At 60.0% G+C, this 55,322-nt stretch carries 57 protein-coding genes (1 of these 57 cut by a window edge); 28 read left to right on the top strand and 29 right to left on the bottom strand.

What is annotated here, in order from left to right; translation table 11 throughout:
* Positions 1-394, bottom strand: the 5' end (the start) of a protein-coding gene (locus AC0IXS_RS14060; RefSeq protein ID WP_057409569.1) for an ABC transporter substrate-binding protein. 1,193 nt of this gene lie to the left of the window's left edge; only the first 394 of its 1,587 coding nucleotides appear in the window; its start codon is at positions 392-394; its stop codon lies off the left edge, out of view.
* 364 nt (positions 395-758) lie between these two features.
* Between AC0IXS_RS14060 and rpmB the strand changes: the two genes are divergently transcribed.
* Positions 759-992 carry a 50S ribosomal protein L28 gene (gene rpmB / locus AC0IXS_RS14055; RefSeq protein WP_002551514.1) on the top strand — a complete coding sequence of 78 codons (234 nt, stop codon included), beginning with the start codon at positions 759-761 and terminating at the stop codon, positions 990-992.
* 10 nt (positions 993-1,002) lie between these two features.
* Positions 1,003-1,158, top strand: a complete 156-nt coding sequence (gene rpmG / locus AC0IXS_RS14050) for a 50S ribosomal protein L33 (RefSeq protein ID WP_004887154.1) — start codon at positions 1,003-1,005, stop codon at positions 1,156-1,158.
* Positions 1,159-1,242: 84 nt separating this feature from the next.
* Here rpmG and AC0IXS_RS14045 read toward each other — a convergent pair whose 3' ends face one another.
* Together AC0IXS_RS14045 and AC0IXS_RS14040 are read right to left on the bottom strand one after the other, a co-directional pair.
* Positions 1,243-1,446 carry a hypothetical protein gene (locus AC0IXS_RS14045; RefSeq protein ID WP_004887152.1) on the bottom strand — a complete coding sequence of 68 codons (204 nt, stop codon included), beginning with the start codon at positions 1,444-1,446 and terminating at the stop codon, positions 1,243-1,245.
* Between the two features lie 71 nt (positions 1,447-1,517).
* Positions 1,518-1,889 (bottom strand): cupin domain-containing protein, encoded by a 372-nt coding sequence (locus AC0IXS_RS14040; protein ID WP_057409570.1) that lies wholly within the window; start codon positions 1,887-1,889, stop codon positions 1,518-1,520.
* Between the two features lie 237 nt (positions 1,890-2,126).
* Between AC0IXS_RS14040 and AC0IXS_RS14035 the strand changes: the two genes are divergently transcribed.
* Positions 2,127-3,620 (top strand): aldehyde dehydrogenase, encoded by a 1,494-nt coding sequence (locus AC0IXS_RS14035; protein ID WP_057409571.1) that lies wholly within the window; start codon positions 2,127-2,129, stop codon positions 3,618-3,620.
* A 169-nt stretch (positions 3,621-3,789) separates the two neighbouring features.
* Positions 3,790-4,935, top strand: a complete 1,146-nt coding sequence (locus AC0IXS_RS14030; RefSeq protein ID WP_191957367.1) for an MFS transporter — start codon at positions 3,790-3,792, stop codon at positions 4,933-4,935.
* Here AC0IXS_RS14030 and AC0IXS_RS14025 read toward each other — a convergent pair.
* Positions 4,932-6,512 carry a phospholipase D family protein gene (locus AC0IXS_RS14025; protein WP_122667950.1) on the bottom strand — a complete coding sequence of 527 codons (1,581 nt, stop codon included), beginning with the start codon at positions 6,510-6,512 and terminating at the stop codon, positions 4,932-4,934. The genes AC0IXS_RS14030 and AC0IXS_RS14025 overlap by 4 nt on opposite strands.
* Positions 6,513-6,583: 71 nt before the next feature.
* A complete protein-coding gene (locus tag AC0IXS_RS14020; protein ID WP_029241362.1) occupies positions 6,584-8,005 on the bottom strand; it encodes an aminotransferase-like domain-containing protein in 1,422 nt (473 codons plus the stop codon).
* 233 nt (positions 8,006-8,238) lie between these two features.
* Here AC0IXS_RS14020 and AC0IXS_RS14015 point away from each other — a divergent pair, with 233 nt between their 5' ends.
* On the top strand, positions 8,239-8,490 hold the full coding sequence (locus tag AC0IXS_RS14015) for a DUF1127 domain-containing protein (RefSeq protein ID WP_057409573.1): 252 nt from the start codon (positions 8,239-8,241) through the stop codon (positions 8,488-8,490).
* 6 nt (positions 8,491-8,496) lie between these two features.
* Here the strand turns inward: AC0IXS_RS14015 and AC0IXS_RS14010 are convergent, their stop codons facing one another.
* On the bottom strand, positions 8,497-9,810 hold the full coding sequence (locus tag AC0IXS_RS14010) for an NAD(P)/FAD-dependent oxidoreductase (protein ID WP_025993196.1): 1,314 nt from the start codon (positions 9,808-9,810) through the stop codon (positions 8,497-8,499).
* Positions 9,811-9,916: 106 nt separating this feature from the next.
* On the opposite strand from AC0IXS_RS14010, the gene AC0IXS_RS14005 reads away from it, so the two are divergent.
* Positions 9,917-10,270, top strand: coding sequence for a YkgJ family cysteine cluster protein (locus AC0IXS_RS14005; RefSeq protein WP_004887135.1), 354 nt, complete (start codon positions 9,917-9,919; stop codon positions 10,268-10,270).
* 9 nt (positions 10,271-10,279) lie between these two features.
* Here the strand turns inward: AC0IXS_RS14005 and AC0IXS_RS14000 are convergent, their stop codons facing one another.
* Positions 10,280-10,768: an Lrp/AsnC ligand binding domain-containing protein gene (locus AC0IXS_RS14000; RefSeq protein WP_057409574.1), complete on the bottom strand. Its 489-nt coding sequence runs from the start codon at positions 10,766-10,768 to the stop codon at positions 10,280-10,282.
* A gap of 157 nt (positions 10,769-10,925) precedes the next feature.
* On the opposite strand from AC0IXS_RS14000, the gene dadA reads away from it, so the two are divergent.
* The 6 genes from dadA (at position 10,926) to AC0IXS_RS13970 (ending at position 17,203) form a co-directional block, all read left to right on the top strand.
* Positions 10,926-12,227, top strand: coding sequence for a D-amino acid dehydrogenase (dadA, locus tag AC0IXS_RS13995; RefSeq protein WP_025993197.1), 1,302 nt, complete (start codon positions 10,926-10,928; stop codon positions 12,225-12,227).
* Complete coding sequence (locus AC0IXS_RS13990) at positions 12,199-12,552, top strand: RidA family protein (protein WP_004887130.1); 354 nt, start codon at positions 12,199-12,201, stop codon at positions 12,550-12,552. The genes dadA and AC0IXS_RS13990 overlap by 29 nt, the downstream gene beginning before the upstream one ends.
* 71 nt (positions 12,553-12,623) lie before the next feature.
* Complete coding sequence (gene alr, locus AC0IXS_RS13985) at positions 12,624-13,697, top strand: alanine racemase (RefSeq protein ID WP_122690908.1); 1,074 nt, start codon at positions 12,624-12,626, stop codon at positions 13,695-13,697.
* A 129-nt stretch (positions 13,698-13,826) separates the two neighbouring features.
* Positions 13,827-14,375, top strand: a complete 549-nt coding sequence (locus AC0IXS_RS13980; protein WP_004887127.1) for a cupin domain-containing protein — start codon at positions 13,827-13,829, stop codon at positions 14,373-14,375.
* Between the two features lie 183 nt (positions 14,376-14,558).
* Entirely contained in the window at positions 14,559-14,981 is a 423-nt protein-coding gene (locus AC0IXS_RS13975; protein WP_057409576.1) for a c-type cytochrome, read from the top strand.
* A gap of 299 nt (positions 14,982-15,280) precedes the next feature.
* Complete coding sequence (locus tag AC0IXS_RS13970) at positions 15,281-17,203, top strand: acetyl-CoA hydrolase/transferase C-terminal domain-containing protein (protein ID WP_057409577.1); 1,923 nt, start codon at positions 15,281-15,283, stop codon at positions 17,201-17,203.
* A 414-nt stretch (positions 17,204-17,617) separates the two neighbouring features.
* Here the strand turns inward: AC0IXS_RS13970 and AC0IXS_RS13965 are convergent, their stop codons facing one another.
* From AC0IXS_RS13965 to AC0IXS_RS13955, 3 genes are read right to left on the bottom strand one after another with little or no spacing between them, the layout of a single operon-like run.
* Positions 17,618-18,436 carry a sulfite exporter TauE/SafE family protein gene (locus tag AC0IXS_RS13965; protein ID WP_122667948.1) on the bottom strand — a complete coding sequence of 273 codons (819 nt, stop codon included), beginning with the start codon at positions 18,434-18,436 and terminating at the stop codon, positions 17,618-17,620.
* Positions 18,429-19,682 (bottom strand): NAD(P)/FAD-dependent oxidoreductase, encoded by a 1,254-nt coding sequence (locus tag AC0IXS_RS13960; protein ID WP_057410607.1) that lies wholly within the window; start codon positions 19,680-19,682, stop codon positions 18,429-18,431. Before AC0IXS_RS13960 ends, AC0IXS_RS13965 begins: the two co-directional genes overlap by 8 nt.
* A gap of 26 nt (positions 19,683-19,708) precedes the next feature.
* Complete coding sequence (locus AC0IXS_RS13955) at positions 19,709-20,593, bottom strand: MBL fold metallo-hydrolase (RefSeq protein WP_320470629.1); 885 nt, start codon at positions 20,591-20,593, stop codon at positions 19,709-19,711.
* 280 nt (positions 20,594-20,873) lie between these two features.
* Between AC0IXS_RS13955 and AC0IXS_RS13950 the strand changes: the two genes are divergently transcribed.
* Positions 20,874-22,193 (top strand): sigma-54 interaction domain-containing protein, encoded by a 1,320-nt coding sequence (locus AC0IXS_RS13950; protein WP_320470630.1) that lies wholly within the window; start codon positions 20,874-20,876, stop codon positions 22,191-22,193.
* A gap of 6 nt (positions 22,194-22,199) precedes the next feature.
* Here AC0IXS_RS13950 and AC0IXS_RS13945 read toward each other — a convergent pair whose 3' ends face one another.
* A complete protein-coding gene (locus tag AC0IXS_RS13945) occupies positions 22,200-22,769 on the bottom strand; it encodes a xanthine phosphoribosyltransferase (RefSeq protein ID WP_004887429.1) in 570 nt (189 codons plus the stop codon).
* Between the two features lie 52 nt (positions 22,770-22,821).
* A complete protein-coding gene (rep, locus tag AC0IXS_RS13940) occupies positions 22,822-24,831 on the bottom strand; it encodes a DNA helicase Rep (RefSeq protein ID WP_004887427.1) in 2,010 nt (669 codons plus the stop codon).
* 205 nt (positions 24,832-25,036) lie between these two features.
* Here rep and AC0IXS_RS13935 point away from each other — a divergent pair, with 205 nt between their 5' ends.
* Positions 25,037-26,710 carry a putative bifunctional diguanylate cyclase/phosphodiesterase gene (locus AC0IXS_RS13935; RefSeq protein ID WP_471824905.1) on the top strand — a complete coding sequence of 558 codons (1,674 nt, stop codon included), beginning with the start codon at positions 25,037-25,039 and terminating at the stop codon, positions 26,708-26,710.
* A gap of 4 nt (positions 26,711-26,714) precedes the next feature.
* Here AC0IXS_RS13935 and AC0IXS_RS13930 read toward each other — a convergent pair whose 3' ends face one another.
* Positions 26,715-28,097, bottom strand: coding sequence for a NorM family multidrug efflux MATE transporter (locus AC0IXS_RS13930; protein WP_057410610.1), 1,383 nt, complete (start codon positions 28,095-28,097; stop codon positions 26,715-26,717).
* A 156-nt stretch (positions 28,098-28,253) separates the two neighbouring features.
* On the opposite strand from AC0IXS_RS13930, the gene AC0IXS_RS13925 reads away from it, so the two are divergent.
* Positions 28,254-29,174, top strand: coding sequence for a LysR substrate-binding domain-containing protein (locus AC0IXS_RS13925; protein WP_122573953.1), 921 nt, complete (start codon positions 28,254-28,256; stop codon positions 29,172-29,174).
* Positions 29,175-29,355: 181 nt separating this feature from the next.
* On the top strand, positions 29,356-31,332 hold the full coding sequence (locus tag AC0IXS_RS13920; RefSeq protein ID WP_471824903.1) for a methyl-accepting chemotaxis protein: 1,977 nt from the start codon (positions 29,356-29,358) through the stop codon (positions 31,330-31,332).
* A gap of 106 nt (positions 31,333-31,438) precedes the next feature.
* Here AC0IXS_RS13920 and AC0IXS_RS13915 read toward each other — a convergent pair whose 3' ends face one another.
* The 4 genes from AC0IXS_RS13915 to AC0IXS_RS13900 all read right to left on the bottom strand — a co-directional run bounded on the left by AC0IXS_RS13915 (position 31,439) and on the right by AC0IXS_RS13900 (position 34,747).
* On the bottom strand, positions 31,439-32,179 hold the full coding sequence (locus tag AC0IXS_RS13915; RefSeq protein ID WP_029241727.1) for a zeta toxin family protein: 741 nt from the start codon (positions 32,177-32,179) through the stop codon (positions 31,439-31,441).
* On the bottom strand, positions 32,166-32,429 hold the full coding sequence (locus AC0IXS_RS13910) for a hypothetical protein (protein ID WP_029241726.1): 264 nt from the start codon (positions 32,427-32,429) through the stop codon (positions 32,166-32,168). Before AC0IXS_RS13910 ends, AC0IXS_RS13915 begins: the two co-directional genes overlap by 14 nt.
* A gap of 120 nt (positions 32,430-32,549) precedes the next feature.
* Positions 32,550-34,043, bottom strand: coding sequence for a YifB family Mg chelatase-like AAA ATPase (locus AC0IXS_RS13905; RefSeq protein ID WP_057410613.1), 1,494 nt, complete (start codon positions 34,041-34,043; stop codon positions 32,550-32,552).
* A 185-nt stretch (positions 34,044-34,228) separates the two neighbouring features.
* Positions 34,229-34,747 carry a BRO-N domain-containing protein gene (locus tag AC0IXS_RS13900; RefSeq protein WP_122499229.1) on the bottom strand — a complete coding sequence of 173 codons (519 nt, stop codon included), beginning with the start codon at positions 34,745-34,747 and terminating at the stop codon, positions 34,229-34,231.
* A 335-nt stretch (positions 34,748-35,082) separates the two neighbouring features.
* Here AC0IXS_RS13900 and AC0IXS_RS13895 point away from each other — a divergent pair, with 335 nt between their 5' ends.
* The 3 genes from AC0IXS_RS13895 to AC0IXS_RS13885 all read left to right on the top strand — a co-directional run bounded on the left by AC0IXS_RS13895 (position 35,083) and on the right by AC0IXS_RS13885 (position 37,583).
* Positions 35,083-35,274: a hypothetical protein gene (locus tag AC0IXS_RS13895; RefSeq protein ID WP_122667943.1), complete on the top strand. Its 192-nt coding sequence runs from the start codon at positions 35,083-35,085 to the stop codon at positions 35,272-35,274.
* A gap of 688 nt (positions 35,275-35,962) precedes the next feature.
* Entirely contained in the window at positions 35,963-36,286 is a 324-nt protein-coding gene (locus AC0IXS_RS13890) for a helix-turn-helix transcriptional regulator (protein WP_058430394.1), read from the top strand.
* On the top strand, positions 36,276-37,583 hold the full coding sequence (locus AC0IXS_RS13885) for a type II toxin-antitoxin system HipA family toxin (RefSeq protein ID WP_471824900.1): 1,308 nt from the start codon (positions 36,276-36,278) through the stop codon (positions 37,581-37,583). The genes AC0IXS_RS13890 and AC0IXS_RS13885 overlap by 11 nt, the downstream gene beginning before the upstream one ends.
* Positions 37,584-37,613: 30 nt before the next feature.
* Here AC0IXS_RS13885 and AC0IXS_RS13880 read toward each other — a convergent pair whose 3' ends face one another.
* Entirely contained in the window at positions 37,614-38,237 is a 624-nt protein-coding gene (locus AC0IXS_RS13880) for a hypothetical protein (RefSeq protein ID WP_122667941.1), read from the bottom strand.
* 299 nt (positions 38,238-38,536) lie between these two features.
* Positions 38,537-39,520 (bottom strand): aldo/keto reductase, encoded by a 984-nt coding sequence (locus AC0IXS_RS13875; protein WP_122667982.1) that lies wholly within the window; start codon positions 39,518-39,520, stop codon positions 38,537-38,539.
* Between the two features lie 366 nt (positions 39,521-39,886).
* Between AC0IXS_RS13875 and AC0IXS_RS13870 the strand changes: the two genes are divergently transcribed.
* Positions 39,887-40,828 carry an AraC family transcriptional regulator gene (locus AC0IXS_RS13870; RefSeq protein ID WP_029241400.1) on the top strand — a complete coding sequence of 314 codons (942 nt, stop codon included), beginning with the start codon at positions 39,887-39,889 and terminating at the stop codon, positions 40,826-40,828.
* Positions 40,829-40,838: 10 nt separating this feature from the next.
* On the opposite strand, the gene AC0IXS_RS13865 is transcribed toward AC0IXS_RS13870, so the two are convergent.
* Entirely contained in the window at positions 40,839-41,105 is a 267-nt protein-coding gene (locus AC0IXS_RS13865) for an accessory factor UbiK family protein (protein ID WP_025993255.1), read from the bottom strand.
* Positions 41,106-41,524: 419 nt separating this feature from the next.
* On the opposite strand from AC0IXS_RS13865, the gene glnK reads away from it, so the two are divergent.
* The 4 genes from glnK (at position 41,525) to sutA (ending at position 44,332) form a co-directional block, all read left to right on the top strand.
* Entirely contained in the window at positions 41,525-41,863 is a 339-nt protein-coding gene (glnK, locus tag AC0IXS_RS13860; RefSeq protein WP_002555808.1) for a P-II family nitrogen regulator, read from the top strand.
* 34 nt (positions 41,864-41,897) lie between these two features.
* A complete protein-coding gene (locus AC0IXS_RS13855; RefSeq protein ID WP_025993254.1) occupies positions 41,898-43,235 on the top strand; it encodes an ammonium transporter in 1,338 nt (445 codons plus the stop codon).
* A gap of 242 nt (positions 43,236-43,477) precedes the next feature.
* On the top strand, positions 43,478-43,903 hold the full coding sequence (locus tag AC0IXS_RS13850; protein WP_025993253.1) for a secondary thiamine-phosphate synthase enzyme YjbQ: 426 nt from the start codon (positions 43,478-43,480) through the stop codon (positions 43,901-43,903).
* Positions 43,904-44,002: 99 nt separating this feature from the next.
* Positions 44,003-44,332 (top strand): transcriptional regulator SutA, encoded by a 330-nt coding sequence (sutA, locus tag AC0IXS_RS13845; protein ID WP_004887402.1) that lies wholly within the window; start codon positions 44,003-44,005, stop codon positions 44,330-44,332.
* A gap of 78 nt (positions 44,333-44,410) precedes the next feature.
* Here sutA and AC0IXS_RS13840 read toward each other — a convergent pair whose 3' ends face one another.
* From AC0IXS_RS13840 to lptM, 6 genes are read right to left on the bottom strand one after another with little or no spacing between them, the layout of a single operon-like run.
* Entirely contained in the window at positions 44,411-45,103 is a 693-nt protein-coding gene (locus tag AC0IXS_RS13840) for an HAD family hydrolase (RefSeq protein ID WP_057409174.1), read from the bottom strand.
* Positions 45,096-45,995, bottom strand: a complete 900-nt coding sequence (gene xerC / locus AC0IXS_RS13835; protein WP_025993251.1) for a tyrosine recombinase XerC — start codon at positions 45,993-45,995, stop codon at positions 45,096-45,098. The genes AC0IXS_RS13840 and xerC overlap by 8 nt, the downstream gene beginning before the upstream one ends.
* 2 nt (positions 45,996-45,997) lie before the next feature.
* Positions 45,998-46,732 carry a DUF484 family protein gene (locus tag AC0IXS_RS13830; protein WP_025993250.1) on the bottom strand — a complete coding sequence of 245 codons (735 nt, stop codon included), beginning with the start codon at positions 46,730-46,732 and terminating at the stop codon, positions 45,998-46,000.
* Between the two features lie 13 nt (positions 46,733-46,745).
* Positions 46,746-47,576 carry a diaminopimelate epimerase gene (dapF, locus tag AC0IXS_RS13825; protein WP_057409175.1) on the bottom strand — a complete coding sequence of 277 codons (831 nt, stop codon included), beginning with the start codon at positions 47,574-47,576 and terminating at the stop codon, positions 46,746-46,748.
* 4 nt (positions 47,577-47,580) lie between these two features.
* Positions 47,581-48,828, bottom strand: coding sequence for a diaminopimelate decarboxylase (gene lysA, locus AC0IXS_RS13820; protein ID WP_057409176.1), 1,248 nt, complete (start codon positions 48,826-48,828; stop codon positions 47,581-47,583).
* Between the two features lie 9 nt (positions 48,829-48,837).
* Positions 48,838-48,987 (bottom strand): LPS translocon maturation chaperone LptM, encoded by a 150-nt coding sequence (gene lptM / locus AC0IXS_RS13815; protein ID WP_004887391.1) that lies wholly within the window; start codon positions 48,985-48,987, stop codon positions 48,838-48,840.
* Positions 48,988-49,223: 236 nt separating this feature from the next.
* Here lptM and cyaY point away from each other — a divergent pair, with 236 nt between their 5' ends.
* The 3 genes from cyaY to rnk all read left to right on the top strand — a co-directional run bounded on the left by cyaY (position 49,224) and on the right by rnk (position 50,353).
* The gene (gene cyaY, locus AC0IXS_RS13810) at positions 49,224-49,556 is read left to right on the top strand and encodes an iron donor protein CyaY (protein WP_122435919.1); all 333 of its coding nucleotides are present in this window, start codon (positions 49,224-49,226) and stop codon (positions 49,554-49,556) included.
* A complete protein-coding gene (locus AC0IXS_RS13805; protein ID WP_025993246.1) occupies positions 49,556-49,807 on the top strand; it encodes a DUF1289 domain-containing protein in 252 nt (83 codons plus the stop codon). Before cyaY ends, AC0IXS_RS13805 begins: the two co-directional genes overlap by 1 nt.
* Before the next feature lie 138 nt (positions 49,808-49,945).
* Complete coding sequence (gene rnk / locus AC0IXS_RS13800; protein ID WP_057409177.1) at positions 49,946-50,353, top strand: nucleoside diphosphate kinase regulator; 408 nt, start codon at positions 49,946-49,948, stop codon at positions 50,351-50,353.
* Positions 50,354-50,482: 129 nt separating this feature from the next.
* Here rnk and AC0IXS_RS13795 read toward each other — a convergent pair whose 3' ends face one another.
* The 3 genes from AC0IXS_RS13795 to AC0IXS_RS13785 all read right to left on the bottom strand — a co-directional run bounded on the left by AC0IXS_RS13795 (position 50,483) and on the right by AC0IXS_RS13785 (position 54,257).
* Entirely contained in the window at positions 50,483-53,329 is a 2,847-nt protein-coding gene (locus AC0IXS_RS13795) for a class I adenylate cyclase (protein WP_122690898.1), read from the bottom strand.
* A gap of 186 nt (positions 53,330-53,515) precedes the next feature.
* Positions 53,516-53,764, bottom strand: a complete 249-nt coding sequence (locus AC0IXS_RS13790) for a TIGR02647 family protein (RefSeq protein ID WP_004887382.1) — start codon at positions 53,762-53,764, stop codon at positions 53,516-53,518.
* A gap of 217 nt (positions 53,765-53,981) precedes the next feature.
* Positions 53,982-54,257 (bottom strand): hypothetical protein, encoded by a 276-nt coding sequence (locus tag AC0IXS_RS13785; protein WP_081021739.1) that lies wholly within the window; start codon positions 54,255-54,257, stop codon positions 53,982-53,984.
* 194 nt (positions 54,258-54,451) lie between these two features.
* Here AC0IXS_RS13785 and AC0IXS_RS13780 point away from each other — a divergent pair, with 194 nt between their 5' ends.
* Positions 54,452-55,117, top strand: coding sequence for a glutathione S-transferase family protein (locus tag AC0IXS_RS13780; RefSeq protein WP_057409180.1), 666 nt, complete (start codon positions 54,452-54,454; stop codon positions 55,115-55,117).
* The last annotated feature ends 205 nt before the right edge of the window (positions 55,118-55,322 follow it).

The following is a 55,322-nucleotide window of genomic DNA, read 5'->3' as shown; positions in this document are numbered from 1 at the left end:
CGCTCTGGGCGACCTTGTGCCATGGGTTTTGCGGGTCGAGCATGCGCTGGAAGCTGAACAGCACATCGTCGGCCGTCAGTTCTCGGGTGGGCTTGAAGTAATCCGTGGTGTGGAACTTCACATCCGGGCGCAGCTTGAAGGTGTAGGTCAGGCCGTCCTCGGAGACGGTCCAGCTTTCTGCCAGGCTCGGCACCAGCTTGCCGCTCTGGGCATCGAAATCCACGAGACGGTTCATCAGCACATCGGCCGAGGCATTGGTGGTGGTCAGCGAGTTGTATTGCACCACGTCGAAGCCTTCGGGGCTGGCTTCGGTGCAGACCGCAAGGCTCGACGCCTGAGCGGCAATCGGGAGCAGCAGCGGGACAAGCAAAAAGGGGAGTGCAGCAAGGCGCATGGCGAAATTCCTGTTCAGAAAGGGCCCCATCTGCCGGCGCAGTCTGGTGAGGGACTAACCCTAGACCATGTGCTGGCGCAGAACAATCGCTGCAGAGCGACGAGCGGTCTTTTTGCCAGAGCGCCCCGCATCGCTTGATTCAGCCGTCGCGCAAGGCTTGCCCGATTGCTGTAGAGTGCATTGCCTGTTGTTGCGCGCAAGGCTTTCTGGTATAAAGCAGCGCTCTTTTCTAGGGGCCCGGTTCCTTCACTGTAGGTGTAGCCGGTAAGACCCTTAAAGAAACGCGGCGCCTGGCGCCAAATGACTGAGAGATTAAGCGGCCAACCCATGCCGGGTTGGGCATGTGGTTTTAGAGGGCTGAGGCATGTCGAGAGTCTGTCAAGTTACCGGTAAGGGTCCGGTAACCGGGAATAACATTTCCCACGCAAACAACAAAACCCGTCGTCGTTTCCTGCCAAACCTGCAGCATCACCGCTTCTGGGTTGAAGGCGAGAAGCGTTTTGTTCGTCTGCGCGTATCTGCTAAAGGCATGCGTATCATCGACAAGCGTGGCATTGAAGTTGTGCTCGCTGAACTGCGTCGCGACGGCAAAATTTAAGGAGAGAATCATGCGTGAATTGATCCGTTTGGTGTCGAGCGCTGGTACAGGCCATTTCTACACCACCGACAAGAACAAACGTACTACTCCGGATAAAATCGAAATCAAAAAATTCGATCCGGTTGTACGCAAGCACGTGATGTACAAGGAAGGCAAAATCAAGTAATTGATTCTGTCTCCCACAAAAAAGCCCGCTTATGGCGGGCTTTTTTGTGTCTGACATTTGAGCGATCGCTCGGCATCGCGACGATCAGGCGAAGCTGAATGCCGTGATCAGGTCTGCATCGTCGGCAGCGATCCGGATGCGATTGGGATCAAGCATCCTGTCGCTCGCGTCCAGAGGGCCTACGACACGGGTTCTACCTGTCAACTCGGTGATATAGGCTTTCACGGTCGGTACGTAGCGGGTGCCGATCAGGTGCTGAAGGGCCAGGAGGATTTCCTTGTTGGTCATGTACATAATCCTTATGAATGGTGTCCGGAATGGACAATCCCAGAGTCATCCATTCGCCCCGTCGTCTGGCGTTACTTATTTATATCTGTGGCCTCGAACACCACATAAATCTTGCGACAGGCTTCCAGCACTTCCCACGTGCCCTTGAAACCTGCCGGGATGACGAACCGGTCTCCGGCCCGCAGCGTCTTGGCGCGACCCTGATCGTCGCGCAGTACTGAAACGCCCTGCACGATCTCGCAGTACTCATGCTCTGTGTAATTGACCTGCCATTGCCCGATCTCACCTTGCCAGACGCCGGCGTTCATCTGTCCGCAGGGGCTGTTGTAGTGGTTGTAGATGGTTTGTTGCGGATCGCCCTTGAACACCTTTTCCGGTGCTGGCCGGTAGTGCTCGGCGGCGGTGCTGGCTTCGCTGAAGTCGACAATGCTTTCGATGCTCATAGTGGCGTGTCCTATAGGCTGATGTGATGGATTTGAGCGGCGTGGCGGGCAATAGTGCCCCCGTTTTGAGTCGTCTGACCGTTTAATAAAATCAACAAATGGCCGCATTAAGCGTTACGGGTGTCAAATATATTGGTTTTGCTACGCGGCTGGTTTAGGGTGGCGGTCACCCCGAAATTGCGAAATGTGTCTTTAATCAATCATGACACACGCCTGTTCAACAACGAGGACATCTGCATGATCGCTCTGACCCGCGCCGACTGGGAAAAGCGTGCCCAGAACCTGAAGATTGAAGGTCGCGCCTTCATTCAGGGTGAGTACACACCCGCTGCGTCCGGCGAAACCTTCGATTGCATCAGTCCGGTGGATGGCCGCGTCCTGGCCAGTATCGCCAGTTGCGATGCTGCCGACGCCGAGCGCGCCATCGCCAGTGCTCGCAGCACCTTCAACTCGGGCGTCTGGTCTCGCCTGGCTCCGTCCAAACGCAAGGCGGCCATGATCCGTTTCGCAGGGCTTCTGAAGCAGAATGCCGACGAGCTGGCGCTGCTTGAAACGCTGGACATGGGCAAGCCGATCAGCGACTCGCTGGGTGTCGACATTCCAGGTGCCGCCAACGCGCTGAGCTGGAGTGGCGAGGCCATCGACAAGCTGTATGACGAAGTCGCTGCGACCCCCCATGATCAGTTGGGTCTCGTGACGCGCGAGCCGGTCGGTGTGGTCGCTGCCATCGTGCCGTGGAATTTCCCGCTGATGATGGCCTGCTGGAAGCTCGGTCCTGCGCTGTCGACGGGTAACTCCGTAGTGCTCAAGCCTTCGGAAAAATCGCCACTGACGGCCATTCGTATTGCGCAACTGGCCATAGAGGCGGGCATTCCCGCAGGCGTGCTCAATGTGCTGCCGGGCTACGGCCACACCGTCGGCAAGGCGCTGGCACTGCACATGGACGTAGACACCGTGGTGTTTACCGGTTCGACGAAGATCGCCAAACAGTTGCTGATCTACTCCGGCGAATCGAACATGAAGCGTGTCTGGCTGGAAGCGGGCGGCAAGAGTCCGAACATCGTGTTTGCCGATGCGCCTGATCTGGAAGCCGCTGCCCACGCTGCCGCCAGTGCAATTGCTTTCAACCAGGGCGAGGTGTGCACGGCCGGGTCGCGTCTGCTGGTCGAGCGCTCCATCAAGGACCGTTTCCTGCCGCTGGTCATCGAAGCCCTCAAGGGCTGGAAGCCGGGCAACCCGCTGGACCCGGCCACCAATGTGGGTGCGCTGGTCGATACCCAACAGATGGACACCGTGCTGTCCTACATCGAAGCCGGTCATGCCGATGGCGCCAAACTGGTCGCGGGCGGCAAGCGCATCATGGAAGAAACCGGCGGCACCTACGTCGAGCCGACGATCTTCGATGGCGTGAACAACGCCATGCGAATCGCTCAGGAAGAAATCTTCGGGCCTGTGCTGTCGGTATTGACTTTCGATACCGCCGAAGAGGCCATCGAGATTGCCAACGACACGCAATACGGCCTTGCCGCTGCTGTCTGGACTTCCAATATCTCCAAGGCGCACCTGACCGCCAAGGCCCTGCGCGCCGGTAGTGTCTGGATCAACCAGTACGACGGTGGCGACATGACTGCGCCGTTCGGTGGCTTCAAGCAGTCGGGCAACGGCCGTGACAAGTCACTGCACGCGTTCGACAAATACACCGAGTTGAAAGCGACCTGGATCAAGCTGTAAGTTAGTTGTTCTCCTTAAGCGTCCCCGTTCAGCGCGGGGACGCTTGATCGTTCCCATGCTCTGCGTGGTAACGCCGCTCAGGACGCTCTGCGTCCGCTCTCGAATGTGACGCAAAGCGATGGGCACGATCAGCTTTCGGCTTTGAATCTTCACCCGCAGGAACACGGAAATGCGTTGGGGTACTTATTTTGCCGTTCTGGCCTCGATCCTGAGTGTCGGTCTGGCTATTGGCGTCAGTATGCCGCTGGTTTCGCTGAGGCTCGCGGACTGGGGATACGGCACGTTTGCCATCGGCGTGATGGCGGCGATGCCTGCGGTCGGTGTGTTGGTCGGCGCAGGCGTGGCCAGCGCGCTGGCCTCGCGGTTCGGGACGGCCAACCTGATGCGGCTGTGTCTGTGGTGCGGGGCGGTGTCAGTCGGGGCTTTGGCGTTGCTGCCGTACTACCCGGTCTGGCTGGTCCTGCGCCTGATGCTGGGCATGATCCTGACCATCGTTTTCGTGCTGGGTGAAAGCTGGATCAACCAGTTGGTAATCGAGCGCCTGCGCGGACGGCTCGTTGCGCTGTATGGCAGCACCTACGCACTCAGTCAGCTCGCAGGCCCGCTGTTGCTGGGCTTCATCGGCACCGAGGCCGACTACGGTTTCTGGATCGGCGTGCTGCTCATGACGTGTTCCCCGTTGCTCCTGCTGGGCCGAACCGGTGCCCCTTCCACAGAGTCAGCCAGCGTGACCTTTGCCGACCTGCTCGGGTTCTGTCGCGGCATGCCGGCCATCGCGGGCGCGGTTGCGCTGTTTGCAGCGTTCGAGGCGCTGATCCTGACGCTGCTGCCGATCTACTGCATCCGGCATGGCTTCACGCCTGAAATCGCCTTGATGATGGTCAGCGCTGTCGTGGTTGGCGACGCGGTGCTGCAGCTGCCGATTGGTCTGCTGGCAGACAAGATCTCTCGCCGCACGCTGTTCACCGGCTGCGCGAGCGCGTTGATGCTGTCCAGTCTGGCCATTCCGTTACTGGTCAACACCGTGGTGATCTGGCCGCTTTGGGTGCTGTTCGGTGCCAGCGCTGGCGGACTGTTCACGCTGTCGTTGATTCTGATCGGCGAACGCTATCGCGACGATGCGCTGGTGCGGGCCAACGCGCATGTGGCTCAGCTCTGGGGTATAGGGTGTCTGCTCGGGCCTCTGGCCGCAGGCGCGGGCAGTCAGTGGATCAGCATTGATGCCTTGCCGCTGTTGATGGCGGCAGGGGCGTTCGGCCTGCTGATCCTGACCATGAGGCGCGGGGCGTTCGGCTTGAGCGCTGCGCAGGCTTAGAGCATCCGCTCCAGGCCGATTGCTTTGCTCATCCAGGCGTTGAAGCGCCGCCACCAGTCGCCGGGCTCGGTGTACAGCGTGTGGATGACGCCATTGTCCTCGGTCACCCAGACCACCTTGCCATCTTCCAGCTTCGCCTGGTAAGTGAGTGAAGGCGCCATACCCTGCAGCGTCAGTTCACGCAGCTCTTCGGCCAGCTCCGGGCTGTCGACCAGCACACCGACCTCTGTGTTCCACAGCACCGAACGCGGGTCGAAATTGAACGAGCCGACGAACACCTTGCGGCGATCGAAAATCATCGCCTTGCTGTGCAGGCTGGATTCGGAGCTGACCAGCGACTGGCTTTTCCTGAACAGGTGCGGGCCGCTGCCGCGCATGGTTTCGACATCGCCCGGCTGACGGCGCAGCTCGAACAGCTTGACGCCATGTTCCAGCAACGCCTTGCGGTAGGGCGCATAACCTCCGTGCACGGCGGGTACATCGGTGGCTTCCAGCGAGTTGGTCAGCAGGCTGACGTCCACACCCGCATCGGCGCGGCCGGTGAGGTACAGCAGGCCTTCCTGACCCGGCACGAAGTAGGCCGAGATCAGCATCAGTTCCTTGCGGGTATTGAGCAGTTCCGGAGCCAGTTGTGTGGTCAGCAGCAGATGCGGGTCGGGTTCGCCCTGCGCGAGCACCTTGGTCGGCGCGTCCCACAATGCCTGGTTCCAGGCCCAGACCAGTTCGTTGAGCCAGGTCTTCATACGCGGTTCGGTCTTGTAGGCCATCAGGCGCTCATACAGCGCCCTGTGCTGCTGATGCGCCTCCTCCAGCGAGGCCGCCAACCGTTTTCTGGCCTTGGCCAGGTCCTTGGTGTCCGGCAGGAAATACATAAAGTCATCGATCGGCTTGCTCAGCGTGCTGTTCCAGTACTGATCGAAGCTATGTCCCAGCTGTTCGGCGACCGGTCCAACGCTGAGCATGTCGATGTCGGTGAAATTCAGGTTGGGCTCGGCGTCGAAATACTCGTCACCCAGGTTGCGCCCGCCGACGATGGCCACGCTGTTGTCCGCCAGCCACAGCTTGTTGTGCATGCGTCGATGCTGGCGCGAGAGATTCATCAGCCTGCCGAGGCTGCGGGTGATGCCCGTCTCGCGTCCCAGGTTCTGCGGATTGAACAGGCGGATCTGAATGTTCGGGTGCGCGGCGAGGGTGGCGATAGCCTGATCCAGGCCGTCGCTGGTGGTGTCGTCCAGCAGGATGCGCACGCGCACGCCACGGTCGGCGGCGTTGAGCAGCTCGTCGATCAGCGCCCGGGTGCTCAGGCCGTCATGGACGATGTAGTACTGCAGATCGAGGCTGCTTTTGGCATTGCGGATCAGCTCGGCACGCGCCTTGAACGCGTCACTGCTGTCGGGCAGCAGACGAAAGCCCGAGCGCCCTTCGTGAGGCTGCGCCATCGTCTGGATCGACCGGCCGAAGGCTGAATCCGAAGACGCAATGGCCTGGCTTGGCTCACCGAGTGGTGCTTGATGTGCGCAACCGCTGACGCACAGCGCAACCAGCAGGGAAAAGGGCAAGGCCCATGAGTTCTTCAAATTGATATCCACAACCAGGCTTGGCTCGACTTGGCGATAAGACCGGCAAAAGCGGGAAAAATTTGCCAACGTCAGTCATTTTGCGCAATCAGCTGCGAGATGGTCTCGCCAACGATGCGTACTGCGCTCTCGATTTTCGGTGTCGGCTTGGCAGCGTAGTTCATGCGCAGGCAATTGCGGTACTTGCCCGAGGCGGAAAAGATACTGCCCACGGCGATCTGTACGTTCTTGCTCAGCAGTGCGCGGTTGAGACGCACGGTGTCGAAGTCTTCGGCCAGTTCCACCCACAGCATGAAGCTGCCCTGCGGGCGACTGACCCGCGTACCCTGCGGAAAATAGCGCATGACCCAATCGATCATCACGTCGCGGCTGCGCTGGTACTGCGTGCGCATGCGGCGCAGGTGCGGTTCGTAATGCCCGCCTTCGATGAAGTCGGCAATCGCCAGTTGCGGCTGCGGCGCTGTCGAGCCGGTGCCGATGTATTTCATGTGCAGCACCCGCTCCAGGTAGCGCCCGGGCGCGACCCAGCCGATGCGCAAACCCGGCGCGAGGGTCTTGGAAAACGAACTGCACAGCAGCACGCGACCGTCCTCGTCGAAGGACTTGATGGTGCGCGGGCGCGGGTACGAGAAGGACAGATCGCCGTACACATCGTCTTCGATGATTGCCACGTCGAAGCGCTGCGCCAGCATCAACAGGGCTCGCTTGCGCTCTTCCGGCATCACGTAGCCCAACGGATTGTTGCAACTGGGCGTCAACTGAATCGCCTTGATCGGCCATTGCTCCAGCGCCAGCTCCAGTGCTTCAAGGCTGATGCCGGTCAGCGGGTCGGTGGGGATTTCCAGCGCCTTCATGCCCAGGCCCTTGAGGGTCTGCATGGCGCCGAAAAAGCTCGGCGAATCCACCGCCACGATGTCACCGGGCGAGCAGACGGCGCGGATGCTCGCCGACAGCGCTTCGTGACAGCCCGAGGTAATGATCAGGTCATTGGCGGTCAGATTGCAGCCGGAGTCGAGCAACAGGCGGGCGATCTGTTCGCGAAGTGTATGCACGCCGTGGATGTTGTCGTAATACAGACCGGGCATGTCCTGATGGCGACTCAACTGGCCCAGCGCGCGCATCAGCGGTTTCAGGGTCGGGCTGGACACGTCCGGCATCCCGCGCCCCAGTTGGGTGACCGCCTCACGGGGCGATACCCGGATCAGGTCCAGCACCTGATCCCACTGCGAGATATCCACAGGTCGCTGCACCGGACGCCCCACCACGGGAAGCGCCGGAGCCTGGCGGGAAGCCGAAACGAAGTAGCCTGATTTGGGTTTCGGTGTCGCCAGTCCACTGTCCTCCAGCACCCTGTATGCCTGCTGCACCGTACTCAGGCTGACACCATGTTCGACGCTGAGCGCGCGCACGGAAGGCAGGCGGTCGCCGGGGCGATAGAAACCCTTTTCGATCCGCGAGCCCAGCATTTCGGCAAGGTTGACGTACAGCGTCATGGCGTACTCTCAAAATTAATTTAGCAATGAAGCAATACAGATGACGAAAAAATACAGCATTCAGGATCCTTTTTGAATTGTCTGTATGGAAAATATAAGTCGTTTTTGAATCTGTAATGGTTTGGCAATCCCCTTCATCATGGATTCACGCTCACCACTCAAGCGTTGGGAACGATCGTTGTCAGGGCTGGTGTGTTGAGCGGTGGAAACCCACCCCGATGGAGGAACCGGAAATGAACGGGTTCAGCGACGTACGATTAGCGTTTCACAGCCAGGAACTGAACGAGAGCCAGCCAGTGGTGTTCAAGGCCGTTCAGAACAACCGTGTCTGCGTGCCGACGGGCATGAGCCGCTGGGCGCTGTATCGTCATCGCTGGACATCCCGCCGCGCATTGCTGGAACTGACGGATGACCAGCTTCGCGATATCGGCATCGACTTTCGGCAGGCCAGAGTCGAGGCAATGAAGTCTTTCTGGAGGGAATAGCGCGGGTCAACGCAGCTCTTTCAAACGGTGCCAGAGCATGCCCAGCGCCAGTAGCGGCGAGCGCAGGTGTTTGCCGCCGGGAAAGGTCATGTGCGGGACTTTCGCGAACAGTTCGAAGCCATCGCTGTGCTGTCCGGCGATGGCTTCGGCCAACAGGCGGCCCGCCAGGTGCGTGGCGTTCACGCCGTGGCCGGAATAGGCCTGGGCGTAGTACACGTTTGGCTGATCCCTTAGCCGCCCGATCTGCGGCAGGCGGTTGGCCCCGATGCCAATCATGCCGCCCCACTGATAATCGATCTTCACGCCAGCCAGTTGCGGGAACACCTCCAGCATTTTCGGTCGCATGTAAGCGGCAATGTCCTGCGGGTCACGGCCCGAATAATGACAGGCACCGCCGAACAGCAGGCGCCGGTCAGCGGAAAGCCGGTAGTAATCCACCGTCACGCGCTGGTCGCAGACCGCCATGTCCTGCGGCAGCAGTTCATTGGCTTGTGCCGGGCTCAAGGGTTCGGTCGCGATGATGTAGCTGCCTGCGGGCAGTACCTTGCCGCTGATCTCCGGGTTGAGGTCCTTCAGGTAAGCGTTGCAGCCCAGCACCAGAGTCTTGGCCAGCACCGAGCCCTGCGCGGTGTGCACCTTGACCTGCGGGCCGTAGTCGATGCGCGTCACCTCGGAATGTTCGAACAACTGCACACCCAGTGACTGCGCCACAGCGGCTTCGCCCAACGCCAGATTCAAGGGATGCAAATGCCCGGAGCCCATGTCGATCAGTCCGCCGACATAACGATCCGAGCCCACTACGCTGCGCATCTGGTCTGGCGGCACCAGTTCCAGCTCATGCCGATAACCCAGGCTGCGCAGTTCTTCGGCGTCTTCGGCCAGATGGGTCATGTCGCGCGGTTTGTTGGCCAGGTCGCAGTAGCCCCATTTAAGCGCGCAATCGATGCCATGCCTTTCAACCCGCTGGCGCACGATTTCGACCGCCTCGATGCCCATCAGCTTGAGCTGACGCACCCCGTCGTTACCAATGACATTGGCGAACTGCTCCACGCCATGCCCGACGCCGCGAATCAACTGACCGCCATTGCGCCCGCTGGCACCCCAGCCGATCCTGCGGGCTTCCAGCAACGCCACGCTCAAACCGCGCTCGGCCAGTTCTATGGCCGTGTTGAGCCCGGAGAACCCGCCGCCGACCACGCACACATCGACCTTAACCTCGCCTTGCAATGCCGGATGATCCGGCTGCGGATGGCTGCTGGCGGCGTAGTACGAGGCGGTGTGCGAGTCTTGATGAGCGGGGTGCTGAACGCGGGCGTTCATGGACATGTCCTGTTGGCGGCGCTGTAAAGTCTCGGCAGGATAAGCTGCTGTCATGGACCTGCCAACTCAGGCAAAATCCCTGCATTGTGTCCGGGTGATCGTTTCAATGAGCTGCAACCTTCAGAAAGTCCGCGAGCTGCGCCGCCAGATTCCTTCGTTCGAGTGCGTGCCCGGCTGCCACGACTGCTGCGGTCCGGTGACCACCTCGTCCGAAGAAATGGCCCGCCTGCCGCGCAAGACTGCCGCCGAGCAGGAAGCGGCATTGAACGAGCTGAACTGCGTGCACCTCGGGCCTCAGGGCTGCACGGTATACGACGAACGCCCGCTGATCTGTCGCCTGTTCGGCACCACTGAAACCCTGCCATGCCCCAACGGCCGCCGCCCGGTCGAACTGATCCATCCGCGGGTCGAAAAGCAGATCCACACTTATATCGCTTCGACCCGGCAGGTGCTGGTGTAAGCGTACAGTTCAGTCGGCAATCGGCAGGTTCAGGCTCTCTTTCACTTCTTCCATCACAATGTAGCTCTTGGACTCGCGCACATGCGGCAGCTTGAGCAGGATGTCGCCCAGCAGTTTCCGGTAGGACGCCATTTCGGAAATGCGCGCTTTCACCAGATAGTCGAAGTCTCCCGATACCAGATGACACTCCAGCACGTGGGGCAATTTCAGCACCGCGCGGCGGAACTCCTCGAACGTGTCGCCAGACTTGTAATCCAGGCTGATCTCCACGAATACCAGCAGACTGGCCTTGAGGCTTTGCGGGTTCAGCCGGGCGTTGTAGCCCATGATGATGCCTTCGCGCTCCAGCCTGCGGACCCGTTCGGTGCAAGGTGTGGTTGACAGGCCGACCTGCTCGCCCAGTTCGGTGAACGAGATGCGTCCATCCGCCTGCAGGATTCGCAGGATATTGCGATCTATCTTGTCCAGCTCACGTTTTGACTGGTGTTGGGTGCGCAAGATTTATATCCCCTCTACGAAAGCAATCTTTGCCGTGGATTAACACCGAATATAGACATTTATACAGTTAAAAGCACTGCTCGATGCTCAATATACTGGCCACATCCTTGCTTAAAACTTCAAAACGTCAGCGGATATCCGCGATGAGGTCATCGACATGCGCGTTCTGGTCCTTGGTGGTGGTGTGATCGGTATAACCAGTGCCTACTATCTGGCGCGGTCAGGCTTTCAGGTCACAGTGGTTGATCGTCAGCCAGCTGCCGCCATGGAAACCAGTTTTGCCAACGCCGGTCAGGTCTCGCCGGGCTACGCTTCGCCGTGGGCCGCGCCGGGTGTGCCGCTCAAGGCGATCAAGTGGTTGCTGCAGCGCCACGCACCGCTGGCGATCAAGGCCACGGCCGATATCGATCAGTATCTGTGGATGGCGCAAATGCTGCGCAACTGCACGGCCAGCCGTTATGCCGTGAACAAGGAGCGTATGGTGCGTCTGTCCGAGTACAGCCGCGACTGTCTCGACGAGTTGCGTCTGGAAACCGGCATCGCTTACGAAGGCCGCAGCCTGGGCACCACCCAATTGTTCCGCACTCAGGCGCAACTCGATAACGCCGCCAAGGATATCGCTGTGCTCGAGCAGTCCGGCGTGCCTTACGAGTTGCTCGACCGCGAAGGCATCGCCCGCGTCGAACCCGCGCTGGCGGGCGTGACCGGAATACTCAGCGGTGCGCTGCGCCTGCCCAACGATCAGACCGGCGATTGCCAGCTGTTCACCACGCGTCTGGCCGAAATGGCCGAGAAACTGGGTGTCGAGTTCCGTTACGGGCAGAGCATCGAGCGTCTGGATTTTGCCGGTGACCGCATCAATGGTGTGTGGATCGACGGCAAACTGGAAACCGCTGACCGCTATGTACTGGCACTGGGCAGCTACTCGCCGAAGCTGCTCAAGCCGCTGGGCATCAAGGCTCCGGTCTACCCGCTCAAGGGCTACTCGCTGACGATCCCGATCACCAATGCGGCCATGGCCCCGACCTCGACCATTCTCGACGAGACCTACAAGGTCGCAATCACCCGGTTCGACAACCGTATCCGCGTCGGCGGCATGGCTGAAATCGCCGGTTTTGACCTGTCGCTCAACCCGCGTCGGCGCGAAACACTGGAGATGATCGTCGGTGACCTCTATCCTCAGGGCGGCGACCTGACCCAGGCCAGTTTCTGGACCGGGCTGCGTCCTACCACGCCGGATGGCACGCCGATCGTGGGTGCCACGCCGTTCCGCAACCTGTTCCTCAACACCGGCCACGGCACATTGGGCTGGACGATGGCGTGCGGTTCCGGCCGTTTGCTCGCCGACCTCATGGCTCGCAAGACACCCCAGATCAGTGCCGAAGGCCTTGATATCTCTCGCTATGGCAGTACCCAGGAGAACGCAAAGCATGTCAATCCAGCGCCAGCTCACCAATGAGCGCATGAGTCAGATCGTCGTCCACAACGGCACCGTCTATTTGTCGGGCCAGGTGGGTGATGACATGACCGCCGGTGTCGAGAAGCAGACCCAGGAAACGCTGGACAGCATCGAGCGTCTGCTCGATCTGGCAGGCACCGACAAGACCCGTATCCTGTCCGTGACCATTTACCTGAAAGACATCGATGCCGACTTCGCAGGCATGAACAGCGTGTGGGACAAGTGGCTGCCAAAAGGCGTCGCTCCGGCCCGCGCTACCGTCGAAGCCAAGTTGTGCGAACCGGAAATTCTGGTCGAGCTGTCGGTGGTCGCTGCACTGCCATAACGTTTCCCTGGCCCGGCGACGCACCCTCGGCGTCGGGCTTTTTTACAACCTCTTCAGGCAATACCTTTCCCATGCGTCCAGCTCGCGCCCTTGTCGATCTTCAAGCCCTGCGTCACAACTACCAGTTGGCCCGCGAAAGCACCGGCGCGAAAGCGCTCGCCGTGATCAAGGCCGATGCCTACGGCCATGGGGCCGTGCGTGTCGCGCAGGCGCTGGAAGCGATGGCAGACGGATTTGCAGTCGCGTGCATCGAAGAAGCGCTGGAGTTGCGTGCCGCCGGTATCACCGCGCCGATTTTGCTGCTGGAAGGCTTTTTCGAGGCCGATGAGCTGGCGCTGATTGCTCAGCATGACCTGTGGACGGTCGTGCACTCGATGTGGCAGCTGGAGGCAGTCGAGCAGGCACGTCTCGCCAGGCCCATCATGGTGTGGCTCAAACTGGACACCGGCATGCACCGTGTCGGCCTGCATCCGTCGGAGTACCGCAGCGCGTATCAGCGTCTGCTGGCAACCGGCAAGGTGGCCAGGATTGTGCTGATGAGCCATTTTTCGCGTGCCGACGAATTGAACTGTTCGACCAGCGATGATCAGGTCGCGGTGTTTGAAGCGGCTCGTGAGGGACTCGCGGCAGAGACCAGCCTGAAAAACTCGCCCGCCGTGCTGGGCTGGCCGACCATTCACAGCGACTGGGTGCGGCCCGGCATCATGCTCTATGGCGCCACGCCGTTCGGCGAGTCGCAGCCGCTGGCGGATCGCCTGCAACCGGTCATGACGCTGGAATCGAAGATCATCAGCGTCCGCGAGCTGGCTGCAGGTGAGCCTGTGGGTTACGGCGCTACCTTCGTGACGGATCGTCCTTCGCGCATTGGGGTTGTGGCCATGGGTTACGCCGACGGTTACCCGCGTCAGGCGCCGACCGGAACACCGGTATTCATCGACGGCCAGCCCTCCAGGCTGGTAGGTCGTGTGTCCATGGACATGCTGAGTGTTGACCTGACCGGTCTGCCTCAGGCAGGTCTGGGCAGTCGCGTCGAACTCTGGGGCAAGAACGTGCTGGCCAGCGACGTAGCTGCACACGCGGGCACCATTCCCTATCAGATCTTCTGCAATCTGCGCCGAGTGCCGCGGGTCTATTCCGAAGGCTGAGCCGTAACGCCTTTCAACAGCCGCCGCCCCTCATGTTCCGGTCGCCGCTCGAGTGTTGTAAATATCGAACGCTGTGCCATCATGGCGTTCATAACAACCTGACCTGACTGAATCCGGGGGAATACCGCATTGGACGTGGGTGAACGACTGCAATCGATCCGCAAGCTCAAGGGCCTGTCCCAGCGTGAACTCGCCAAGCGTGCAGGCGTGACCAACAGCACCATTTCCATGATCGAGAAGAACAGCGTCAGCCCGTCGATCAGCTCCCTGCGCAAGGTGCTGGGCGGTATTCCCATGTCGATGGTCGAATTCTTTTCCGAAGAAATCGAAGCCGAGAACCCGACTCAGGTTGTTTACAAGGCCAGCGAACTGATCGATATCTCGGACGGTGCGGTGACCATGAAGCTGGTCGGCAAATCGCATCAGGGTCGCGCCATCGCCTTTCTCACCGAAACCTACCCGCCGGGTGCCGACACGGGTGAGGAAATGCTGGTTCATGAGGGTGAGGAAACCGGGATCATCGTCGAAGGGCGCCTGGAACTGGTGGTCGGTCTGGACACGTACATCCTCGAAGTCGGCGACAGCTATTACTTCGAAAGCACCCGTCCGCACCGTTTTCGCAATCCGTTCGACGCCCCGGCGCGACTAATCAGCGCAGCCACTCCTGCCAACTTCTGACCGCCGTTGATCCGCAGGCCCTGTTTTCAGGCGCTTTGCGGCGTTGTGGCGGCGGGTCGTGTTCGTCGCCGAATGCATCTTTCCGACTGTGGGCACATTTCGGCTCCGCCAGCTGACCGCTATACTTTTTCAGCCTGCCAGCCCGTTCCGCAGGTGTGATCCAGTCACCTTGAGGGCGTTAGCGTGAACCTGACAAACAAGCTTCTGGCCGTCGCCGCGGCACTGGCGTTCTGGGCACTCAACGCTCAGGCGGCGAGCAATGAAGAGATCGCCAGACGGCTCGAGCCGGTCGGGCAGGTCTGTGTTCAGGGCAAGGAGTGTCCGGGCGTGCAGGTCGCAGGTTCTGCCAGGGCGGGCGGTCCCAGATCACCGGATGATGTGATAGCCAAACACTGCACCGTCTGCCACAGCGGCGTCATGCTCAACGCGCCTAGAATCGGCGACACCGCGGCCTGGAAAAAGCGTTCGGATGCGGAAAACGGCCTCGACGGCCTGCTGGCCAAAGCCATCACCGGCATCAATGCCATGCCGCCCAAGGGCACGTGTGGCGACTGCTCGGATGAAGACCTCAAGGCTGCCATTCAAAAAATGTCCGGGTTGAAGTAATCATTTGGGCTGCTGATCGAGCTGATCTTCCGGGCTCGTCGGTTAACACAAGTTTCGCAGCAGATACCGGATTGTGGGAGGCGGCTTGCCGGCGATGACGTCAGCCCAGTCACTGATACTGCGCTGCAGAAAACGCCTCGCCGGCAAGCCGCCTCCCACGGGAGATCTATTCAGTCAGCCATTGTTGTTTTGGTTCTGGAGCGGGCGCAGAACATGAAACGATCAAATCACACGCCACGCAGCACTTTCCCGCCCGCACCTGTCCAAGCTGCATCCAATAACAAATCAGGAGAGCTGGGATGCCGCAGTCCTGTTCCATCGAGCAAGCCGTTGATCATGTTCTTTCGCAGTTGCCCGAGCATATTCACCTCGGCATGCCGTTGGGGCTGGGCAAACCCAATCGTTTCGTCAACGCGCTGTATCAACGGATCAGTGAGTTGCCCGAGCGGCGGCTGACCATCTACACCGCGCTGAGTCTGGGCCGACCGACACCGGGCGAAGGTTTGCAGGCGCGCTTTCTTGAGCCATTTCTGGAACGCACCTTCGGTGATTATCCCGAACTCGACTTTCTGGCCGCACTGCGTCGCGACAGCCTGCCGGGCAACATCCGTGTTCAGCAGTTCTTCATGCAGCCAGGCAGCCTGCTCAACAGCGAGTCCGCCCAGCAGGACTACGTCAGCAGCAATTACAGTCACGCAGCCCGCGATATCAATGCCTGTGGCCTGAACCTTGTCGCGCAGCTGGTGGCACGTGACGATCAACGGCCCGGCAAGCTGAGCCTCAGTTGCAACCCGGACGTGACCCTCGACCTGCTGCCGATGATCGCCAAGCGACGTGCGGCGGGCGAGACCATTCTGATCCTTGGGCAGGTCCACACGGATTTGCCCTACATGCCCGGCGACTCGGAACTGGATAGCGTGGCGTTCGACCTGCTGCTGGACGAAGAGGAACGCAGCACGCTGTTCTCCACCCCGAACATGCCGGTGGGCTATCAGGACCATCTGATCGGCCTGCATGCCAGCACCCTGGTGCGTGACGGCGGCACGCTGCAGATCGGCATCGGCTCGATGGGCGATGCGCTGACCGGCGCCTTGCTGGCCCGTCAGGCGGACAACGAAACCTGGCGCGCCTTGCTGGCCGAGTTGAACATGAGCAACTGGCAGACCCTGATTGACCGTGAAGGCGGGATGCAGCCCTTTGCCAGCGGTCTGTACGGTTGCAGCGAAATGTTCGTCAACGGTCTGCTGGTGCTGGCCGATGCCGGGATCATCCGGCGCAAGGTGTACCCCGATGCCGAGCTGCAACGGCTGGCCAACATGGGCACGCTGGATGAAAACGCTCATCCCGATGGCGTCGTGGTGCACGGTGGCTTCTTCCTCGGCCCGACCAGCTTCTACGAGCGACTGCGCGAGTTGCCTGCCGAGCGGCTGGCGCAATTCAACATGACCGCCATCAGCTACATCAACGAATTGTACGGACATGAAGAGCTCAAGCGCTTGCAGCGCCGCGATGCGCGGTTCATCAACAGTGCGTTCACCGTCACGCTGATGGGCGCTGCGGTGGCCGATCAGCTTGAAGATGGACGTGTGCTCAGTGGTGTAGGCGGGCAATACAACTTCGTGGCCCAGGCCCACGCGCTGGAAGACGCTCGCTCGATTCTGATGCTGCGCAGCTGGCGAGAGTCGGGTGGCGAGACCACCTCCAATATCGTCTGGGAATACGGCCACACGACCATTCCCCGGCACCTGCGCGACATCGTTGTGACCGAATATGGCATCGCCGACTTGCGCGGTCAGACGGATGCGACTGTCATCGAGCGGCTGTTGAACATCAGTGACTCGCGCTTTCAAGGTGGCCTGATCGAACAGGCACAAAAGGCTGGCAAACTGCCGAAGAATTTCAGCCTGGATCCGCGCTTCACTCAAAACACGCCAGAGCGTCTGCAGGACATTGCTTCACGCTATCCCGCGCTGTTCACTGAATACCCGCTGGGCTGCGACTTCACCCCGCAGGAGCGCGACCTGCTGAGAGCGTTGAACTGGCTGAAGGGAAAATTCAAGATCACCGAGATTCTGGAGCTGGGCAAGGCTACCCTCGACGCGCCGGAGCCTGATGCGTACATGGAGCATCTGCAGCGCATGCAGCTTGATCAGCCACAGGGATTGCGCGAAGAACTGTATCAAAGGCTGCTGTTGGCCGGATTGCAGAACACAGCCCAATGATCGCTCCCGCTCTGCGCTCATCGTTATACACAAGTCCTCTTGGAGGAATACGATGATCGTGCCCATCGCTCCGCGTGGGCATGCCTCCCGTGACGCTCCGCGTCACAAATGGCACAGATTGCGGATTCAGTGAGCCGAGCGCATGACGTGGATAACGCTGGAGCTTGTCCACGCATCTGCGCCACATTCAAGAGCGGACGCGGAGCGTCCTGGGAGGCATTCCCACGCGGAGCGTAGGAACGATCCGCATGATCTCAAGCACGCCGATCATGCCCATGCTTGTGCTCAGCGTTATCCCCGAGTCTTGCTGCGACCACGGGGTATGCATTCAGTCAGTCACTTTCGTTTTTGCCCCCGTTTTGCGCGTCTTGCGGACTTGTGGATAACGATGAACGCGGAGTAAGGGCAGGCTCATCAGGTCGACAGCGCTGAGATGGCCAGCATGCCTGCCGCAACAATCCCGCATCCGGCAAACAACTGCTGCAACCGAGGCCCGGCCAGATAGCGCGAGATGTGTCTGCCCGCCAACAAGCCGAGCATCGCACCCAGTGCAAACGGCAGGCCTATGGTCCAGTGCATGACGCCGCTCAAGGAAGCGCTGATAACGCTACCGGTCGACACCAGAGCAATCACCGCCAGCGATGTCGCCATGACGCTTTTCATGTCCAGATCGGTGTAGCGCGTCAGCGCAGGCACGATCACGAAACCGCCGCCCACGCCGAGCAGGCCGGACAGCAGTCCCGAGCCGATGCCGGTCATCGTCAGCGCGCGCAAGCACGGCATGGTCCAGCGCAGGCGACCTTGCAGCGGATTGAGTACACAGGGCAGCACGTCGGCACGCGGCGCGGGTTTGCCGTCGCGCAATTCACGCTGGGCCCTGAGCAGCATGCGTGAGCAGGCATACAGCAACACGGCGGAGAAAATCAGCGCCAGCGGCTCATTGGGCAGGCGGTGAGCCAGCCATAGCCCTATCGGCGCCATCACGATGCCGATCCCGGCGATATAAGCCGCAGCGCGATAACGCACAATGCCTTGCCGCAAACCCAGCACCGCGCCCACGCCAGCAGCCATACCCACGGCCAGCAAACCGACGGGTGCCGCCTCGACAATCGACAACCCGAGCCCGAACACCAGCAACGGCACCGCAAGGATGCCGCCGCCCGCGCCAGTCAGTGCCAGCACCGCGCCAATGATCGCGCCCAGACCCGCCCCCAACAGTTGATGTTCATCCATGTCTGGCAGCGGCCTTTTTCGGTTTGACCAGCCACTCGCGGCCCTTGAGCATGCCGTGCCAGTAGAGCGGCGGCAGCACCCGTTCTTTCAGCCACCACGCCAGGCGCGTTGGCTGGCGTCCGTTGAGCAGCCATTGTGGAAAGCTCGGCGCGACTTTCCCGCCATACAGAAATTCGGCGAGTACGATCCTGCCTTTCTCGACCGTCAGCGGGCACGAGCCATAGCCATCGTAGGCAACCGGATCAGACAGACGCCCCATCGCCACCAGCACGTTGTGGGCAACCACGGGCGCCTGCTTTCGGGCGGCGGCCGCAGTCTTGGCGTTGCTGGTGTTGGTGGCATCACCCAGGCCATGCACATTGGCAAACTGCTTATGACGGAGCGTGGCCGGATCCACGTCCATCCAACCTGCGGCGTCAGCCAGCGGGCTGTTACGAATGAAGTCCGGTGCGGTCTGCGGCGGCACGACATGCAGCATCTCGAAGCCCTGCTCGACGGTTTCACTGACGCCATCGGGCCCGGTGCGGACAAAAGTGGCGAGTTTGCCTGGCCCATCGACCGCGACCAGTTTGTGGCTGAATTGCAGGTCGATGGCATAGCGATCGACATACTCCATGAGGGCCGGAACATAATCCGCCACGCCGAACAGCACGGCACCGGCATTAAAGAATTGCGTCTTTATCTGCCCCTGACGACCTGCCTTGCGCCAGTGATCGCAGGACAGGTACATCGCCTTTTGCGGCGCACCCGCGCACTTGATCGGCATCGGTGGCTGGGTGAACAGCGCACGGCCTTGCTTCAGGTTTTGAACCAGCTTCCAGGTATAGGGTGCCAGATCGTAACGGTAGTTGGAGGTCACGCCGTTGCTACCCAGCGTTTCGACCAGCCCGTCGATGGCGGCCCAGTCCAGCTTTATCCCAGGGCAGACCACCAGTTGCTGATAACCGAGCGTGCGGCCGTCCTGCAGCGTCAGGCTGTTGAGTTGCGGTTCGAAACTCGCCACGGCGGCCTTGATCCATTGCACGCCCTCGGGAATCAGCGACGCCATGCTGCGGGCGGTGGCCTCGGGCGAGAAGATGCCCGCGCCGACCATCGTCCAGCCAGGCTGGTAATAGTGCGTGTCGGCCGGATCGATGAGCGTGATGTTCAGTGTCTTGTCGCGGGCGAGCAGGCTTGCGGCGGTCGAGATACCGGCAGCGCCGGCCCCGACGATCAGAATCTGGCAGGAAGTGTTTGAGGCAGTCATTGCAGAAGTCCGGAAGCTGGCTGGATTCAGAGAGAATTGAGCGGGATTTTCAGATAGCGCACGCCGTTGTCTTCAGGCTCGGGCAGGTGTCCGCAACGCATGTTGACCTGCACCGAGGGCAGCATGAGCACCGGCATTTCCAGCGTTGCATCGCGGGTTTCGCGCATGCTGACGAACGCGTCTTCGTCGATGCCGTCCCGTACATGAATATTGCTGGCGCGCTGTTCGGCCACGGTGGTCATGTACTTGAGCGCCCGGCCGTTGGGCAGGTAGTCGTGGCACATGAACAGCAGGGTCTGCGGCGGCAGGTCCAGAAGCCTGCGGATCGATCGGTACAGTGTGCGTGCGCTGGCGCCGGGGAAGTCGCAGCGCGCAGTGCCATAGTCGGGCATGAACAGCGTATCGCCAACGAACGCCACGGTCTGACCGCCGATCTCGACCAGGTAGCTCATGCAGGCAGGCGTATGCCCCGGTGTGTGCAGCGCCCGGGCTTGCAGCGAGCCAATGGCGAACGTCGCGCCATCGTCCAGCAGTACATCGAACTGGCTGCCATCGCGGGCAAAGTCGCCCGGTGCATTGAACAGCGCGCCGAAGGTTTCCTGAACCTGGGTAATGTGCCGGCCAATTGCGATCTGCCCGGTCAGGTGTTCTTTCAGATAGGCCGCAGCGGACAGGTGATCGGCGTGCACGTGGGTTTCCAGAATCCACTGCACCGAAGCCTGCAAGGCCCGCACGCGGCCGATCATCCGGTCGGCCGACTCGGTGTGGGTACGACCGGATTTGGGATCGTAATCGAGCACGCTGTCGATGATTGCACACTGTTTGCTGGGCAGGTCCATCACCAGATAACTGACGGTCCAGGTGTGGCTGTCGAACAGTGCTTCGACGTATAGCGTTTCACCGATGATCATCTTCGAATCTCCCTGACTGTAAATCGCTCATACCCGCAGTGGCAGGCAAGGCGGTTGGCAGTTTCGATAGACATTACAAGTAACATGCCAACCGGAGCGAGAGCAGGCTTGGATCCCTTGTTTGAAGTGCTTTCGTCAGGTTGATGCAGAGCGCTGCACGTGTCTGGTTTTCGACGTTACTGCCACTTTCTGGCAGTAAAGTGGCAGTCATTGGCAGTATCTGGCAGCTCGATCGGGTAAGCTTCACCACGCTTACCCTGCGCCCGCAACAGGAACCTTCATGTCTCTCATCGCCTCCGACTCGTCTGGCCGCCGCATGCAGTCACTGGTGTCCTACCTTGAACACGATGCGCGTCCTACCATCGTGCTCGACACCGACTACAACATCATTGCTGCGAACACTGCCTACCAGCGTCAGTTCGGGGTCGAGGGCGTGCCGCATGTGGGCGAGAAGTGTTATCGGGTGTCGCATCAATACGCGGTGCCCTGCGATCAGGCCGGCGAGCACTGCCCCATGCGCAAGGCGCACGAAACGAAGCTGCCGGAGCGCCTTCTGCATATTCACCACACCCCGCGTGGTCCGGAGCATGTGGATGTCGAACTGCGTCCGATCCTGGGTGATCGGGGCGAAGTGATTGCCTACGTCGAGCGCCTGAGTTCGGTGGCCGTGGCCTCGGTTCAACCTCAGCGGCATGGGCTGGTGGGTCGGTCGGCCGCGTTCAAGGATGTCCTGGCTGCGCTGCAACGCGCCGCGCCCGCGCAGATTCCGGTGTTGCTGCAAGGTGAATCCGGCACTGGCAAGGAGCTGTTCGCTCGCGCTCTGCACGCCAGCAGCTCGCGCTCCGCCGGACCACTGGTGGTCGTGGACTGCACCGGGCTGACCGAAACGCTGCTGGAGAGCGAGCTGTTCGGCTACGAGAAGGGCGCATTCACTGGCGCGCTGCAACGCAAGACCGGCCTGGCCGAAGCGGCCCATGGCGGTACGCTGTTTCTCGACGAGATCGGTGAGGTGCCGTTGGCGATGCAGGTCAAACTGCTTCGGCTGATCGAGTCGGGCAGCTTCCGCCCGGTGGGCAGTCTGAGAACGGTGCATTCTGACTTCCGGCTGGTGACCGCAACCCACAAGCCACTCAAGGACATGGTGGCCGAGGGCAGTTTTCGGCAGGACCTGTTCTATCGCATCAGTGCCTTCCCGATCCGACTGCCCGCGTTGCGCGAGCGCACCGATGACCTGGCGCTGCTGATCGACAGTCTGTTGCAGCGCAGCTCGCAGGGTCCGGTGCCGCGTATCGATACCGAGGCCATGAAGCTGCTGCGGTTGTACAGCTACCCCGGCAATATCCGTGAGCTGCGCAATATTCTCGACCGTGCCCGATTGTTCACCGACGACGGGGTAATTCGCGTGCAGGATCTGCCTGACGAAGTACGCGGGCATAACGAGGCGGGACGTGTGCTGCATCGCCGTCAGGACGACGGACTGGAGAAGCTCGCCCACGCGCTCAGCGTATTTCAGGGCTCACGCAGCGAGCTGGCGAAAGAGCTGGGGTTGAGCGAGCGCACCCTGTATCGACGGTTGCGCGCGCTCGGTGTGCTGAACTGAACGCTGTTATTTGAAGGTGACGACGCCGTCAGCCAGCGATTCGACCCGGGCCAGTGACTCGACGCGATAGCCCTGCGCGTCCAGCTCGGCGCGGCCGCCCTGGAACGACTTCTCGATCACGATACCCAGTCCGGCAACGGTGGCGCCCGCCTGCTTGATGATCGAAATCAGCGCCTGCGAGGCTTTGCCGTTGGCCAGGAAGTCATCGATGATCAACACATGGTCGTCGCTGCTCAGGTGACGCGGCGAGATCGCGACAGTGCTTTCGACCTGTTTGGTGAACGAGTACACCGTGGCCGACAGCAGGTTTTCAGTCAGGGTCAGCGACTGATGCTTGCGCGCGAAGATCACCGGCACGCCCATGTTGAGGCCTGCCATGACTGCTGGCGCGATGCCCGACGCTTCAATGGTGACGATCTTGGTGACGCCCGAGTCGGCGAACAGCCGGGCGAACTCGTCGCCAATGGCTTTCATCAGAGCCGGGTCGATCTGATGATTGAGGAACGCGTCGACCTTCAGGACCTGGTCGGACAGTACGATGCCTTCTTCGCGAATCTTCTTGTGCAGTGCTTCCACTTCGGTTCCTTGGGTGCGCCATTGCGCAATAAATGATCGATTCTTGTGCCGGTCAGCGTTTCAGCATGGCGCGGATATCCGCCAGGGCCGTGTTGCCGCGTACCGCCTTGACCTCAGTCGGGGTGTCGTCGTTGCCCTCCCAGGCCAGATCGTCGGGCGGCAGCTCGTCCAGAAAACGGCTGGGCGCGCAGTCGATGATTTCGCCGTACTGCTTGCGCTTGGCGGCGAAGGTAAAGGCCAGGGTCTGGCGCGCACGGGTGATGCCCACGTAGGCCAGACGACGCTCTTCTTCGATGGTGTCGGCTTCGATGCTGGAACGGTGAGGAAGTATTTCCTCTTCCATGCCCATGATGAACACGTAGGGAAACTCCAGACCCTTGGACGCGTGCAGGGTCATCATCTGCACACCTTCGGCGCCGTCTTCCTCTTCCTGCTGACGTTCGAGCATGTCGCGCAGGACCAGCTTGCCGATGGCTTCCTCGATGGTCATGCCGCCTTCTTCGTCCTTCTCCAGCGTGTTCTTCAACGCTTCGATCAGGAACCAGACGTTGCTCATGCGGTAGTCGGCGGCTTTCTCGCTGGAGCTGTTCTGGCGCAGCCAGTTCTCGTAATCGATATCCATGACCATGCTGCGCAGCGCGGCGATGGGGTCGTTTTGCGCGCATTGCTGACGCACCCCATCCATCCAGCGCTTGAAGCGTTGCAGGCGGTCGGTGAAACGGCTGTCCAGATGCTCGCCCAGACCGATTTCGTCGGTGGCGGCGTACATCGAAATCTTGCGCTCGGTGGCGTAGTTGCCGAGTTTCTCCAGCGTGGTCGAGCCGATTTCCCGACGCGGTACGTTGATGACCCGCAGAAAGGCGTTGTCGTCGTCCGGGTTCACGAGCAGGCGGAAATAGGCCATCAGGTCTTTCACTTCCTGACGGCCGAAGAAACTGTTGCCGCCCGAAAGCCGGTACGGAATCTGATGGTGCTGAAGTTTCAGTTCGATCAGCTTGGCCTGATAGTTACCGCGGTACAGGATCGCAAAGTCGCTGTAAGGCCGGTCGGTGCGCAGGTGCAGGGTGAGAATTTCCACGGCGACGCGCTCGGCTTCAGCGTCTTCGTTGCGGCAGCGGATGACCCGGATCTCGTCGCCGTGGCCCATCTCGGACCAGAGCTGTTTCTCGAATTCGTGCGGGTTGTTGGAAATCAGCACGTTGGCGCAGCGCAGGATGCGGCTGGTGGAGCGGTAGTTCTGCTCCAGCATCACGACTTTCAACGACGGGTAGTCGTCCTTGAGCAGCATCAGGTTTTCCGGCCGTGCGCCACGCCAGGCATAGATCGACTGGTCGTCGTCGCCTACCACGGTGAACTGGTGGCGGGTGCCGATCAGCAGTTTGACCAGCAGGTATTGGCTGGCGTTGGTGTCCTGATATTCGTCCACCAGCAGGTAGCGGACCTTGTTCTGCCACTTTTCCAGAATGTCGGCGTGTTCCTGGAACAGCTTCACCGGCAGCAGGATCAGGTCGTCGAAGTCCACCGCGTTGTAAGCCTTGAGCGTGCGCTGATAGTGGGTGTAGACGATGGCGGCGGTCTGTTCCTTGGGGTTGCGCGAGTTTTCCAGCGCTTCGGCAGGCAGGATCAGGTCGTTTTTCCAGGCACCGATCATGTTCTTGATTTCGTCGACGCCGTCGTCGCCCGAATACTCTTTCTGCATGATGTCGGTCATCAATGCCTTGACGTCGGTCTCGTCAAAGATCGAGAAGCCCGGCTTGTAACCCAGCCGCGTGTGCTCCTTGCGGATGACGTTGAGGCCCAGGTTGTGGAACGTCGACACCGTCAGGCCGCGTCCTTCACCCGCCCTGAGCAGCGTGCCGACCCGCTCCTTCATCTCGCGCGCAGCCTTGTTGGTAAAGGTCATGGCGACGATGTACTGGGCCTTGATGCCGCAGTTCTGGATCAGGTGCGCGATCTTGCGCGTGATCACGCTGGTTTTGCCGGAGCCTGCACCGGCGAGCACCAAAAGAGGGCCGCCGACGTAGTTCACCGCTTCCTGTTGCCGGGGATTGAGTCGGGACATGACGGTCTGAAAAGTCGCTTGCGAAAAGGTCGGGCATTTTAGCAGGCCAGCAGGTTTCATGCGGCGGTCATCGCAGAAAGGTGGTAACGGCTATCTAATTTCTGCTTTTTTGTTACATTTGCGCCGCGGCGCGAAGAGAAGTGTATTCGTCGCGTTCCCGAGAGGGCGCGACCATCGTTTTTTCCTTTGAACTTAGGAAGTTAGATTGCCTACGCCTGTCGAACCCTTGCGGTTGCTTTTGCTGACACAAGAGCCATCCTGGCAGACGCTGTTGAGCGGTTGTCTGACCGATCCGGGCCATGCGGTCACGCTGTTGCACGCTGCCGACTGGCAGACGTTCTCTACCCGCTACGGCAACGAACGCAACACGGTGTTGTTCACCACCCCCGGCCTGCAGCCGCCTACCGGCAGTTGCACCTTGCCGATGGTGGTGCTGCTCGACGAAGAGCCGCTGGTGGGGCCGACCGGCGTCAATGACTGGCTGGTGCGCGATGCGCTGACGGATGACACCCTTCGTCGCTGCCTGCGGCATGTTCGTGAGCGAAGCCGTCTCGAAGAAAACCTGCAGCGTCTGGCCGGACAGGACACGCTGACCGGGATCGCCAACCGACAGGGGTTTCAGGCCATGCTGGCCGCACGTCTTGCCGGTGGCAACCATCTGGCGCTCGGGCATCTGGACCTGGACGACTTTCGCCGCGCCAATGACGCCTTGGGTTATCAGGCCGGTGACCGGCTGATTCTGCAGGTCGTGGGACGGGTGAAGAACCAGCTCCATGCCGGCGACCAGATCGCCCGGTTGGGTGGCGACGAATTCGCTCTGCTGATCGATACCAATCAAGACGCGGAGCGGGCGACGCAAGTGGCCGAGCGCATTACCGACGCTCTGGCCGAGCCCTACTGGATCGGCGGGGAAAGCCTGTTACTCGGCTGCAGTCTGGGCATTGCTCATTCACAGGCCGAGGCGGGCGCCGACTCGTTGATGTGGCACGCCCACATCGCCATGCGTCAGGCCAAGAGTCTCAATGGCTGCACGTTTCATCTGTTCGACGAAAGCATCAATCGCAACGCCCGCAGCCTGGCGGACCTGGAAGGCGAGTTGCGCCGTGGGCTGCGCCGCGACGAACTGGAACTGCATTACCAGCCTCGGCTGTGTCTGAGCACCGGCCGGGTGGTCGGGCTGGAAGCGTTGGTGCGCTGGCGTCATCCCGAGCGTGGGCTGCTGTCACCCGACGAATTCGTGCCGCTGGCCGAGCAAAGCGGTCTGATCGTGCCGCTGGGTTACTGGGTCATCTTCCGTGCCCTGAGCGATATGCAAATGCTCCGTGAGCACGGTTTCGCGCCGTTGCACATGGCGATCAACCTCTCGTTCCGGCAGTTTCAGGACAGTCAGCTGCTGGCGACCCTGAACCGTCTGATCGCTCAGCACGACATCGACGCGCACTGGCTGGAGTTCGAACTGACCGAAACCGCCGTCATGCGACGCAGCGATCAGGTCCGGCAGACCATGGACGCCCTCGGACGCCTGGGTGTGCGTTTCTCGCTGGATGACTTCGGTACGGGTTACTCGTCCTTCATGCACCTCAACAGCCTGCCGATCACGCTGCTCAAGATCGACAAAAGCTTTGTCGGTGAAATGGAAACCCGCGAGGAGAACCGCAAGCTGGTGCATGCCATGATCAATCTGGCGCACAACCTGAGTCTGGAGGTAGTCGCCGAAGGGGTTGAAACACCGGGGCAACTGGCGCTGTTGCGCGGTTTTGCCTGCGATCAGTTGCAGGGTTACCTGATCAGCAGACCGCTGCCGATGCCGCAACTGGTCGAATGGCTGAAATCGGACGCGAGTGGTTGTGAAGCGTCCCGCAGTCCCGCGTCTTCCTGACGCGTCAGCCCATCACGGTCTCGCCGACCGGGTGCTTGCGCAGCAGCCTTGCGGTTTTCCATTCGAATGCGCCGGTGAGTGCCACGGCCGAGCAGAGCAGGCCCAGCGCCAGACCCCACCACACGCCCGGAGCCCCGCCGTTGGCGGAAAAGCCCAGCAGCCACGCGGCAGGCGCCGCGATCAGCCAATAGCAGAGCAGGCCGACCAGGAAGGTCGTGCGCGCATCCTTGAGTCCGCGAATCGCGCCCATCGCAATGGTCTGTGTGCCGTCGAAGAATTCGAACCAGGCCGCAATGGCCAGCAACTGCACGGCCATGACCACGATGTCGGCGAACGCCGGGTCGTTGATGTCCAGAAACAGCCCGATGATCTGATGCGGTGCCAGCCAGAACAGCAGGCCGAACAGCAGCATCACCGTGCCGCCGAAACCAATCCCCAGACGTCCTGCAGTACGGGCCATGAGCATGTTGCCAGCGCCATAGTGCTGACCGATGCGCATGGTCACGGCGTAGGAAATGCCGACCGGCACCATGAAGGCCATGGACACCGTCTGCAGCGCGATCTGGTGCGCCGCCATCTGGGTGCTGCCCATCGCGCCCATGCAGAACGCAGCAAAGGTGAACAGCCCGACTTCAACGGCGTAGGTGCCGCCAATCGGCAGGCCCAGACGCCACAACTCGGCCAGATGGCTGCGTGAGAGCTTCGACAGCCCTTTGCGAATCGGATACGCCGCATAGGCCGGGTGCCGCCCGATGTGCAACGCCAGCGCAAGCGCCATGCAGTTGGTCACGATGGCCGTGACCAAGCCTATGCCCATCAGGCCCAGATTGGGCAGGCCGAACCATTGATGGATCAGCACGTAGTTGAGCAGGTAATTGGCGACGGCCCCGATCAGGCTGATGGTCATCACCGGCCGGGCGCGGCCGAGCGCGCTGGTGAAGCCGCGCAGGGCCATGAAGCTGAGCAGTCCGGGCAGAGCCAGCGGCAGGGTGATCAAGAATTGAGCGGCCATGTGCACGTTGGCTTCAGCCTGGCCGAATTGCAGCAGGATGGGTTCCAGATTCCAAAGAATCAGCGCCGCTACCAACGCCATGCCCCACGCCAGCCACAGTCCGGCCTGCGTCAACCGGGCCGCGCCTTCGGTATCGCCTGCGCCGTGGCGAATGGAAACCAGCGTGCCGACAGCCGCCATCACACCCACACAGAAAAACGAGATGAAGTTATAAGTGGCCGCGCCGAGACCGCCGCCAGCCAAAGCTTCAGGACCGATCTTGCCCATCATCACCGTGTCGGTGAACACCATCAGCATGTGCGCCATCTGCGAGGCGATCAGCGGCCCGGCGAGGCGCAGGATGATCCAGAGTTCTTTGAGGGCGGGCTGTTGCATGGTAACGATGCTCTACGGCGGAAGGACTGATGAGCCGCTTATTGTCGGCATTCGAGGTCAAAAGCACAAAGCGATAAATCCGATGCTCAGCATGACTAAAACTCATGCGAGCCTATTTACAGTACAGTGGCTGTCTGGTCGATAAGGAAAGCCTGCATGTCTCGTCGTCTCCCTCCTCTTTATGCGTTGCGTGCATTCGAAGCTGCGGCCCGGCACACCTCGTTCACCCGTGCGGCGGAAGAATTGTCTATTACCCAGAGTGCCGTAAGCCGGCACATCCGCACGCTGGAAGAGCACTTTGCCTGCCGATTGTTTCAGCGCAACGGGCGCAACCTGCAGCTGACCGAGTCGGCGCGGGCGCTGTTGCCGGGCGTGCGGGACGGCTTTCTGGCCCTGGAGCGGGCATGCAGTACCTTGCAGACAGAAGAAGGCATTCTGCGCATGAAGGCGCCGTCGACCCTGACCATGCGTTGGCTGCTGGCGCGGCTCAGTCGCTTTCGTCACCTGCAGGCTGGCAATGAGGTGCAGTTGACCAGCGCCTGGATGGACATCGATGCCGTGGACTTTGCGCAGGAGCCGTTCGACTGCGCGATCCTGCTCAGTCATGGTCACTTTCCGGCGGACTGGGAAGCCACATTGTTGTTTCCGGAATGGCTGATCCCGGTCGGTGCGCCGACTTTGCTTCAGGACCCGCCGTGGAATGTCGAGCGATTGGCCAATGCCGAGTTACTGCACCCGACGCCGGATCGACGCGACTGGCGCACCTGGCTCAACCGAATGGGACTGGCGGACAAGATCTCGCTCAAGGGCGGTCAGGTATTCGATACGCTTGAACTGGGAATGATTGCAGCGGCACGCGGCTACGGGGTGTCGATGGGCGATCTGCTGATGGTCGCGGAAGACGTTGCGCAGGCCAGGCTGAGCCTGCCGTGGCGCACAGCGGTAGCCAGTGGCGAAAATTATTATCTGGTCTGGCCGCGTACGAGGCCCGGCGTAGAGCGGTTGCGGCGGTTGAGCGACTTTCTGCAGGCCGAAGTTCAGGCGATGAAATTGCCCTTAGTTGAAATTTTGCACTAATACGCCTCGCATAGTGCGAAAATGCCATCTTTACTAATGTCCGCGCAAGATACTCAAGTATCGATCTTGTTGGCCGAAGCATTGCCTAAGAACCGTTTGTTCAAAACGGTACAACACCTAACTAACGTTTGCTGAACGATGAGCCAAGGATCTGGCGATAATCATTCGGTCTGGAGCCTTTATGTCCAAGCCCCGCACCCGGATTGCCACGCAACTCGGTATCGCCCTGGCAGTGATCCTGGCAGTCGTCATCAGTGGTAGTACGCTTTTTGCGTTGAGATCCCTGGATGCATCCAATCTGGTCATCCGCGAAGAGCACATGTCCAGTGAGGCCAGACTGCTCGCCGATCAGCTCAACACCTTCCACAGCACCCTGCGTGACAGCACCCAGCGTCTAAGCGGCTTGTTTGAAAAGCGCTTTGCAGCTGGCCTGACCCTGCAGGCCGACAAACCGGTCACCGTGGCAGGCACTCAAACGCCCGGCCTGTTCCTGCGCGACACGGCGCTGAATAATGACTTCACCGAAGTGGACGAGTTCCGTCGGCTGACCGCCGGTGTGGCAACAATCTTCGTGCGCAGCGGCGATGACTTCATTCGTATCAGCACCTCGCTGAGCAAACAGGACGGCACGCGCGCCATCGGCACGCTGCTGGATCGCAAGGCACCTGCCTACGAGCGTCTGATGTCCGGCCAGGGCTACGTGGGCAAGGCGGTGTTGTTTGATCGCTATTACATGACCCAGTACAGCCCGGTTCGTGACAGCAGCGGCAAGATCATCGCCGCGCTGTTCGTGGGTTTCGATTACACCGACGCTCAGAAAACCCAGTTCGACGACCTGAAAAATTTCCGCATCGGCAGCACCGGTTCGCTGGCCCTTCTGGATGAAAAAGGCACCTGGCTCGTTCCACCCGCGGGCATCCAGTCGCCTGAAAGCGCTGCCAAAGCCGTTGCCGATCTGGCCAGCAAGCCGGGCAAGGCGCAGTTCTGGAATGACGGCAAAGAGGACATCTACAGCGTTGGCCAGCCGTTCGCGGGCGGGCCATGGACTGTCATTGCCAGCATGCCGGGCGATGAAATCAGCACCGTGACCTGGGACGTCGGCACGCAACTGGCTATCGGTAGCTTGCTGGCGATGCTCATTGCCGTCATCAGCGCCATCTGGCTGCTGCGCAGCAAACTGCGTCCGCTTTCCGAACTGGTCCGTCAGGCCGATGAGCTGGGCGCCGGTAATTTGAGCGTGCGCCTGAACATCACCAGCAACGACGAAATCGGTCAGTTGTCGGGCAGCTTCAACAAGATGAGCGAAGCGCTTTCCTCGATGGTGTCGCACATCCGCACCGCCGCGCAGGAAGTCAGCACCCGTGCCCACGCACTCTCCGGTATGTCCGGTGGTGCTTACGAAGGCATGGAGCAGCAGTCCGGCGAGATCACCAGCATGGCGGGCGCGGTTGAAGAGTTCAGCGCAACGTCGATGAACATTGCCGACAACATGGGCAACACCGAGCGACTGGCGCAGGAAAACGCGCAACAGACCCGTATCGGTCGTACCTCGATGGATGAAGCGTCCTCATCGCTGCAACAGATCGCCACTTCGCTGAGCAGCACCGCGACCGTGATCGACACCCTGGGCCAGCGCTCGCAGGAAATCGGCAGCATCGTCGGCGTGATCACCTCGATTGCCGACCAGACCAACCTGCTGGCCCTCAACGCCGCCATCGAGGCTGCACGCGCCGGTGAACAGGGTCGCGGTTTCGCCGTGGTCGCCGACGAAGTCCGCAGCCTGGCCTCGCGCACCCGCAAGGCCACTGACGAAATCTCCGGCATGATCGCCAGCATCCAGCAGGAAACCGGCAACGCCATCAGCACCATGCAACAAGGCAACGTGCTGATGCAGGAAGGTCTGTCGCTCAACGCCAAAGTCGCCTCGGCGCTGGCGCAGATCGACGAACAGAGCCGCTCCGCCGGTCATCAGTTCGCCGCGATCACCACAGCCACTCAAGAGCAAAGCAGCACTGCCACCATGCTCAGCAGCAATCTGCAAAGCATCGCCATGGCCAACAGTGAACAGCGCGAAGTGGTCTCCAATCTGGCCATTACGGCTGAAGAGCTGAATTCGCTGGCGGGTGAGTTGCGTAAAGAGGTTGATCGGTTTCGGTGAGGGGTAGCTTGCGTCAACTCTGATGTAAACATGCCAGTGCTTTGCACTGGCATGTTCTTTTCAGGTTTGAAAAACAGTGCTCGAAAATCTGTGGGAACGAGCGATTTCAGCCGTTTGCGCCGATGACCTTGTCCACATACTGCTCCATGAACCAGTCGGGCATGTCCTCGACGCGGTATTGCAAATCAGTGCCTTCCGTTATCTCAGCAAGGCAGACAGATTTTTCGCCTGAATTATCGAAAATGTAAGCCCGGTTGGACGTTGAAACCGCAGAGGGAAGAAGCTCCAGAGAACGCTTGTAGCGCTGACGGATCTTATCTTCCGGTACCGGATGCCCGCCATCATCGACCCGGTTCGCTACTCGGTTGATATTTATTTCTACCGACTCTGTGGCCACGAAATACAAATAGGTTCGATAACCTCTCTGCTGTGCAAGCTTCATGAAGCTGACCTTGTCCGGGGATGACATGACGGTTTCAAACGTAAAGCTTTCCATGCGATCCAGCAGTTTGTGGCGAATGAAATCCGAAATCACAGAGGAGTAATAGGAATTCATGTTGACCGCACGGAAATCTATTCGCTGGCCTTCAAGTGAGATAGTTTTAACCTGCTCCTGCAACCCGGCTTTTTCGATCAGCGGATGTGTATCAAGGAATTCATGCAGTTTGGCTGCCGTGGTGCAGAGGTTAAACGTCGTCAAGTCGAGAAACCCGGTTGCCTTGACGCTTTTCTCGATGTCATCTGCATTGACGTACGTGGCAATGAGGTTGGGAGCTATCTGATCCTTGATTGTGCTTTTCCCTGAGCCATTCGGACCAGCAAATATGCGCAATCTAGGCATCGGCAGCCAATCGCTTGACCGTGATTATCTGGCCGACTGTCACCTTGCGCCGAGGCTTGGCCTTGGCAACGACTCGACTCGCACCGTCCGCTTTCGTCTCAACCACGTTCGAGCCCTGGACCCTTAGGACGCTGTGCCCGGCGGCCAGCGCACGAATATAGGCAGCATAGGTCGCCCCAGCAGCCATTTCAGGGATATGGGCTTCAAGGTTCTGGATAGCTTTTTCCGAGAGCTCGCTTGTTTTGACTTTAGTCATGATGATCCCCAGCTTTCGTTGCGAAGCAACAGGCTTCTTGCGCGTAGTCTAGCCGTAAACCTGTCCTCCCAGCAGGTGTTGCGATTGCTTTCATCCGGAGAGCGTATGATTCATGCCCTATCACCCGCTCGCAGGCCGATATTGCAACGCCTCCGCCAGATGACCGCGATTGATCGCCTCCACCTGCTCCAGATCCGCCAGGGTCCGAGCCACTTTCAGCAGCCGATGCGCCGAGCGCAGTGACAGGGTCAAACGCTCGCAGGCGGTTTCCAGCCATGTCTCATCGACACTCGACAGCGCGCAATGTTTGCGCAGGGCCGGAAGGTCGAGGAATGCATTGGCGCAGCCCTGACGCCGATTCTGTCGGTCGCGAGCCTGTGCAACGATGGCGGCTGCACTGGCAGTAGTATCGCCAGTCTGCGGGCCGGGATTGAGCGAGGTGGTTTCGCGCGCAACCGTCAGGTGCAGATCGATGCGATCCAGCAGCGGGCCGGACAGTTTGTTGCGGTAGCGCTGCACCTGTTCTGTAGAGCAGCGGCAGCGGCCAGTCGGTTCACCCAGATAGCCACATGGGCATGGATTCATTGCCGCGACCAACTGAAAGCGCGCTGGAAACCGAACCCGATCCCGCGCCCGGGAAATCACGATATGGCCGGACTCAAGAGGCTCGCGCAGAACCTCCAGCACGCGCCGGTCGAATTCCGGCAACTCATCCAGAAACAAAACTCCGTGGTGAGCCAATGTGATCTCGCCCGGTTGCGGACGACTGCCACCGCCCACCAGCGCCGGCCCCGACGCGGAGTGATGCGGTTGTCGAAAAGGACGCTGCGGCCAACTGGTCAGCGGAACCTGGCTGGCGACCGATTGAATCGCTGCCACTTCCAGCGCTTCGTACTCATCCAGCGGCGGCAACAAACCGGGCAGTCGGCTGGCCAGCAGCGTCTTTCCTGTACCGGGCGGGCCACTGAACAGCAGGTTATGCGCGCCAGCCGCAGCCACCACCAATGCACGTTTGGCAGCCGTCTGCCCCTGCACTTCGCTGAGGTCGGGGTAAGGCTTGGATTGATGCAGCAACCCGCTGGACTGATACGGCGCAATCGGCGTGCGTCCATTGAAATGCGCCACCAGCTCGAGCAAATGATTGGCTGCAATGACCCGCAAACCCGACGCCAGACATGCTTCTTCGGCATTCACCGCAGGCACGATCAACGTGCGCTCCGCCGCACGCGCTGCCAATGCTGCGGGCAACACACCCTGGATCGGCCGAATGCCACCTGACAACGCCAGCTCGCCCAGACACTCGACATCCTGCAACGCCGTCAACGGTACCTGCCCGCTGGCCGCCAGCAGACCCAACGCAATGGCCAGATCAAACCGACCGCCGTCCTTGGGCAAATCGGCGGGTGCGAGATTGAGGGTGATACGCCGCGCCGGAAAATCCAGCCCGGAATTGAGAATGGCGCTGCGCACCCGGTCCTTGCTCTCCTTGACCGCGCCCTCGGGCAACCCCACCAGCGTCAGCGTGGGCAGGCCGTTGGCCAGATGCGCTTCGACAGTAACCGCCGGGGCTTCAACCCCGACCTGGGCACGACTATGGACAATGGCCAGCGACATGGATCATTCCTTGATATGAGCGACGGGGCGTTATCGTGCGTCATTCAAGGATTAAGGGCAGTTGGGGAATGGATACAGGGTGTTAACGGGAAGTGCTGAAAGGCTTCAAGTGCAATCTGTCCGCTGAGCTCAACATGCGTGGTTTTCGTTGAGCCCAGCACTGCGATCACCTCATGCTTTTTAACTCACAGGGCGCGTAACCGTCGCCACCACGAAGCCGTCTTTCCGCCGCCCTGACGTGATTGCTCCAACAGAATCTCCGGCATGTCACGCACGCGAATCCATGACTCGTCCTGCCAGTTCAACAAGCTCAACGACACACCCGGCCACTGCAGCAAGCCCAGCGTAGGACGCTGCGATTCAGGCGGCTGCTGCATGTCGCGCAAGGTTGACACAACGTGATGCTCCAGCCACTCGCGCAACGGTCCGTTGTGCGGCGCGTGATGGTAGACCAGCAGTGCATAAGCTCCCGACTCGCTCACCATCAACGTCTCTTGCGCTTCGCCGTAGCGTTGCAGGCACAAGGTCTTGCGCTGATCAGGGGCGAGCTTGCGTGCCCGGAATTCGTCGAGAAACATTCCCATGAGAATGCCCAGATCGCGAGCGCAGAACCAGGTCTGATCTTGCAGGCGGATGGCGTGCAGGTGGGCTTTGTGGCGGGTGAAGAGGGTGGGGATGTGGGGCGGGTTGACGTGCTTATCCATGAGGCAGAAATCCATTATGAAAATCGATTCCGCAACCTTTCCGTCGCCAAACGAATAGGTGGCGGCTGTGTGCAGGTTGGCGAACCGGTATGGATACCCGGCAGACCCGAAGGTCTCCCGCACACAGCTACCATAAAGCCTCGGCTTGGTCTGCCGAGGCTTGAAGGAGCAATGCTATAGGTCCATGACCGGATCGCCAAATCCGCTGGCTGAATGTTCAGCTGGTGGAGAGGTTACAGAGCTGAGGAGGGTGAAGCTGTCAGTGCATAATGTCAGGTGTTTGGGTACAGATCCGACGGAGCTGTAGGGAAAGTCCAGCCAACTGAAGGCTCGCCATGCAGGCGCAGGATTCATCGTTTGCGGCAGCCGTTCATAAGCCGGTAGCTTCCTGCAAATCGATGCAGTTCAGCAGCGGGTTGATTATTGCGCTCAGCAAGCAGATGGCTGGATCGGCCGGTGTGGCGATGCTACGCCGATTGCAGATGGACCATCGCGAAGCCATGCAGCACGCTGCGTACCCCGACTGAGGATGGCAAGCCTGTCGCTCTATAGCAGCGGGGCGATGATATCCCTGCCAATTACTGGTGCAGTTGCATTGCTCAATAAATCTTCTCGCAGTAGGTATGGTGATGGAAGCGCTGCAAATCGATGGTATTCCTGAATTCATTCTGGCTGCCCAGCTCGAACGCTTCACCGCCGCGTCTCTAAGGCTCGGGGACAGCTCCTCAGGTCGCCCTACAACTACAACGGCTTGCCAACGACTATGGCACCGATGAAGTCATGATTAACCTGATGATGCCTGGTGAGGCGGCAAGGTTGAACGCCATTGATCTCCTTGGCGCCGAGTTGAAATCGACGCCCCTGAAGCAATTCGAGCACGGGGGCGGACCGAAGACTGCGAATGTGTATCAGTGATCAAGACTCACTCTGTTGCGCTCCATGCCTCCCATCGCCGGGTTTGGAAGGTGGGGTTGCAGTGGTCATTCATGAGGGCTTGCCCCAGGCCTTGTACTCGATTCTGCTTCAGTGAGCTGGATAACCGAGGTGCGATAAAAACGAGCGGTGCGGTCCGGCTCTGACCAAGACAATGATCCGAATGTCAAAATGATCTATATAAAGTACTTAAATGGTCTTTGTGTTCTATATGGAGATCATTTTTTGACGAATTCATTGCGTTTCACTAGGCTGTCATCATGTCTGTACATGGTGACCCTCATGGCCCGTTCTTACTCATCCAACACGCTCGATGCGCTTAAAGTCATGGCTCAACTTATCCACCTTGCTCGCAAGAAAAAGGGGCTGACCGCCCAGGCTCTCGCAGACAAGGCGGGCGTATCGCGTGGCCTGATTCATCGCATTGAACGGGCCGATCCCAAGTGCGAAATAGGGGTGGTTTTTGAGCTGGCTTCGTTACTGGGCGTGCGTTTGTTTTCGGTCGACATTCCTCTTTCTGTACTGGGTGAGACGTTGGAGTCAAAGATTGCGGTCTTGCCTAAAGCGGTCAGAACAAACGCGCCGGTGGTAAGTAATGATTTCTAATCCTGATCAGTGCTTCGTTTGGGTGTGGCTCCCTGAAAAACTCGATCCTGTTGTGGCAGGGGTCCTGGCTCGTGACGAAAAGCGATTCGTGTTCCGCTATGGGCGTAGTTATCTGGAGCGCAAAGATGCCATTGCGCTCAGTTTGAAAGAGCTGCCCTTGGGGGCTGGTGTTCTGGAACCGATGGATAATATGACGTTGCCGAGCAGCATCCGAGATGGCTCTCCCGATGCATGGGGGCGACGGGTCATCATGAATCGCGTTTTTGGAAAGCAGAATGCGGACGGCCAGTACGCTGATCTGGACGAAATGACCTATCTGCTCGAGTCCGGGTCGGACAGGATTGGTGCTTTCGACTTCCAGGCATCTGCGACCGAATATGTACCTAGAGTGTCGCGAGCGGCAACGCTGGAAGAGCTCCTGGAGGCCGCATCTCTGGTCGAAAAGGGTATTGCGCTCACTCCTGAGCTTGACCAGGCCTTGAATCATGGAACGTCTATTGGCGGAGCGAGACCAAAGGCTTTGATCGAGGCTGCCGGAGCTAAATACGTAGCGAAATTTTCCGCATCCAACGACAGAGTCAATGTCGTTAAAAACGAATTCATTGCAATGCGCCTGGCTGAGAAATGCGGCATTGACGTAGCTCGCGTGGCGCTTGAGCAGGCATTGGGCAAGGATGTACTTTTGATCGAACGGTTTGATCGACAGCCACTGAATGGCGGTTGGTCGCGCAAAATCATGGCATCTGCGCTCACCTTGTTCGGTCTGGACGAAATGCTGGCGAGGTATTGCAGCTACGAGTTGCTTACTGACATCGTCCGGGCTGATTTCTTCGACCCCAAACATGATTTGAGAGAGCTATTTTCCCGACTGGTATTCAATATTCTGTGCAGTAACACCGATGATCATGGACGAAACCACGCTGCTTTCTTCGATGGGAAGTCATACAGGCTCACCCCGGCGTACGATATCTGTCCTCAAGTTCGAACCGGCACAGAGGCCAGTCAGGCAATGCGTATTCTGGGCGCCAATAATCAAAGTCGTCTGGCTGTTTGTCTGGAGGCTCGAACGAAGTTCTTGCTTGGGGAAGATGAAGCGTTGGCGATGATTGAGCATCAGATTCGCACGATCGGAAAAGAGTGGGCTGGCGTCTGCGATGAGGCGCAAATTTCTACCATTGATAAGACGGTTCTAAGATCGACCCAGATGCTTCACCCTTACGCATTCGATGGTCTTTCCGGCTCGGCCCTTTACCTCGAAGAGCTGGGTCGCGAAGTACGTAAAAGCCTTCACGGCTGATTCCTGCTCCCCTGGTTTCGCCTACGGACTTCAGCCCCCAGGCATCTTCACCCGAGCATACTGATCCTGACCAATCCACCCTATGAACGAACGGTTGTCGCCATCGACAAACTCAACCTTCGCCGCGCCATCCTTGAACGCCAGCACCCCAACCACATCACCCTTCACTATGTAAGCGCCACGAGTGGACCTGGCGTCCGGGGTTTTCTGCAGCCAGGCCTTGTCGGCCGTAACGGTCACCAGTCCGATCCATTTTTTGCTCGCGGTCCGGCTCAGGTCCAGTCCTGTCGAAATGTCCGGCATCAGCACGTTCATGCAGCCAGGATGTTGCTGGCCTTGTTCGATGGTCAGAACCACGCCATCGATGGACGGCTCCACGGTTCCCGGATAAACCCCATCGAGCCAGGAAGATACCGGGCTGGCTTTCCCTGACTCGACCTTGCCTTGCAGGTAGAACGCGCAACTGAACGTAGTGCCTGTACCGCGTTCTTCGGCATAAAACCCCTCGATTTGACCTTCGGGCGTGACAGCGAGCAACAGTTGCTCGTACTTGCCGGAGCGCAGCGTCAGGCCTTCGGCGAGAGCGGGTGTGCCAATGCATAGCGAGAGCGCTCCCGCGATCAGCCATCGGCAGGTGAAAAGTCGAGGTGTCATATTTACTTCCGGTGCCAGTGAGGGGGATTCCGTTCCTTCGATGGATTTGGAGGCTCATCGAATCTCGGCTTCAAAGGCGTCCTGGGTGTCGAGACTTGTTAAACAGTCCAAAGCCCGAGACCACCCTTGAAAGACAGGCGAGTGTAATCCCTCGTATGGCAGATGAAACAGCTCATCCCAAGTCACGATGCGAACTTTCTGAGCTCTGAAACGGTGTTCTCGTGAGATTGATGAAAAAGCGCACCTCGGCAGTTGATGCCGGGCGCTCTTTTCTGATGTGTCCCGACAGTTCCAGCCCGTCAGGCCGGAACCGGGGCGTGTTCAGCGATCAGCCGTTCACGCTTGGCCTCTGCCCAGAAATCGCCCGGGATAGCCACTTTCATGGACTGGACATTGCTGGCTATTTGTCCCGGTACGCGTGAGCCTGGCACGATGGCTGAAACCAGGGGGTGAGCCGCGGCAAACTGCAGGGCGGCGGTGCGCATGTCGATACCATGACGTGCGGCGATGGCCGCCAGTTTGGCGCGGCGTTCGACGGCAAAACGTGGCAAATCAGGTGAGAAGTTGAAGCGCTTGCCGCCGCCGAGGAAACCGTCATTGAGCGGTGTGCCAACCACTACGCTGGTGCCTTTTTTTGCCAGGGCGGGCAGCGTTCGTTCGAGCGCCTGATCGTGATCGATGATTGAGTACTGGCACGCCAGCAGGACGATGTCCGGCGTCGGATCGTCGCTTTCCACAGCGCGGACGGCGGCATCGGGGCGGTTGATGCCAAAGCCCCATGCTTTGATCAGGCCCTCGTCGCGCATCTTCTCCAGTTCGCGCATGGCGCCGGTGCGAGCAATCTCGTAGGCCGCTTCCCAGCCGCCTTGCAGTTCGGTGTTGTCCGGCGACAGGTCATGAATGTAAACCACGTCCAGCCGTGCGAGTCCGAGCCGTTGAAGGCTGTCTTCCACAGAGCGCCTTGCGCCTTCGGCGGTGTAGTCATAGCGGTACTCAAAAGGCGCCGGAGAGGTCCAGATCGAACTATCGCCAACCGGCTTCCCTGCAGCCTTGAGCACGCGCCCGACTTTGGTGGAGATCACGTAATCGTCGGGGTTTCGGTTGTGCAGGAAACGTCCAAGGCGATATTCGCTAAGACCGAAGCCGTAGAAAGGTGATGTATCAAACAGGCGCACCCCCGAATCCCAGGCGGACTGCAAAACGGCTGCGGCCTGTTCATCGCTGATGGGGGCGAAGATATTGCCGATCTGCGTGCCGCCCATGCCGAGGCGGTAAGGTGTCATGTAGCGAAGATTATGCTGAGACGGGTTAATTGGAAGGGTAGAACGCGTCACTTTCCCCTTGGTCGGCATTACGCTGCCGCGTTCGCCGGATGGTGGTGCACTGCTCAATGTCTGGGCACTGGCAGTCATCGGCAGGATTGTCGCTGCCAGCGCACTGCTCGCCGAAAGCCTGAGAAAGTCGCGTCGATCCATTGCAGGCTCCTTGCTTGAGGGTCTTTGGGAACAACCAGGAACCTCAAGATAGACGAGAGCTTTTGGGCAACGTGATCACAATCCGACTGTCTTTTTGCACAATCCTGCCGGGGCACTTGAGCGGATGGCGTGTTCTGCGCACACTGCGACTTTCCTCTTCGCAGAGTCGTCTTCATGAATCCATCCTTGACGTTTTCTGCATCCGGTCTTGATCGGAAAGGCGAGGGGCTGAGGCGACTCACTGAGCGGCTGACTGTGATAACCACGGGTAAAGAAGTCTGTCCCAGCGTGATCAAGGGGCTCACTTTCTACCGAATGGACGCGCCGGGGCTGCCGGATTATTGCGTCTACGAACCCTGTGTGGCGTTGATCGTTCAGGGCACCAAGCACACGGTTTTCGGGACCGAGGAAGTGGTGTCCGAGCCGGGCAGCTTTTTCGTGACATCCATTGATATTCCCACCACGGCCAAGGTGATACGCGCCAGCGCCGAGCGTCCCTATCTCTCGATCGTCTTGAAGCTCGACATGGCGTTGCTCCACGACATCGTTCAAAGCGTGCCGGAAGTCGACAGCACTATTCCGACCCGTTGTTACGCTGCGGGAGAAGCAACGGACGAGCTGATCGATGTGTTCGGTCGCCTTGTCGCCTTGCTGGATAGGCCGCAGGAAATTGCACTCATGGCGGATCTGGTCAAGCGAGAAGTCTGTCTTCGGCTGCTGCTCAGCGATGCAGGCTACTGGCTGCGCTGGATCGTCAGAGAAGGGTATCGTTCGCGAGGTATTGTGCGAGCCATCGACTGGCTCAAGCGAAACTACGCCGAGCCCTTGCGAATTGCCGAGCTTGCCGGGATGGCAGGTATGGCCAGTTCGACCCTGCACCACAATTTTCGGCAGCTCACCGGTACCAGCCCGTTGCAGTATCAGAAGACGCTGCGCCTGCATGCCGCCCGCAGTCTGATGCTAACCGAGCGGCTTGACGCGAATACGGCAGGGTTGCGGGTCGGCTATGAAAGTGTGTCGCAGTTCAGTCGCGAGTACGCCCGGCGTTTCGGGGCGCCGCCCTCACGCGATATAAGGCAGGCGCGGCAGTTTGGCGATCAGCCAGCACCTGTCTGAGGCTGATGAGTCACTCAGCCTTCTCACCCGGCCCCATTTTCTCTTCAAGCTCGGCCATTTTGGCCTCCAGCGCTTCCAGGCGGGCGCGGGTGCGGGCGAGGACGGCCATCTGGCTGTCGAACTCTTCGCGGCTGACCAGATCCAGTTTGCTGAAGCCGCTTTGCAGCAGGGTCTTGAACTGGGTTTCGAATTCGCTGCGGGGCACGGGGGTTTCGCCGTTGAAAAGGCGCGAGGCGTGGCCGCTGAGGGCGTCGAGGAAAGCTTTGGGCGCGAGCATGATGGTTTTCCTGAATCAGATGCACGGCAGTGTAGCACGCAGTGTCTATAGTCATTTCACAGGGGCGGCAGTGCGCGCTTATGGAGCAGGCGTGCGTGCACGTATGCACCAGCTTTGTGCGTTCTTATTGGCTGTGCCGGGCCTTGGCGGCCTTAATGAGGCCCAACGACCTGTATTTGATGAATATTCACGAGATGGCAAGCTTTCTGCTTAGTGGCTTGTGACCCATGCACTGATGCAGTCGCTGTGACGAATGCAGTGCGGCAGGCGGAGCGGGGAAGTGTTTCGTCAGAAGCGGTTTTCTGGCGTTGGTCTGGCCCGATCAGGCGACCGACGCGTTACAAAGCCAGACACTGCGCTTAGACTTGAGTCGGGTTTGTTTTCCTGGGGCAAGTCCACCAATTCGGGAGAAAGTTTTCATGAAGCTAGTCACTGCCATCATCAAGCCGTTCAAACTGGATGACGTCCGCGAGTCGTTGTCGGAAATCGGCGTGCAGGGCATCACCGTCACTGAAGTCAAAGGCTTCGGGCGTCAGAAGGGTCACACTGAGCTGTACCGCGGTGCTGAATACGTTGTCGACTTCCTTCCAAAAGTGAAGATCGATGTTGCCATCGATGACAAGGATCTGGATCGCGTCATCGAGGCCATAACCAAGGCCGCCAACACCGGCAAGATCGGTGACGGCAAGATTTTCGTGGTCAATCTGGAACAGGCCATCCGCATCCGTACCGGCGAAACCGATACCGACGCAATTTAAGCCGCCAAACCCCAACGCCCCAGGAGAAAACAATATGACTCTGCGTCAATTCGCAGGGCTAGGAGCCCTGTTGTCCCTTGCAGTACCTGGCCTGGCCCTGGCGGCTGATCCAGTGGCCGAGCCCGTGCTCAATTCCGGCGACACAGCCTGGATGTTGACGGCCACCGCTCTGGTCCTGTTCATGACCATTCCCGGCCTCGCCCTGTTCTACGGCGGCATGGTTCGCTCGAAAAACATCCTGTCCGTGATGATGCAGTGTTTTGCCATCACCGGCCTGATCAGCATCCTGTGGGTCGTTTACGGCTACAGCATCGCGTTTGACACCACCGGTATGGAAGCTGGCGTCGTCAACTTCAACTCCTTCTTCGGCGGCATGGGTAAAGCGTTCCTGGCGGGCATCACGCCATCGAGCATCACCGGCGCTGCGGCATTGTTCCCTGAGGCGGTGTTCGTCACCTTCCAGATGACCTTTGCAATCATCACGCCTGCCCTGATCGTCGGCGCCTTCGCAGAACGCATGAAGTTCTCCGCGATGCTGATCTTCATGGGTATCTGGTTCACTCTGGTCTACGCGCCAATCGCCCACATGGTCTGGGGCGGCGTCGGTGGCCTGATGTGGGACTGGGGCGTTCTGGACTTCGCTGGCGGCACCGTTGTGCACATCAACGCCGGTGTAGCCGGTCTGGTCGCCTGTCTGGTACTGGGCAAGCGTAAAGGCTTCCCGACCACCCCGATGGCTCCGCACAATCTGGGTTACACCCTGATCGGCGCAGCGATGCTGTGGGTAGGCTGGTTCGGCTTCAACGCAGGTTCTGCTGCTGCCGCCAACGGCACCGCCGGTATGGCGATGCTGGTCACTCAGATCGCGACCGCCGCTGCTGCACTGGGCTGGATGTTCGCCGAGTGGCTGACCCACGGCAAACCAAGCGCTCTGGGCATCGCCTCGGGTGTGGTTGCAGGTCTGGTAGCGGTAACGCCAGCAGCCGGCACCGTCGGCCCGATGGGTGCACTGATCATCGGTCTGGCGGCAGGCGTGATCTGCTTCTTCTGCGCCACCAGCCTGAAACGCAAGCTGGGCTACGACGACTCCCTGGACGCATTCGGCGTGCACGGAATCGGCGGTATCGTCGGCGCGATTCTGACCGGCGTCTTCGCAGCGCCAGCGCTGGGCGGCTTCGGCACGGTGACCGACATTGGCGCTCAGGTCTGGATTCAGTTCAAAGGCGTCGCGTTCACGGTCGTGTACACGGCCATCGTGACCTTCATCATCCTCAAGGTGCTGGACGCGGTCATGGGCCTGCGTGTCACCGAAGAAGAGGAGTCTGTCGGTCTGGACCTTGCGCAACACAACGAGCGTGGCTACAACTTGTAAAAGCCGCTGCGCTGAAAAAAGAATGCCCGGTTTTGCCGGGCATTTTTTTGTCTGACGTTTGCGGATAAACCGCGGATTTCCGCTGTCACTGATGTGCCCGCGTCAATGATCTCGGCAACATGACGCAGCGCTGGTAACGTTGTCACGACAGTCTTCGTTAACTTGCAGGGAAGCCGGTTTATTGCGCGCTTTGCTTTTTTCTCAGGCGAGTTAGAATGCGCGCCGAAGGTGCGGAGAACGGTATGTGGCATCAATCCGGAATTACCTTGCGGGCCAGGCCTCGCGGGTTCCATCTGGTCACTGACGAGATACTGGCAGGCTTGCCTCAGCTGCGGGATTGTCGAGTCGGTCTGCTGCACTTGTGGCTGCAACATACCTCGGCCTCGTTGACCGTCAACGAGAATGCCGATCCGGCAGTACGTCGTGACTTCGAACGTTTTTTCAACCGGCTGGTGCCCCAGGGCGTGGCCGGACATGAACATAACGATGAAGGGCCTGATGACTTGCCCGCGCACTTCAAGTCCAGTCTGCTGGGCTGCCAGTTGCTGTTGCCGGTTACGGCGGGGCGACTGGCGCTGGGCACCTGGCAAGGCGTTTACCTGGGCGAACATCGAGATGCTGGTGGTTCTCGTAACGTCCTGGCCACTCTTCAGGGTGAATGGATATAACCGCTGGGGTCAGTGGTTATTGAATTTTTTCCGACAGCCTTAGACTCTTGGGGCTGCTGGGCTATAACTAATCTGCTTTCGCAAGTCATGAGGTACAACATGAGCGACGACGACAACGACAACGACGATCTGGTAGACGACCTGGAAGGCGAGGACGACGGCGAGGAGCTTGCCGCTGCTCCCGAAGACGACGTTGCCGAGGTGGATGATGCCGAGCCTTCGGCACCGGCTGCCAAAGGCAAGGCCAAGGCTGCAGTTTCGGTCGACGAGCTGCCCAGCGTAGAAGCCAAGAACAAGGAGCGTGATGCTCTTGCCCGTGCCATGGAAGAATTCCTGGCGCGTGGTGGCAAGGTGCAGGAAGTGGAGGCCAACGTGGTCGCCGATCCGCCCAAGAAGCCTGACAACAAATACGGCAGCCGCCCTATCTAAGGCAGCAGATGTCGTATGAGAACAAGCCCGCCGTCGCTGCGGGCTTTTTCTTGGCTGCGTTTTGAGAGGCGCCTGACTTCAGGCCCAGCGGGCCAGCACTTCGGGTAATTGCGACAGGTTGTGAATTTCCGCGTCCGGCAGCCGGTCGGCATCCCAGACCTTGCCTTGCGGGTTGTACCAGATCGCCCGCATGCCTGCGCGCTGAGCGCCGGCGATGTCGTCACTCGGATGATCGCCGACATGCACGGCGGCACTGGCGTCCACGTTGCCGCGTCTCAGAGCCTCCAGGAATGGCGCCGGATCCGGTTTGCCGATGCCCAGGTCTTCTGCGCACAGCGCAAAGGAAAAGTAATCGGCCAGGCCCAGTCGGCGCACATCGGCATTGCCGTTGGTGATCACGCCGAGCGTGAAGGTTTTGGCGAGAATTTCCAGGGTCGGCTGCACGTCCGGGAATATCTGTACCTGATGACGCCCTTTCAGGAAAACCTCGAAGCTCTGGTCGGCCAGATCCTGTGCCTCGTCCTCTTCATAACCGGCGTCTTCCAGTGCATGGAAAAGCACCCGGCGACGCAGGGCGCTGATCCTGTGTCTGAACGACGGATCGGCCTCAACGAGTCGCGAGCGGATTTCCCACAGATGCTCCACCGGCACAGAGCCAAGCCTGGGTGCGTGTTCGGCCAGCCAGTCGCGCAATAACACTTCGGCGCCAGCAATGGCAGGCGCGCAGTCCCAAAGTGTGTCGTCGAGGTCGAACGTCACCAGCTTAATCATCTACAGATCCTTTGCGTTTGGCGCGAGGGTGAGCGCTGTCATAAACAGTAGCCAAATGCTGGAAGTCCAGGTGGGTATATATCTGCGTGGTCTTGATGTCGGCATGGCCCAGCAGCTCCTGCACGGCACGCAGGTCCTGTGAGGATTCAAGCAGATGGCTGGCGAAAGAGTGGCGCAGCATGTGCGGATGCAGGTTCTGCCCCAGCTCACGCTCGCCGAAGGCCTTGACCCGGCTTTGCACGGCACGAGGCCCCAGACGTGTGCCCCTATGGCTGATGAACACGGCGTCGTCCTGCGGATTGGCCAGCGCCCGCAGCGGCAGCCAGGCTTCCAGCGCCTGACGGGCCTTGCTGCCAACAGGCAGTACGCGAGTCTTGCTGCCCTTGCCCAGTACCTGCACCAGACCGTCGCGAAGATCGAGCTGGTCCAGATTCAGTCCGGTCAGTTCGGACAGGCGCAGGCCCGAGGAATACAGCAGTTCCAGAATGGCCTGATCGCGACGGGCCATAAAGTCATCTTCGACCGCGCCGTCCAGCAGCTGCGAGGTTCGGTCGGTGTCCAGCGTCTTGGGCAGGCGGCGCTCGCCCTTGGGTGGCGACAGGCCGTTTGCCGGATCGTGCTGGCACACGCCTTCGCGGTTAAGGTACTTGTAGAAACCACGCACGGCCGAAAGCATGCGTGCGAGGCTGCGCGAGGACTGGCCCTGCTGATGCTGGCGGGCCGTGAAGCTGCGCAAGTGCTGAATGTCCAGCGCGGTCCAGCTGGGCAGCTGGTTTTTCTTGCAGAACGCCAGCACCTTGTCCAGATCGCGTCGGTAGGCTTCCAGCGTGTGGGGCGACACCTGCCGCTCACTGCGCAGGTGCATGCAGTAGGCGTCCAGATGCTGTTCCATGGCTAGCGGACCGAACGCAGCGAGTGGGCGAAGCGTGGCAGCAGGCGGCTCAGCACGTCGGCGATGTAGCTGAGGAACAGGGTGCCGACCGAGCTTTTGTAATGCTGCGGGTCGCGGCTGCCGATGGCCAGCACGCCATGCAGGCCGAGGTGATTCAGGCTGGCGATGGCGGTCGAACCGACTTCCTTGCCTTGCTCTGCACCGAACAGAAACGCCAGCTCATGCTCACGCAGAGCACCACACACGACCTTTTCGCCGATCAGCCCGCCGATGGTCTTCTGCGCTTCTGCGCTGCTGACCCAGCGCCCGACCTGCATGGGGGTGTCGCTGAACAGGATCAGGCTGACGTAGGGGACCTGAAAGTCCTGACGCAGGCTGTCTTCCACGGCGATGACGATCTCATCCAGGCTGGTGGCATCCATCAACGCCAGATTCAGGCGACGGGTTTTCTCGAATAGCCGGTCGTTGTCGCGCGCCACATCCATCAGTTGCGAAAGGCGATGGCGCATCTCGATGTTGCGCTCGCGCAGCAGCTTGAGTTGGCGCTCGACCAGCGAAACCGTGTCGCCACGCTGGTGCGGAATGCGCATCGACACCAACAGCTCGTCGTGCTCGGCGAAGAAGTCCGGATGCTGCAGCAGAAAGGCGATGACCGCCTCTGCTTCAAGATTTGGCGCTGCGCTATCGGCAGGCGATTCGCTGGGGGTGCCGGTTGAAGCCGGAGGCTGATCGGTCATCACATATGCTCACTCAAAGACGAACCTGGCCTTCGTAAACCCTGACGGCCGGGCCAGTCATCATCACAGGATGCCCCGGGCCTGCCCATTCAATGGACAGCCGCCCGCCGGGCAAGTCGATCAGCAATGGCGACATCATCCAGCCCTGGGTGATGGCGGCCACTGCCGCTGCGCAAGCGCCGGTACCGCACGCCTGTGTTTCCCCGGCACCGCGCTCCCAGACACGCAACTGCGCGCGCTGACGATCCACAATGTGCAGGAACCCGACATTGACCCGAGCCGGAAAGCGCGGGTGATGCTCGATCTTCGGGCCCAGTTCGTGAACCGGGGCGTTGTTGATGTCATCCACCCGCAGTACCGCATGCGGATTGCCCATCGAAACAGCGGCGAGCTCAACGCTCTGTCCGTCCACATCAATGGTGTAGCTGGCGGCCTGGGCGGGCGCCTGAAACGGAATTTCATCCGGGACCAGGCGTGGCGGACCCATGTTGACGCTGATCTGGCCGTCGCTGCGGATATCCAGTTCGATGATGCCGCTTTTCGTCTCGACGCGGATCTGCTTCTTGGCCGTCAGACGCTTGTCGAGCACGAAACGGGCGAAGCAGCGCGCACCGTTGCCGCACTGTTCGACTTCCGAACCATCGGAATTGAAAATGCGGTAGCGAAAGTCTACATCCGGGTTGTTCGGCGCTTCGACCAGCAGCAGCTGATCGAAACCGACACCGGTGTGCCTGTCGCCCCACTGTTTGGCGTGCTTGGGCAGAATATGCGCGTGCTGACTCACCAGGTCCAGGACCATGAAGTCGTTACCCAGCCCGTGCATTTTGGTAAAACGCAGCAGCATGGGGTTACTCCGGCAGCAGGCTTTCGCCAGCGAACAGCTCAGCCACGGTTTCGCGACGACGCACTTCAAAGACCTGCGTATCGTCCACCAGTACTTCGGCAGCACGACCGCGCGTGTTGTAGTTCGAACTCATGACGAAACCATACGCGCCTGCCGAATGTACGGCCAGCAGATCAGCTTCGGCCAGCGCCAGCTCGCGGCCCTTGGCCAGGAAGTCGCCGGTTTCGCAGATGGGTCCGACGATGTCATACGGGCGTGCGGCGCCGTCGCGCGGGCGCACAGCCGTGACGTCCATCCAGGCCTGATACAGCGCCGGGCGAATCAGGTCGTTCATGGCCGCATCGACGATGGCGAAGTCCTTGTGCTCGGTGTGCTTGAGGTATTCGACGCGGGTCAGCAGCACGCCTGCGTTGGCAACAATGAAGCGCCCCGGCTCGAACATCAGGCCCAGATCACGCCCGGCCAGACGTTCGCGCACGGTCTTGATGTAATCCGCCACCAGCGGTGGCTCTTCATCGCGATAGCGAACGCCCACGCCGCCACCCAGATCGATGTGGTGCAGGTGAATGCCGCAATCGCCCAGGCGATCGACCAGATCCAGCAGGCGATCCAGTGCGTCGATGAAAGGCTCGAGCGTGGTCAGCTGTGAGCCGATGTGGCAATCGACGCCGATCACTTCAAGGTTCGGCAACTGCGAGGCGCGCACGTAAACGTCTTCAGCGTCTGCAATGGCGATGCCGAACTTGTTTTCCTTGAGGCCGGTGGAAATGTACGGATGAGTGCCCGCATCGACATCCGGGTTCACGCGCAGGGAAATCGGCGCACGGACATTGAGCTCGGCCGCAACGCTCTGCAGACGCTCGAGCTCGTCGGTGGACTCGACGTTGAAACAGTGGACGCCGACTTCCAGCGCGCGACGCATATCTTCACGGGACTTGCCAACGCCGGAAAATACGATCTTCTCGGCCTTGCCGCCCGCCGCCAGAACACGCTCCAGTTCGCCACGCGAGACGATGTCGAAGCCTGCGCCGAGGCGGGCCAGAACATTGAGCACGCCCAGGTTGGAGTTGGCCTTGACCGCAAAGCAGACCAGATGCGGCATGCCGTCCAGAGCGTCGGTATAGGCGCGATACTGCGCTTCGATGTGAGCGCGGGAGTAGACATAGGTCGGCGTGCCGAAGCGTTCGGCAATGGCAGACAAAGCTACACCTTCCGCGAACAGCTCACCGTCGCGGTAGTTGAAGGCGTCCATGGGATTCCCTTAAAGATGCTTGTGCGACGAGTGCGATTTGGCTTGTTCATCGGGAGACTTGGTGTCATCCGGCAGGTACAACGGGCCTTTTTGACCGCAGGCCGTAACAAGACAAGCCACCGCGACGAGCGCAGCAAGCGAAGAGATCAGGCGCTTCATGGCGAAATCCTTTGTAAAAGCATTAATTGCGCCCGAGTATACCCACCACCCGGCGGCTTGCCTATGTGATGCTCCTCCCGTCCGGCGGGGTTTGGACGCGATTGTGCGGGCAATGGCCGGTTACGCCGGATTATTGCGTCAGGCTGCTGTCAATGACGGGTATGCTTTGCATTTGGCGGGTGGCGTCCGTATCTTGCCCCACTGCGCTTTCAGTAGACACTTTCGAGGTTCCCGCAATGAGTTTGACCGAAGCCCGCTTCCATGATCTGGTCGATGCCACCCAGCAAAATCTGGAAGATGTGTTCGATGAGAGTGGTCTGGACGTGGACCTTGAAAACTCGGCCGGTGTGTTGACCGTCAAGTTCGAAAACGGCTCCCAGCTGATCTTCAGTCGCCAGGAACCGCTGCGTCAGCTCTGGCTGGCAGCGCGCTCCGGCGGTTTCCACTTCGATTACGACGAAGTCGAAAGTCGCTGGGTCTGCGACACCAGCGATGAACTGCTGAGCGAGATGCTTGCGCGTATGACGCTTGATCAGGCCGGCATCGAGCTGGACTTCGACGAGATCTGATCGTGAGCCAGAATTCTCAGCCTGCCGCCGTCAGGCCGCCCAAGCCATTGTTCAGCAATGTCAGCCCGGCCGTGCCATCGCCCTGCATCAGCACCTGTCGGCTGGATGAGCAAAAGGTCTGTCTGGGATGCTTTCGCCATGTCGAGGACATCCGCGAATGGCGCTCGGCCGATGATGACCGCCGCCGCCAGATCCGTCACCAGGCCGATCAGCGCCGGGCGCACGCCGAGTCGGGCCAGGCTGCGGGCTGACGACTCGTCGGGTTGTGTATTTATTAGGCTGTGTTAGTGTCAGAACCTGCTTCTCTTGAAGAGAGGCCCACCAAAACCCCGCCCAGCCCGGCGGGGTTTTGCTTTTATAACGCGTGGAAAAAGGAGTCTGCCCAGATCATGAACACTGCCCCTTCACTCATCCTCACCCGGCTTGACGTACAGCGTCTTGAAAGCCTGATCGACAGTCAGGACGATTCCATGCCGGGTATTCAGGCGCTACAGGCCGAGCTGGACCGAGCCGAGCAGGTGGTCGGTCACGATGAAGTGCCGAAAGGCGTGGTGACCATGAATTCCCGCGTGCACTGCCGCGAAGAGAGCAGCGGCAAGGACTATCACCTCACGCTGGTCTATCCGAAGGATGCAGGCGTCGAAGGCACGGTTTCAGTGCTGGCCCCGATGGGTTCGGCGTTGCTCGGCCTGCAGGTCGGCCAGCACATCGACTGGCCCGCGCCGGGCGGCAAGACCCTGAAGCTCACCCTGCTCGCGGTCGAATACCAGCCGGAAGCAGCGGGCGAGTATCAGTAAGCCGCCTCCCACAGTCTGTTATCTGATCGTGCCAATGCTCCGCGTTGGCATGCAGCCCGGGACGCTCCGCGTCCCATTGGGTCGGCTTACGCAGAACGTGATGAGCGACCGGACTCAATAGCCTTTGCCTCATGCCTTATCCATCGCCTCGTTGAGCAGCTTTTCCAGTTCGGCCTTGTGGCGCAGGAACAGGATGCTCTGACCGTGCCCGTCATCGAGCAGGCCTGACAAGTCGAGGTCGGTGATGTAGCAGCGGTAGCGCTTGGGTTCCAGGCGCTTGCCCAGAATCTGCATGGCCACCGCCTCGTACAGCTGATCGCCATATTCCAGTTCGGAAAACTCGCGGTTGTCGCAGTACAGCGTGACGTTGATCTGCCCCGGCGAGGTTTCTTCAATGATCGCCTGCACGTCGTAAAACGGCTTGTCCGCCGCAGTGGGCGCCGGACGCGGTTCAATGCGGCGGGCACGGGAGTTGCCGGACGGCATGACCTGGTAATAGAGCGTTTCGAGCATGACCGGCTCGCTGGGATCGTCCAGTGGCAACGACGCCCCCCGGCGGTAAACCAGCGAGTGGAAGAAACGCTGCAGCGGCATCAGCAGGCTTTGTTCATCGTGATAAGGCAGGCGCTGGTGCCAGAGTGAATTGTGCTCGTCCAGCACATACAGGTCCGCTTCGGCCTCGTTGATCCGGTAAAACACCTGAATGCATTCCGGCTGCCCGAACGGCAGGATCAGCGCCAGGTCATGCTCGTCCAGCGCATGCGGGTCCAGATGCAGCGGGCTGTAACGCGGCAGTTCTTCGCCCAGGTACTTGAACAGCCCTGGCAGACTGTTGACCACCACATGACCAACCCGGCCCGGCACCATTTCCAGTACGTGATATTGCTGCTGCACCTGAATCAGGTAGCGGTGATTGAGCTGCCGGGCGAGCAGCAGGCGCGCAGTGCTGACCAGCTCTTCGACGCGCTGCGCAATGGCCGGGGCGCGGTTGTGGCAGAAGCAGCGCACATGAATCTTCGGCTGACTCGCGCCTTGCGGCAGGCTGCCCAGCAACTCGCTCAGACAGTCGAGCAACGCGTGAGGACCGTCGTAACGGCTGACCAGCGTTTCATTCCAGGTATTGAGCGTGATCTGATCCAGGGTCAGTACCAGGTTTTCGCGTACGCCCGCGTAACTGAGTGAGTCAGTACGCTCGGTGGTCATGAGAATGTTCAGGTCGCGGTGATGCCTGAGCGGATCGACACCAACATTGACCAGCAACAGTATTTCCCTGGGTTCGCTGGGCTGAAGCAGGGCTTCATCGCTGACGTCGGGCAGCGGCAGCTCGATGGTCTGCTGCAGGGCACCGAGCAGGTTGAACAGCTCGAATTCGCTCAGATCACTGGTGCCGGGGTGCAGCGCCAGGCGGGTGGAGGTGTCGATCACGTTGTTGCGGTGACACCACGCCAGCAGCTCAAGCAGTTCGCGGCTGCGCTTGATCGGCGAGAAGTTGGCCAGTTCGTGGATGCCGAGATTGCCGTTGTACAGCGCCCATTGATGTTTGCCGGGTTCGCGTTTGTCGGGCGAGTGCACCAGCGTCAGCGTGTCCTCGGCCAGGTCCGGCGCAATCCCCGGATTGATGAACTCAACCTTGCCGGCCTTGCGCTCGAAAGCGGCGTACAGGCGGCGGCCCAGAATCGTCAGGTCACGTGCATCGAGAGCTTCTGCGGTGCTTTGCAGCCGGGCGAACTGAGTCTGGAAGCGGTAGCTGTAATTCAGCTCGTTGACCAGCGCGCGCCGCTCATGCGCCACCTGACGCACCTTCCACTGGCTGCGGCTGTCGAGCAGCGCCAGTTGACGGTCATCCCAGCCCCATTCGCGGGTCAGGCGCTCCATCAACTGACGCTGCCAGCTGTTGCTGCGCTGGCGGGCGGGACCTGTGAGTTTCTTGTTGACCTTCAGGTACAGACTGCGCCGGACCAGCTCCAGGCGTTCGGTTTCCTTGCGGGCCAGCAGGTGCTCTTCGATGCGGCGATACACGACCATGTAAGGGTCGAGCTCGTCCAGGTCCAGCTGATTGGCAAACACCGCCTGCTTGAAGCGCAGGCTCAGGCACTGAACGGCAGGATGCTCGCTGGAGTACACCTCGATCAGCAGCAGCTTGAGCACTGACTTGTAGGGTGATTCGATGCCTTTGAACAACTGCCACAGGCCCGCACCGACGAACTCCGCAGGCGGGATCTGCGCCATCGGGCCAAGGTCGATGACCTCGTCTGCGCGGATGAAGCGTTTGGACAGCAGCGTGTGGGTGTAGTCCTCGTAACCCTGCTCTTCATAGACAGGCACCAGCCACCACATCGGTGTGCGCCCGGCGAGCCAGATGGCGGTGCGATAGAACTCGTCCAGCAACAGGTAGTGCTGGGTCGTGCCGCAATCGTCGGAGCTGAGTTGCGTGTCGCGATCGCCAACCTTGAAGCGCTGAGGGTCAATCAGAAAGAAGTGAGCTTCCGCGCCCATGGTCGCGGCCCAGGCTTCGAGTGCCTGACATTTCTTGCGCAGCTCGGCGATGGCTTCTTCTTCAAGCGCGCTGTCATGACAGACCCACACATCCATGTCGCTCTGTTCGGCCTGAGCCAGCGTGCCGAGACTGCCCATCAGAAACAGGCCATGAATGGGCTGCGGCGGATTGCCGTGACGGACCTTGTAGGAGAACGAACGTGTGAGCCGCTGCGCTTCTGCCAGCGCCAGTGCATCGGGCTCGTAATGAGACACGCCGGCGGGCGTGCTGCTGGAGACGTATCCCGGCAACAACGGATGGTTCACATGAAAGAACAGCGGCAACAGGGTCAGCACGGTCTGCTGGCGGGTCGACATTCCTTCCATGGCACGGGCATACCGCCCGTCATTGAGAGTCAGGAAGCGGTTACGCAACTGGCTGAGGACCTTGCGGTCGATCCCCTCATCCAGGTCGGGGCGAATTTCAAGATTACGCGTCATCGCAACTCAAGGCATCTGGCCTGTGGCAGGCGTGGATTTACTGAGCAAGATGGCGAAGAAGGTTTGCAGCCGAAAGAATGCAGGTTCGGTCGGGTTGTTATTCTGGCGCCAATTTTCTATATCGACCGTGACCGCAATAAATAAAGGGCTTGTCGCGCAGTTTTTGCGCGCAAGCCCTCAGGGCACTCAGGCCGCTTCTCGGGATACGTTCAGAATGGTCAGCAACGATTGGGCGTGCTCGGCAGCTTCAAGGCCCAGGCTCGTGAGATAGCCGCCATCGACCTGGGTCGTCAGTCCTTTTTCAAAGAGTCTTTTGGCAGCTGCAATGGCTGTCGGGGCCGCCACGTGGTGGACTTTGAGGCCTTCCTGGGTATTGCCCAGGTTGAACAGTGCAAGGATTTCCAGTTCGGCAACCAACTCAGGGGTATACGACATAGGTGCTCCAGACTTTTTGTAGTAGTACGACCTCGCAGGCTGCGGGTGTGCTCTGGAATCGACATGTCCGTGCTGCGCTGTCGGTTCTGGATGACCGCTAAAGCCGGCTTGGCGTGAGAGCCCCGGAGGATTTAGCGGCAGCGGGGCTTTTGCAGTGTAGTCCAGCGTCTGGAAACTTTGCAGCATATATCTGAAGGCTTTTTATCCGGTCGACCGGTTATTTTTCTGGTGGCAATTCCGGCAGTGCGCGCAGGGCGGCTTCGTACCATTCGGCATCGAACGGGCGGTCCTGCTCCAGCAATGCGTCGATCTCGATGGCCAGTACATGGGCCATCATTTCGAGAATGTCGTCGCGCTCATAACCCACCAGCGTCAGCTTGTTGAGCGTGGCTTTGGCCGCAGGCGGATTGTCGGCCTCGATCTGGTTTTCGATGGCTTCGATCAAGGTCGAAGCAGCGAATTCTTCTTCATCATTGTCGATGGCGTCGGTCATGGTCATTCCTCGGGTAAGGCGCGCAGTCTAACCGGATTCTTTCGAGGGGGCATTCGTAAGGCCAGGGGAAGATAGGCGTAGGAAGCGTCTTGTAACTATCCGTATTTGATATAAATCATTGATTCATAAAGATAAATCTATAGGGTTTCACGCATCTGCAATGGGCAGTCGACAGTCAGGTCAAGGAGACCAGCATGCTGAAACTATACGGATTTGCCTCAAGCAATTATTTCAATATGGTCAAGCTGGCGCTGCTGGAGAAGCAGCTGCCGTTTCAGGAAGTGCCGCTGTTTGGCTGCCAGAACCCCGAAGTGCTCGCCGTCAGTGCGCGCGGCAAGGTCCCGGTGCTGGGAACGCCGGATGGCTTCATCAGCGAGACGGACGTCATCCTGCGTTACATCGAAGAGACCTGTCCGGACCGGCCGTTACTGCCTGCCGACCCTTTCGCGCGGGCTCAGGTCTGGACCATCGCCAAGGAAATCGAACTCTACATCGAGTTGCCTGCGCGGGTCTGCTACGCCGAAGTGATATTCGGTGGCAGGCCCACACCGCCGGACCTGAAGGCCAAGGCGCGTCGCGACCTGATCAAGGGCATTGCCGCACTGGCCCAGCGTGCGAGCTTTGCGCCTTACGTAGCGGGCGAGCGATTCAGCGTGGCGGATGTGTATTTTCTGTACAGCATCGACCTGGCCCAGCAGGTGGGCGAGCGATTGTTCGATCTGGACTTTCTGGGCGACATGCCGAAAGCGCAAGCCTTGCTGGAGCGGCTGGCATTGAATCCGAATGTGCAGAGAGTGGCGGCAGACAAAGAAGCGGACTGGCCGACGTTCATGGCGCGGGTGAGGCCGGTGGGGCTGTAGGCAGGGTAAGAACCTTATCGTTCCCATGCTCCTGCGCTCAGCGTTATACATAAGTCCGCCTCAACACTGATCGTGCCCATCGCTCCGCGTGAGCATGCCTCCCGTGACGCTCCGCGTCACAAATGGCACAGATTGCGGACTCAGCGAGCCGAGCGCATGACGTGGGTAACGCTGGAACTTGGCCACGCATCTGCGCCACATTCAA

This window comes from Pseudomonas sp. AC016, assembly GCF_979253365.1.
The sequence above is the reverse complement of the archived record's forward strand: the minus strand, read 5'-3'. Positions and strand labels throughout refer to the sequence as shown.

Coding starts and splice junctions, on each gene's coding strand:
- rpmB (WP_002551514.1), top strand. CDS start 759: ATGTCGAGAGTCTGTCAAGTTACCGGTAAGGGTCCGGTAACCGGGAAT.
- rpmG (WP_004887154.1), top strand. CDS start 1,003: ATGCGTGAATTGATCCGTTTGGTGTCGAGCGCTGGTACAGGCCATTTC.
- AC0IXS_RS14045 (WP_004887152.1), bottom strand. CDS start 1,446: ATGACCAACAAGGAAATCCTCCTGGCCCTTCAGCACCTGATCGGCACC.
- AC0IXS_RS14040 (WP_057409570.1), bottom strand. CDS start 1,889: ATGAGCATCGAAAGCATTGTCGACTTCAGCGAAGCCAGCACCGCCGCC.
- AC0IXS_RS14035 (WP_057409571.1), top strand. CDS start 2,127: ATGATCGCTCTGACCCGCGCCGACTGGGAAAAGCGTGCCCAGAACCTG.
- AC0IXS_RS14030 (WP_191957367.1), top strand. CDS start 3,790: ATGCGTTGGGGTACTTATTTTGCCGTTCTGGCCTCGATCCTGAGTGTC.
- AC0IXS_RS14020 (WP_029241362.1), bottom strand. CDS start 8,005: ATGACGCTGTACGTCAACCTTGCCGAAATGCTGGGCTCGCGGATCGAA.
- AC0IXS_RS14015 (WP_057409573.1), top strand. CDS start 8,239: ATGAACGGGTTCAGCGACGTACGATTAGCGTTTCACAGCCAGGAACTG.
- AC0IXS_RS14010 (WP_025993196.1), bottom strand. CDS start 9,810: ATGAACGCCCGCGTTCAGCACCCCGCTCATCAAGACTCGCACACCGCC.
- AC0IXS_RS14005 (WP_004887135.1), top strand. CDS start 9,917: ATGAGCTGCAACCTTCAGAAAGTCCGCGAGCTGCGCCGCCAGATTCCT.
- dadA (WP_025993197.1), top strand. CDS start 10,926: ATGCGCGTTCTGGTCCTTGGTGGTGGTGTGATCGGTATAACCAGTGCC.
- AC0IXS_RS13990 (WP_004887130.1), top strand. CDS start 12,199: ATGTCAATCCAGCGCCAGCTCACCAATGAGCGCATGAGTCAGATCGTC.
- alr (WP_122690908.1), top strand. CDS start 12,624: ATGCGTCCAGCTCGCGCCCTTGTCGATCTTCAAGCCCTGCGTCACAAC.
- AC0IXS_RS13970 (WP_057409577.1), top strand. CDS start 15,281: ATGCCGCAGTCCTGTTCCATCGAGCAAGCCGTTGATCATGTTCTTTCG.
- AC0IXS_RS13965 (WP_122667948.1), bottom strand. CDS start 18,436: ATGGATGAACATCAACTGTTGGGGGCGGGTCTGGGCGCGATCATTGGC.
- AC0IXS_RS13960 (WP_057410607.1), bottom strand. CDS start 19,682: ATGACTGCCTCAAACACTTCCTGCCAGATTCTGATCGTCGGGGCCGGC.
- AC0IXS_RS13955 (WP_320470629.1), bottom strand. CDS start 20,593: ATGATCATCGGTGAAACGCTATACGTCGAAGCACTGTTCGACAGCCAC.
- AC0IXS_RS13950 (WP_320470630.1), top strand. CDS start 20,874: ATGTCTCTCATCGCCTCCGACTCGTCTGGCCGCCGCATGCAGTCACTG.
- rep (WP_004887427.1), bottom strand. CDS start 24,831: ATGTCCCGACTCAATCCCCGGCAACAGGAAGCGGTGAACTACGTCGGC.
- AC0IXS_RS13930 (WP_057410610.1), bottom strand. CDS start 28,097: ATGCAACAGCCCGCCCTCAAAGAACTCTGGATCATCCTGCGCCTCGCC.
- AC0IXS_RS13925 (WP_122573953.1), top strand. CDS start 28,254: ATGTCTCGTCGTCTCCCTCCTCTTTATGCGTTGCGTGCATTCGAAGCT.
- AC0IXS_RS13920 (WP_471824903.1), top strand. CDS start 29,356: ATGTCCAAGCCCCGCACCCGGATTGCCACGCAACTCGGTATCGCCCTG.
- AC0IXS_RS13910 (WP_029241726.1), bottom strand. CDS start 32,429: ATGACTAAAGTCAAAACAAGCGAGCTCTCGGAAAAAGCTATCCAGAAC.
- AC0IXS_RS13905 (WP_057410613.1), bottom strand. CDS start 34,043: ATGTCGCTGGCCATTGTCCATAGTCGTGCCCAGGTCGGGGTTGAAGCC.
- AC0IXS_RS13900 (WP_122499229.1), bottom strand. CDS start 34,747: ATGGATAAGCACGTCAACCCGCCCCACATCCCCACCCTCTTCACCCGC.
- AC0IXS_RS13895 (WP_122667943.1), top strand. CDS start 35,083: ATGCAGGCGCAGGATTCATCGTTTGCGGCAGCCGTTCATAAGCCGGTA.
- AC0IXS_RS13890 (WP_058430394.1), top strand. CDS start 35,963: ATGGCCCGTTCTTACTCATCCAACACGCTCGATGCGCTTAAAGTCATG.
- AC0IXS_RS13885 (WP_471824900.1), top strand. CDS start 36,276: ATGATTTCTAATCCTGATCAGTGCTTCGTTTGGGTGTGGCTCCCTGAA.
- AC0IXS_RS13880 (WP_122667941.1), bottom strand. CDS start 38,237: ATGACACCTCGACTTTTCACCTGCCGATGGCTGATCGCGGGAGCGCTC.
- AC0IXS_RS13875 (WP_122667982.1), bottom strand. CDS start 39,520: ATGACACCTTACCGCCTCGGCATGGGCGGCACGCAGATCGGCAATATC.
- AC0IXS_RS13870 (WP_029241400.1), top strand. CDS start 39,887: ATGAATCCATCCTTGACGTTTTCTGCATCCGGTCTTGATCGGAAAGGC.
- AC0IXS_RS13865 (WP_025993255.1), bottom strand. CDS start 41,105: ATGCTCGCGCCCAAAGCTTTCCTCGACGCCCTCAGCGGCCACGCCTCG.
- glnK (WP_002555808.1), top strand. CDS start 41,525: ATGAAGCTAGTCACTGCCATCATCAAGCCGTTCAAACTGGATGACGTC.
- AC0IXS_RS13855 (WP_025993254.1), top strand. CDS start 41,898: ATGACTCTGCGTCAATTCGCAGGGCTAGGAGCCCTGTTGTCCCTTGCA.
- AC0IXS_RS13850 (WP_025993253.1), top strand. CDS start 43,478: ATGTGGCATCAATCCGGAATTACCTTGCGGGCCAGGCCTCGCGGGTTC.
- sutA (WP_004887402.1), top strand. CDS start 44,003: ATGAGCGACGACGACAACGACAACGACGATCTGGTAGACGACCTGGAA.
- AC0IXS_RS13840 (WP_057409174.1), bottom strand. CDS start 45,103: ATGATTAAGCTGGTGACGTTCGACCTCGACGACACACTTTGGGACTGC.
- xerC (WP_025993251.1), bottom strand. CDS start 45,995: ATGGAACAGCATCTGGACGCCTACTGCATGCACCTGCGCAGTGAGCGG.
- AC0IXS_RS13830 (WP_025993250.1), bottom strand. CDS start 46,732: ATGACCGATCAGCCTCCGGCTTCAACCGGCACCCCCAGCGAATCGCCT.
- dapF (WP_057409175.1), bottom strand. CDS start 47,576: ATGCTGCTGCGTTTTACCAAAATGCACGGGCTGGGTAACGACTTCATG.
- lysA (WP_057409176.1), bottom strand. CDS start 48,828: ATGGACGCCTTCAACTACCGCGACGGTGAGCTGTTCGCGGAAGGTGTA.
- lptM (WP_004887391.1), bottom strand. CDS start 48,987: ATGAAGCGCCTGATCTCTTCGCTTGCTGCGCTCGTCGCGGTGGCTTGT.
- cyaY (WP_122435919.1), top strand. CDS start 49,224: ATGAGTTTGACCGAAGCCCGCTTCCATGATCTGGTCGATGCCACCCAG.
- rnk (WP_057409177.1), top strand. CDS start 49,946: ATGAACACTGCCCCTTCACTCATCCTCACCCGGCTTGACGTACAGCGT.
- AC0IXS_RS13795 (WP_122690898.1), bottom strand. CDS start 53,329: ATGACGCGTAATCTTGAAATTCGCCCCGACCTGGATGAGGGGATCGAC.
- AC0IXS_RS13790 (WP_004887382.1), bottom strand. CDS start 53,764: ATGTCGTATACCCCTGAGTTGGTTGCCGAACTGGAAATCCTTGCACTG.
- AC0IXS_RS13785 (WP_081021739.1), bottom strand. CDS start 54,257: ATGACCGACGCCATCGACAATGATGAAGAAGAATTCGCTGCTTCGACC.
- AC0IXS_RS13780 (WP_057409180.1), top strand. CDS start 54,452: ATGCTGAAACTATACGGATTTGCCTCAAGCAATTATTTCAATATGGTC.